The organism is Candidatus Sericytochromatia bacterium (assembly GCA_035285325.1).
Taxonomy (GTDB): Bacteria; Cyanobacteriota; Sericytochromatia; order S15B-MN24; family JAQBPE01; genus JAYKJB01.
Genome location: JAYKJB010000032.1, coordinates 1 through 57,671, shown reverse-complemented (window position 1 = coordinate 57,671; position 57,671 = coordinate 1). Strand labels below are relative to the sequence as shown.

At 65.9% G+C, this 57,671-nt stretch carries 48 protein-coding genes and 1 pseudogene (1 of these 49 running past the window's edge); 31 read left to right on the top strand and 18 right to left on the bottom strand.

Going from position 1 to position 57,671, the window contains the following annotated elements; all coding sequences use genetic code 11:
- On the bottom strand, window positions 1–52 hold the beginning of the coding sequence (locus tag VKP62_05215; GenBank protein ID MEB3196585.1) for a hypothetical protein. Its footprint begins 233 nt before the window's first position; 52 of the gene's 285 nt are visible here — the first part of the coding sequence; the start codon lies at window positions 50–52; the stop codon falls past the left edge of the window.
- Window positions 53–185: 133 nt separating this feature from the next.
- Here VKP62_05215 and VKP62_05210 point away from each other — a divergent pair, with 133 nt between their 5' ends.
- Window positions 186–1,016, top strand: a complete 831-nt coding sequence (locus tag VKP62_05210) for a hypothetical protein (protein ID MEB3196584.1) — start codon at window positions 186–188, stop codon at window positions 1,014–1,016.
- A gap of 12 nt (window positions 1,017–1,028) precedes the next feature.
- Window positions 1,029–4,094 carry a BTAD domain-containing putative transcriptional regulator gene (locus tag VKP62_05205; protein ID MEB3196583.1) on the top strand — a complete coding sequence of 1,022 codons (3,066 nt, stop codon included), beginning with the start codon at window positions 1,029–1,031 and terminating at the stop codon, window positions 4,092–4,094.
- Here the strand turns inward: VKP62_05205 and VKP62_05200 are convergent.
- Entirely contained in the window at window positions 4,084–6,009 is a 1,926-nt protein-coding gene (locus VKP62_05200; GenBank protein MEB3196582.1) for an HD domain-containing protein, read from the bottom strand. The genes VKP62_05205 and VKP62_05200 overlap by 11 nt on opposite strands.
- 233 nt (window positions 6,010–6,242) lie before the next feature.
- Between VKP62_05200 and VKP62_05195 the strand changes: the two are divergent.
- Window positions 6,243–6,485 (top strand): annotated as a pseudogene (locus VKP62_05195) (glutaredoxin).
- 61 nt (window positions 6,486–6,546) lie between these two features.
- Here VKP62_05195 and VKP62_05190 read toward each other — a convergent pair.
- The gene (locus VKP62_05190; protein ID MEB3196581.1) at window positions 6,547–7,080 is read right to left on the bottom strand and encodes a helix-turn-helix transcriptional regulator; all 534 of its coding nucleotides are present in this window, start codon (window positions 7,078–7,080) and stop codon (window positions 6,547–6,549) included.
- Window positions 7,081–7,225: 145 nt separating this feature from the next.
- Between VKP62_05190 and VKP62_05185 the strand changes: the two genes are divergently transcribed.
- The 9 genes from VKP62_05185 (at window position 7,226) to VKP62_05145 (ending at window position 15,797) form a co-directional block, all read left to right on the top strand.
- Window positions 7,226–7,843, top strand: a complete 618-nt coding sequence (locus tag VKP62_05185) for a lytic transglycosylase domain-containing protein (GenBank protein MEB3196580.1) — start codon at window positions 7,226–7,228, stop codon at window positions 7,841–7,843.
- Entirely contained in the window at window positions 7,843–8,439 is a 597-nt protein-coding gene (locus tag VKP62_05180) for a DUF721 domain-containing protein (GenBank protein MEB3196579.1), read from the top strand. The genes VKP62_05185 and VKP62_05180 overlap by 1 nt, the downstream gene beginning before the upstream one ends.
- Before the next feature lie 177 nt (window positions 8,440–8,616).
- The gene (locus VKP62_05175; protein MEB3196578.1) at window positions 8,617–9,579 is read left to right on the top strand and encodes a DUF4388 domain-containing protein; all 963 of its coding nucleotides are present in this window, start codon (window positions 8,617–8,619) and stop codon (window positions 9,577–9,579) included.
- A gap of 63 nt (window positions 9,580–9,642) precedes the next feature.
- Window positions 9,643–12,201 carry a DNA mismatch repair protein MutS gene (gene mutS, locus VKP62_05170; protein ID MEB3196577.1) on the top strand — a complete coding sequence of 853 codons (2,559 nt, stop codon included), beginning with the start codon at window positions 9,643–9,645 and terminating at the stop codon, window positions 12,199–12,201.
- Window positions 12,202–12,217: 16 nt separating this feature from the next.
- On the top strand, window positions 12,218–13,120 hold the full coding sequence (locus VKP62_05165) for a hypothetical protein (GenBank protein ID MEB3196576.1): 903 nt from the start codon (window positions 12,218–12,220) through the stop codon (window positions 13,118–13,120).
- Window positions 13,121–13,159: 39 nt separating this feature from the next.
- On the top strand, window positions 13,160–13,933 hold the full coding sequence (locus VKP62_05160; protein MEB3196575.1) for a glycosyltransferase family 2 protein: 774 nt from the start codon (window positions 13,160–13,162) through the stop codon (window positions 13,931–13,933).
- 17 nt (window positions 13,934–13,950) lie between these two features.
- Complete coding sequence (locus VKP62_05155) at window positions 13,951–14,508, top strand: hypothetical protein (protein MEB3196574.1); 558 nt, start codon at window positions 13,951–13,953, stop codon at window positions 14,506–14,508.
- Window positions 14,447–15,427 (top strand): helix-turn-helix transcriptional regulator, encoded by a 981-nt coding sequence (locus VKP62_05150; GenBank protein MEB3196573.1) that lies wholly within the window; start codon window positions 14,447–14,449, stop codon window positions 15,425–15,427. Before VKP62_05155 ends, VKP62_05150 begins: the two co-directional genes overlap by 62 nt.
- Before the next feature lie 22 nt (window positions 15,428–15,449).
- A complete protein-coding gene (locus VKP62_05145; GenBank protein MEB3196572.1) occupies window positions 15,450–15,797 on the top strand; it encodes a response regulator in 348 nt (115 codons plus the stop codon).
- A gap of 51 nt (window positions 15,798–15,848) precedes the next feature.
- Here the strand turns inward: VKP62_05145 and VKP62_05140 are convergent, their stop codons facing one another.
- Entirely contained in the window at window positions 15,849–20,612 is a 4,764-nt protein-coding gene (locus tag VKP62_05140) for an ATP-binding protein (protein MEB3196571.1), read from the bottom strand.
- 287 nt (window positions 20,613–20,899) lie between these two features.
- Between VKP62_05140 and VKP62_05135 the strand changes: the two genes are divergently transcribed.
- The 5 genes from VKP62_05135 to VKP62_05115 all read left to right on the top strand — a co-directional run bounded on the left by VKP62_05135 (window position 20,900) and on the right by VKP62_05115 (window position 28,590).
- Window positions 20,900–22,765 (top strand): N-acetylmuramoyl-L-alanine amidase, encoded by a 1,866-nt coding sequence (locus VKP62_05135; GenBank protein ID MEB3196570.1) that lies wholly within the window; start codon window positions 20,900–20,902, stop codon window positions 22,763–22,765.
- Window positions 22,766–22,904: 139 nt separating this feature from the next.
- A complete protein-coding gene (locus tag VKP62_05130; GenBank protein ID MEB3196569.1) occupies window positions 22,905–25,088 on the top strand; it encodes a polysaccharide biosynthesis tyrosine autokinase in 2,184 nt (727 codons plus the stop codon).
- The gene (locus tag VKP62_05125; GenBank protein ID MEB3196568.1) at window positions 25,081–25,911 is read left to right on the top strand and encodes a CpsB/CapC family capsule biosynthesis tyrosine phosphatase; all 831 of its coding nucleotides are present in this window, start codon (window positions 25,081–25,083) and stop codon (window positions 25,909–25,911) included. Before VKP62_05130 ends, VKP62_05125 begins: the two co-directional genes overlap by 8 nt.
- A 7-nt stretch (window positions 25,912–25,918) precedes the next feature.
- The gene (locus VKP62_05120; GenBank protein ID MEB3196567.1) at window positions 25,919–26,590 is read left to right on the top strand and encodes a polysaccharide biosynthesis/export family protein; all 672 of its coding nucleotides are present in this window, start codon (window positions 25,919–25,921) and stop codon (window positions 26,588–26,590) included.
- A 242-nt stretch (window positions 26,591–26,832) separates the two neighbouring features.
- Window positions 26,833–28,590 (top strand): PucR family transcriptional regulator ligand-binding domain-containing protein, encoded by a 1,758-nt coding sequence (locus VKP62_05115; GenBank protein MEB3196566.1) that lies wholly within the window; start codon window positions 26,833–26,835, stop codon window positions 28,588–28,590.
- On the opposite strand, the gene VKP62_05110 is transcribed toward VKP62_05115, so the two are convergent.
- Window positions 28,574–29,284, bottom strand: coding sequence for a type III pantothenate kinase (locus VKP62_05110; protein MEB3196565.1), 711 nt, complete (start codon window positions 29,282–29,284; stop codon window positions 28,574–28,576). The genes VKP62_05115 and VKP62_05110 overlap by 17 nt on opposite strands.
- A gap of 127 nt (window positions 29,285–29,411) precedes the next feature.
- Between VKP62_05110 and rpmB the strand changes: the two genes are divergently transcribed.
- Complete coding sequence (rpmB, locus tag VKP62_05105) at window positions 29,412–29,606, top strand: 50S ribosomal protein L28 (protein MEB3196564.1); 195 nt, start codon at window positions 29,412–29,414, stop codon at window positions 29,604–29,606.
- Between the two features lie 95 nt (window positions 29,607–29,701).
- Here rpmB and hslO read toward each other — a convergent pair whose 3' ends face one another.
- Together hslO and ribH are read right to left on the bottom strand one after the other, a co-directional pair.
- On the bottom strand, window positions 29,702–30,568 hold the full coding sequence (gene hslO / locus VKP62_05100) for an Hsp33 family molecular chaperone HslO (GenBank protein MEB3196563.1): 867 nt from the start codon (window positions 30,566–30,568) through the stop codon (window positions 29,702–29,704).
- A 79-nt stretch (window positions 30,569–30,647) separates the two neighbouring features.
- Window positions 30,648–31,148 (bottom strand): 6,7-dimethyl-8-ribityllumazine synthase, encoded by a 501-nt coding sequence (ribH, locus tag VKP62_05095; protein MEB3196562.1) that lies wholly within the window; start codon window positions 31,146–31,148, stop codon window positions 30,648–30,650.
- Between the two features lie 334 nt (window positions 31,149–31,482).
- Here ribH and lysA point away from each other — a divergent pair, with 334 nt between their 5' ends.
- The 6 genes from lysA to VKP62_05065 all read left to right on the top strand — a co-directional run bounded on the left by lysA (window position 31,483) and on the right by VKP62_05065 (window position 36,584).
- A complete protein-coding gene (gene lysA, locus VKP62_05090) occupies window positions 31,483–32,841 on the top strand; it encodes a diaminopimelate decarboxylase (protein MEB3196561.1) in 1,359 nt (452 codons plus the stop codon).
- Window positions 32,838–33,719 (top strand): diadenylate cyclase CdaA, encoded by an 882-nt coding sequence (gene cdaA, locus VKP62_05085; GenBank protein ID MEB3196560.1) that lies wholly within the window; start codon window positions 32,838–32,840, stop codon window positions 33,717–33,719. The genes lysA and cdaA overlap by 4 nt, the downstream gene beginning before the upstream one ends.
- Window positions 33,688–34,086: a hypothetical protein gene (locus VKP62_05080; GenBank protein MEB3196559.1), complete on the top strand. Its 399-nt coding sequence runs from the start codon at window positions 33,688–33,690 to the stop codon at window positions 34,084–34,086. The genes cdaA and VKP62_05080 overlap by 32 nt, the downstream gene beginning before the upstream one ends.
- Window positions 34,087–34,168: 82 nt before the next feature.
- Window positions 34,169–34,939: an isoprenyl transferase gene (locus tag VKP62_05075; GenBank protein ID MEB3196558.1), complete on the top strand. Its 771-nt coding sequence runs from the start codon at window positions 34,169–34,171 to the stop codon at window positions 34,937–34,939.
- An 8-nt stretch (window positions 34,940–34,947) separates the two neighbouring features.
- Window positions 34,948–35,955, top strand: coding sequence for a DNA polymerase III subunit delta (gene holA / locus VKP62_05070; GenBank protein ID MEB3196557.1), 1,008 nt, complete (start codon window positions 34,948–34,950; stop codon window positions 35,953–35,955).
- A gap of 41 nt (window positions 35,956–35,996) precedes the next feature.
- Entirely contained in the window at window positions 35,997–36,584 is a 588-nt protein-coding gene (locus VKP62_05065; protein MEB3196556.1) for a GGDEF domain-containing protein, read from the top strand.
- 13 nt (window positions 36,585–36,597) lie between these two features.
- Here VKP62_05065 and VKP62_05060 read toward each other — a convergent pair whose 3' ends face one another.
- Window positions 36,598–38,256, bottom strand: a complete 1,659-nt coding sequence (locus VKP62_05060) for a discoidin domain-containing protein (GenBank protein ID MEB3196555.1) — start codon at window positions 38,254–38,256, stop codon at window positions 36,598–36,600.
- A gap of 101 nt (window positions 38,257–38,357) precedes the next feature.
- On the bottom strand, window positions 38,358–39,551 hold the full coding sequence (locus tag VKP62_05055) for a hypothetical protein (GenBank protein ID MEB3196554.1): 1,194 nt from the start codon (window positions 39,549–39,551) through the stop codon (window positions 38,358–38,360).
- A gap of 246 nt (window positions 39,552–39,797) precedes the next feature.
- On the opposite strand from VKP62_05055, the gene VKP62_05050 reads away from it, so the two are divergent.
- On the top strand, window positions 39,798–40,892 hold the full coding sequence (locus VKP62_05050) for an Mrp/NBP35 family ATP-binding protein (protein ID MEB3196553.1): 1,095 nt from the start codon (window positions 39,798–39,800) through the stop codon (window positions 40,890–40,892).
- Between the two features lie 19 nt (window positions 40,893–40,911).
- Here VKP62_05050 and VKP62_05045 read toward each other — a convergent pair whose 3' ends face one another.
- A complete protein-coding gene (locus VKP62_05045; GenBank protein ID MEB3196552.1) occupies window positions 40,912–42,189 on the bottom strand; it encodes a hypothetical protein in 1,278 nt (425 codons plus the stop codon).
- Window positions 42,190–42,537: 348 nt separating this feature from the next.
- Between VKP62_05045 and VKP62_05040 the strand changes: the two genes are divergently transcribed.
- The 4 genes from VKP62_05040 to VKP62_05025 all read left to right on the top strand — a co-directional run bounded on the left by VKP62_05040 (window position 42,538) and on the right by VKP62_05025 (window position 47,970).
- Window positions 42,538–43,596 (top strand): S8 family serine peptidase, encoded by a 1,059-nt coding sequence (locus VKP62_05040; GenBank protein MEB3196551.1) that lies wholly within the window; start codon window positions 42,538–42,540, stop codon window positions 43,594–43,596.
- Window positions 43,590–44,981, top strand: a complete 1,392-nt coding sequence (locus VKP62_05035; GenBank protein ID MEB3196550.1) for a S8 family serine peptidase — start codon at window positions 43,590–43,592, stop codon at window positions 44,979–44,981. The genes VKP62_05040 and VKP62_05035 overlap by 7 nt, the downstream gene beginning before the upstream one ends.
- A gap of 265 nt (window positions 44,982–45,246) precedes the next feature.
- Window positions 45,247–46,782, top strand: a complete 1,536-nt coding sequence (locus VKP62_05030) for a phosphodiester glycosidase family protein (GenBank protein MEB3196549.1) — start codon at window positions 45,247–45,249, stop codon at window positions 46,780–46,782.
- 219 nt (window positions 46,783–47,001) lie between these two features.
- A complete protein-coding gene (locus VKP62_05025; protein MEB3196548.1) occupies window positions 47,002–47,970 on the top strand; it encodes a hypothetical protein in 969 nt (322 codons plus the stop codon).
- A gap of 25 nt (window positions 47,971–47,995) precedes the next feature.
- Here the strand turns inward: VKP62_05025 and VKP62_05020 are convergent, their stop codons facing one another.
- The 3 genes from VKP62_05020 to VKP62_05010 all read right to left on the bottom strand — a co-directional run bounded on the left by VKP62_05020 (window position 47,996) and on the right by VKP62_05010 (window position 50,567).
- Entirely contained in the window at window positions 47,996–48,256 is a 261-nt protein-coding gene (locus tag VKP62_05020) for a glutaredoxin family protein (protein MEB3196547.1), read from the bottom strand.
- 45 nt (window positions 48,257–48,301) lie between these two features.
- The gene (locus tag VKP62_05015; GenBank protein ID MEB3196546.1) at window positions 48,302–48,727 is read right to left on the bottom strand and encodes a hypothetical protein; all 426 of its coding nucleotides are present in this window, start codon (window positions 48,725–48,727) and stop codon (window positions 48,302–48,304) included.
- Between the two features lie 415 nt (window positions 48,728–49,142).
- The gene (locus tag VKP62_05010; GenBank protein MEB3196545.1) at window positions 49,143–50,567 is read right to left on the bottom strand and encodes a hypothetical protein; all 1,425 of its coding nucleotides are present in this window, start codon (window positions 50,565–50,567) and stop codon (window positions 49,143–49,145) included.
- 193 nt (window positions 50,568–50,760) lie between these two features.
- On the opposite strand from VKP62_05010, the gene VKP62_05005 reads away from it, so the two are divergent.
- Together VKP62_05005 and VKP62_05000 are read left to right on the top strand one after the other, a co-directional pair.
- Complete coding sequence (locus VKP62_05005; GenBank protein ID MEB3196544.1) at window positions 50,761–51,294, top strand: NfeD family protein; 534 nt, start codon at window positions 50,761–50,763, stop codon at window positions 51,292–51,294.
- A 40-nt stretch (window positions 51,295–51,334) separates the two neighbouring features.
- Entirely contained in the window at window positions 51,335–52,342 is a 1,008-nt protein-coding gene (locus VKP62_05000) for an SPFH domain-containing protein (protein ID MEB3196543.1), read from the top strand.
- A gap of 230 nt (window positions 52,343–52,572) precedes the next feature.
- Here VKP62_05000 and VKP62_04995 read toward each other — a convergent pair whose 3' ends face one another.
- From VKP62_04995 to tpx, 5 genes are all read right to left on the bottom strand, one after another.
- Entirely contained in the window at window positions 52,573–53,169 is a 597-nt protein-coding gene (locus VKP62_04995; protein ID MEB3196542.1) for a hypothetical protein, read from the bottom strand.
- 87 nt (window positions 53,170–53,256) lie between these two features.
- Window positions 53,257–53,535, bottom strand: coding sequence for a hypothetical protein (locus VKP62_04990; GenBank protein ID MEB3196541.1), 279 nt, complete (start codon window positions 53,533–53,535; stop codon window positions 53,257–53,259).
- A 62-nt stretch (window positions 53,536–53,597) separates the two neighbouring features.
- A complete protein-coding gene (locus VKP62_04985; GenBank protein MEB3196540.1) occupies window positions 53,598–54,878 on the bottom strand; it encodes a hypothetical protein in 1,281 nt (426 codons plus the stop codon).
- 139 nt (window positions 54,879–55,017) lie between these two features.
- Window positions 55,018–56,364 (bottom strand): type I glutamate--ammonia ligase, encoded by a 1,347-nt coding sequence (gene glnA / locus VKP62_04980; protein MEB3196539.1) that lies wholly within the window; start codon window positions 56,362–56,364, stop codon window positions 55,018–55,020.
- A 378-nt stretch (window positions 56,365–56,742) separates the two neighbouring features.
- Entirely contained in the window at window positions 56,743–57,240 is a 498-nt protein-coding gene (tpx, locus tag VKP62_04975; GenBank protein ID MEB3196538.1) for a thiol peroxidase, read from the bottom strand.
- Between the last annotated feature and the right edge of the window lie 431 nt (window positions 57,241–57,671).

The window sequence follows — 57,671 nt, the reverse complement described above, 5'->3', positions numbered from 1 at the left end:
GGGCGGCAATCCCCCGGAGGGGCGCTTGGCCTGACGCTAGCAGCAGCAACATTTACCGGGCTTTAACCCGGAAAATGATGGGCGGCATGGAATGGTAAGAATGGAACAGTTTCGCTGCTCAGCAGCAAGCCTACACGCTCGTCGGGTATGAAGCCAAGGGGCGGGACGCCCGGAGGATAGCTCAGATGTCGCGCGATCGAAATTCCCTGCAAGGCCGCCTCTGCCTGATGGCCCTGCTGTGTCTGGGGGGACCCCTCTTCGCCTGCGTCCAACCGGCCAGCCTCTCCGAGCAAGGGGTGGGACGCGTCGGTTCGCTCTCGGGCCCCCCTCGACGCGGCGTCGAAGCCTCGCTGATCAACGAGGGGGGACCGGTCTTCGCCGAGGTGCCGGTCCCGGCCCCAACCGGCGCGGTCGCGCCGCTGATCAACGAAGGCGGTCCAGTCTTCGCCGTTCCTGGCCGGGTGGTCTTGCCGGCTTATTTCCGGGGACGCCCGGCAGACCTCAACGTGAGTGCCGAGCAGCTCGGAGGCGCCAAGATTGCCTCCGTCCGTCCTGCCAGTGTGCAATCCGACGGGCGCTTCGAGTTGCTGGTGCCACGCGGAGAAGGGGCGTTCATGGCGACCACCGTGTTCGCCCAGGACGAATACCTGATCCGCATGCGGAGCCTCGTCAAGCCGGAGGAAGGCCAGCGGATCACGATTGACTCGACCAGCACCCTGGTGACGGCCAAGCTCGGTCAAGCGTATCAACGCGGACTGTCCCTGAACCTGGACACGCTCAACGACAGCACGCAGGCGCTGATCTCGAACCTGCGCGCCGGCATTCCTGCTGCGGAATGGCAGCGCGTGCAGCTGGATGGCGACAACCTTCACCTGGGCCGCGCCCTGAACGCGGTCACCAGCCTGCGCCCCGAACTACAAACCCAGGTGGAGGCGTGGGAAGACGTCCTCAACAGCCAACCGATGCGCCCGAAGGCCGTCTCCGCACCGGAGCCCGGTGGTCCACAACCGAAATAGTTCCGGCCTCTGATGCGCGCCTCCGCTGCCCAGTCCAGCCCCCCATGGCTGCCCTTCACCTTCCTGGCGCCACGTGCGCCGGCAGACCAGGTATCACGCCCCCATTTGCTGCAGCGGCTGGCCGAGGGCTTGCGTCCCGATAAGCGTCTGACGGTCCTGTGGGGCCCGGCGGGTCTGGGCAAATCGAGCCTGGCCGCAGACTGGCTGCGCGGCAGCGGCCGACCCGGGCTCTGGTACAACATGACACCCTTCAGCCTGGACCCCGCCCTGTTTCTGTCCAACCTGCTGGTTGGCCTCCGTCAGGTGTTCCCCACGTTTGACCCGAGCTGGGCCCCCCTGCTGGAAAGCGCCGGCTACAAGGCGGCCTCGTCTGCCGTCACCGGTAACCTGCACGAAGCCCTGGCGGAACTGGCCCCACAAGGCTTCGTGCTGGTCCTGGACTGGTGGGATGCGGCCCCGACTCCCGCCTTGCGGGTCGTGATCGAACTGGCGCTGGATCTGCTGCCGGACCACGCCCAGCTGGTGCTGGTCAGCGATCGCCCGGACACGTTGAATCACCTCCCAGCCCTGTCGCGAGAATGCGTGCTGCTGGGTCCCGACGAGCTGGCGCTCACGCCGGAGGAGCGCAGACGGCTCGGTTGGGGTGAGCCCTCGGACGGTCCGTCCGATTGGCTCGACTGGCGCTGGCGACTCTGGTGTCAGTCGCAGGGGGTCGCGCCCGGCGCGTCCCTGCCCCCGCCCTGGGACAGGGTGCTGGCCGCGGCGGCCCACCTGCCCTGGGTCGAGCCCGCCATCTGGCACAGCGTGGCCGACCCGATCTCCCCCTGGCCGGCCGCCGTGACCTGGCCCCCCATCCTGATGCCGCTCGAATCGCCGCACCCCCTCTGGCTGGTGCACCCGGCCGCGCGAGATCGGTTCGGGCAGACCCTGTCGGAGACGGATGCACGAGAAATCGCCCGTCGCCTGGGCGTTTACATGACCACCATCAGTCCGCTGCACGCGGTGAGGGCGTTCATCTCGGCAGGTGATATGCACCAGGCGGAGGCGCTGGCGGCCCCGGCCGGCGAACACCTGCTCGGGGCCTACCACCATCAGGCCCTGGCCGAGTTGCTGTCGCTGTTCCCCGACGCCCACCGCGCAGGTTCCCCCCGACTCTCCTGCCTGCAAGGCGACCTCAAGCGCGTCACTGGCGCGCTGGATGACGCGATGACGCACTATCAGACCGCCGAGTCGCAGGCGCGCCATCGCCACGATGCCAGCTGGCAGGGCCGGGCCCTGGCCGGGCAGGCCGCGCTTTATGGGATCCGGGGCGATGAACGCTTCTACAAGCTCGCCACCGATGCCAAGGAGGTCCTGCCCGCCGAGGACCTGGCCGGGCGAGCGAATGCCTACAATTTGCTCGGCATCTATCACATGCAGAACAATGAGCTCCCCCTGGCCATGACGTACTTGGAGGAATCGCTGCGATTGTTCGGCTTGGCCACCGACCGCATGGGCCAGGGCAAGGTGTTGATCAATCTGGGGCTGTGTCACTCCAAGGTCGGGAAATTCGCCAAAGCGCGCGAGACCTACCTGGGCGCGATCCGCTGTGCCGAGGACTCCCTCAAACTGCCGATCCCGATGGTCTACAACAACCTGGCGCGCATCCTGCTGCTGGAGGGCAACCTCCGCGGCGCCTGGGAGGCGGCCGAGCAGGCCGGCCACCTGGCCAACCAACTCGGCAGCGGCCGCGACCTGGCCCATGTCGAGTGGACGCTGGGAGAAATCAACGCCCAGCGGGGCGATTGGCCCAAAGCGACCCTCTACTTCGAATCATCGCGCCATACCGCCAGTGAACACGGGGACACGCTGGCCCAGGCCAATGCCCTGGCCAGCCAGGCCGAAGTGGCGATGCATCAAGGCGCCTGGACGCGGGCCGCCGACCTGCTCGCGCAGGCCCGAGAGCTGCGCGGCTTGCCGCTGAGTGACCCGGCCAGCTTCAACCTGGCCGAGGTGACCGCCCGCCTGCACCTGGAACTGGGCGAGGTTCAGCTGGCGGAAGACCTGCTGAACCCGATTCATCGCTACACGGAGCGCCACGGCTTTCACTATTTTCAGACCATGGTCGAGTTCGCCCTGGCCCGCATCCAACAGGCTCGCGGCGACACCCAGGCCGCCAACACGCTCTTTCATCAGGCCTGCAAACGCGCCGAGGAATATGATTTCGCGCACCTCAAGCAGCTGGAGAGCCGCAGCTTTCACGAACGCGTGCGGATCGTCCCGCAAGCGGATCAAGCCCTGCACTCGGTGCTGACCGTGCGCGCCTTCGGGCAGGTCGAGGTGCGGGATGAGCACGGCAAGCCCATTGAAGCCTTGATGACCTCCAAGAAGACCCAGCAGTTGCTGCTCCACCTGATGCTGCATCGCCGCGGCCTGACCCGCGAAGAACTCTCCGCCATCTTTGGCCATCAAGGCGATTCACGTTCGTCGGCGTCTTTGATGCTCGTCTCGCGCCTGCGGCAGGCCCTGCAGCCTGACCTCGACAAGCATCAGACCTCCCGCTTCATTCTGCTGCGGGACGGCCGCTACACGTTCAATTTCAGTCTGCATTACAGTTTCGACGCGGAAGAATTCCTGTACCTGTCGCGCCACGCCTTGGAGCCTCAGCTGAAGCCTGAGGAGCGCCAGGCATCGCTGAGTCGGGCGCTCGAGCTCTATCGCGGTCCCTTTCTGTCGTCCTGTGACGACGACTGGTGCGTGATCGAGCGGGAACGCTTTCGCCAGATGGCCCAGCACGGCTACGAGACGCTGTTCGAAACCTTCCTGGCCCGTCAGGACGCCAAGGAACTCCTGCGGGTGGCCGAACAGGCGCTGAAACACGATGTGCTGCACGAGAACGCGCACCGGGCCAAACTGATCGCCCTGGCCCGCCTGGGCAAGCGCGAGGAGGCCCTGCGCCATTTCAAGCGCACCGAGACGCATCTGGCCAAGAAATTCGGGCTGGAACCCGGTGAGGCCTTGAAAACCACGTTTCAGCGCCTCATGCGCGGCCAGCGTTTCGAGGGCGAGCGCCTGACGAGCGAAGAGTTCAGCGCGTGACCGCGATCGGCATCTGCCGGCGCAACTCGCGACGTCTCACCGAACTGCCGGGCTCTTCGTCACCCAGCAACTGGAAGTACGCCTGATAAGCCTCGATACTCGATCCGAAGACCCCGTCCATGGCCACGGCCAGGCGCTCGGCCAGCTCCACCCCTTCTAACGGTTCGAGCAGCTGACTGGCCAGGCGCCGGCCCCAACCGGTGGCGCCATACTTGTGACGTTCCACGAACACGTTGCGGACGCGCTCCAGTCGCGTGGTCGCGTAGAGCAGGCCCGATTGCCGCAGGTATTGCAGGTCGTTGCGCAGCGCCCCGGAATGTTCATCCGAACCGTAGCTGGCGGGTATCCGCTCGGCCCAGATGGCCCGCACGGCCGGGTGGCCCAGCAGGGTCCAGACGGCCTCCCGTCCATCGAGGTACAGACGCGCCTCATCCAGCGCCGCTTCCAGACGATTGAGCGCCGCGTAGAGCGTCAGAAACAGGATGTCCAGCCGCGCCGGGTCTTGGGGAAGACGATCCAGCAACTGGTCCATCACCTGACTTTCCAGCGCCAGCAGCAGGCCGAATCGGGAGCGCTCCCCGCGCCAGAATTCCTGCACCACGTGTTCCGCCTTCTGAGGCGTCATGGAGGGATCGATGCGACGATAGCGCGTCACCCAGTCCGAAAAATCGTCCTCGGACATCCGGAACGGTTCGTCCGGCGGCGTGTAGACCTGGATCGCGGTGGCCTCCAGCGAGGCCGTGATGATGCCACTCACCATCGGCAGATCGGTCAGGCGGCCGTGCCAGGGCACGTGGCCGACCCGCTGGGTGCGCAGCGGCGACACCGGGGGGCTGACCCGCGCGATGTCGATCAGCAACGGGCGTTCGAGGGCCCCTTGCAAGCGCTCTTGGAGCGGCCGCGAGACGCTACCCTGGCGTTGATGCAACGATTGCAGCGCGTAGCGGGCAGCCGGAGACAGCAGCGGGAAGTCGAAGGCCTCCACCAACTCGAACGGGGGCCGCCCGGCCACGAGATCCGCCAGCGCGCCCCAGGCCCGGGGCGCCCGTTCCCGCAGAAAATGCTCCATGTCGACGTCCTGGCCCTCGTTGGCGACCTGACGAAAGCGCGCCTGAACGAGCTCATCCGCGTTCACCAACGCCTCCCGGATGGCCTCGGCCAGCAACAGGTCACCGAGGCGCGACAACGGGTTGTTCTGGACGTTGGAGATCAGCTGGTAACGCGCGGCCAGCAACTGGGCGGCAATGTAGGTGTGCGTCGCGCTCAGCACCAGGCCGTGCTGGGCATCCAACGCCCACAGGTTGCGCAGGGACTGGAGATCGATGCCATGCGCGAATCCGCAGTAATAGTTATCGCGAATCACGTAATCGATGCGGTCGGCATCGATCTCGCCGTGCGTCAGCAAATTGAGGTCCCGACGCGGGTGTTCGCCCGTGGCCAGGGCGGCGAGTTCGGCCCGGTCGATGTGTCGGTAATCGGGATGCCGGCTGAGAACCTCACCAATCTCAGGGTCGTGTAGCAGCAGGTCGCGCGTGTAGTCCTCGTGGTCGAGGTAGTCGTCCAGAAAATGAAGACCGGGCTTGCCGGCGTAGCGCCGGGCCGCGTCTTCCAGAGAATGGGAATAGGGACGATGGCCGAGGTCGTGGCAGAGGGCCGCCAAGCGCAGCAGGCGCTTTTCCTGGTGGGCGAAGATGGGCAGGTCACCCGCAATCAGCCAGGCCGTGTGCATGGCCCCGATCATGTGCTCGAAGCGCGTGTGATGCGCCCCGGGGTAGATGACATAGGCCATCCCCATCTGGCGAACCCCCCGCATGCGGGCCAAGGGGCGGGTCCGCAGGAGGTCCCGCTCGCACGCGGTCAGGGGAATCAAACCGTGAATGGGGTCGCGGATGGAACTGGTGAAATGCAAACTCACGGGCAGGCTCCGGGCAGGGCGCCAGCCGATGGACAGCGACGCCCGCCGTAAGGCTACCACGCGCGCCTGCCGGCCGCTGTGACGGGCCGGACCGGCAGCGGGGAACCGCTCGAAAGAGGCCCGAGCAGACGGCCACCGCAGGCGCTGCCGCCCGGTCGGGCCCCATGCTAAAATGACCCTACGGGGCGCACGTTTCCCGCCCCCGACACCCGAGGAGATACGCCGTGAGTGAACTGAAAATCGTGGCCTACATGAAGCCCGTCTGCGGTTGGAGCAACGGAGTCCGGGCCGTGTTCAGCAAGTATGGTCTGGCCTACGAGGACAAAGACATCATCAACAACCCGGCCAACTACCAGGAAATGGTGATGAAGAGTGGCCAACCGCTTCAACCCTGCGTGGAAGTGAACGGCACGATGCTGGCTGATGTCAGCGGGGAAGAAGTGGAAGCCTACCTGCTCCAGCAGGGGCTGGTGCAAGCCGCTGGGGCCCACGCCTGAGGGCGATTCAAGCTTCGGAACAGGACGGCGCCGTGGGTCCTCACTCGGACTGGCGGCGCCGTTTCAGTTCTTCCAGCCGGGCCTGCAAGGCGGATCCCCTGCGCAAGGTGGCCGCCCCACCGGCAGACGTCTCTGGCACAGGCTCCGCCACGGGCTGCGCCACCGGTTCGACCGGCGCCCGCTCCCGCCGCGGCAGCACCAGCTTCGCCACCGCGGCGGGAGGGGGCATCTCGGCCATCAAGGGCACCAGCACGTCCTGCACGAAGTCCGATTCCGGTTCCGCTTCCGGATGCCGCTTGGGCGCGGGGGCTTTGGGCCGCGGCGCGGCCGGCGCCACTTTCTTCCCGCCGCCGGCAGATTTCCGACCGCGCGTGGCGGGCCGGTACTCGAGCAGATCGCCGATGCCGCAACCCAGTTCCCGGCAGAGGGACTCGAGCAGGGACAAGCTGAGGCGGTCCGGCACCTCGTGACGAACCCGAGAGAGATAATTCTCCCCGATGTTCATCCGTCGAGCCAGGTCACGCCCCTTGACGTTGTGAGCCTGCATCCAGGCATCCAGCTTCCACTCGATCACGGTCCCCACCTTCGACTCGACCGGTGCGACTCTTCACGGCGCGTGCATATTTCCACGCGCGGCACATTATGACAAGCATTCGAGCGACTGGCAACCCTGGGGCCGCTGGCCCCGGACAGGCGCCGTTTGATACGATAGCGGAGTCATGCCCGCATCCGGCCGCCCCTCCCTCTCAGGCCCCCCCCTGCCTGCCGCCCCCCTCTGGCTGAGGGTCTTGCAGGTGCTGGGCGTGGGACTGTCGATCGCCAGCCTGATGGTCATCTACCTCCCGGACCTGCCGCTGGTGGGACGCGTGTTTTACCCGTTCCATTACCGGACCGAGGTCGAAAAGCAAGCGCGGGCCTTTGGCATCGACCCCCTGTTCGTGGCCGCCGTGATCCGTCAGGAAAGCGGTTTCCGGGCCGATGCGCGCTCCCGGGTCGGCGCCGTCGGCCTCATGCAGCTCATGCCACAGACCGCCCGCTGGGCTGCCGGCCAGATGGGCATCAAGGGCTACCGAGACGACCAGTTGGAGCGACCGGCCACCAACATCCGCATCGGCTGCTGGTACCTCAACTACCTGTTCCAACGCTTTCAGGATCCGGCCAAGGTGCTGGCCGCCTACAACGGCGGCGAAGGCAACGTGACCTTCTGGGGCAGCTTGAAGGGTGAACCGCTGGCGTGGGCCTACCCGGAGACCCAGACCTACGTGACCCAGTGCCTGCGCGCCTACCGACGTTACCACGACCTGTACGGGTCCGCCCCCGGGCGGTCTCAGCCCTGATGGCCCGTCCCGAAAAGCTAGCGGACGCGCTGGGAAAAGCGCTGCCAGGAATGGATCTGGCCCAACGCCAGCGGGAGAGCGTGGCCATGGCGCTTTGGCCGGAAGTGGTGGGCCCCACGACGGCCGCCAAGACCCGCCCGCTTCACGTGAATCGGGGGGTGATGAGCGTCAAGGTCATCTCCGCCCCCTGGGCCCATCAGCTCAATCTCATGAAGCCGCAGTTGTTGAAAAGTCTCGCCGCTCGCGTGGGTCGGGGCGTGATCGAGGACCTGCGCTGGCGCGTGGGCGCTTTGACCACGGGCGCGGACGAGCCTTCCCAGGAGCCGCACTCGCCGCACACGCGGCGCCTGCGCCAGGCCCTTGCGAGCCTGGCCTCGCTCCCACCGGCCACGATCCGGGCGGTCGAGGTCCAGGTCGCCCCGATTTCCGACCCGCAAGTGGCCCGCCGCGTGCGGGACGTGCTGCTGCGCCAGCGCCAGCACCAGCAGGCCCTACTGCAAGCCGGCTGGAAACCCTGTCAGCGCTGCGGTGCCCTGCACGCGGGCGATGATGCGCGCACTCCTGCGCACTGCCCTCCCTGCGCGTTGCTGCACTGAACGTGCGACACGTTACAGCGTGGCCACCCTCGGGCCTGCTAGGCTGCGGTGCGACACCGTTGCGGCGTTTGCCCAGGAATCCTGGCCTGTCACACTTGGGTGCCCGCGGGGTATAGTTGGGTTGAAGACACGGTCCTCAGTTGTCACGGCCGCGCTGAGACGTGTCGGGAGCTCTTGATGTCGAAGATCATCCTCTCAGGAGACCTGGGTAGATTCAGACCTGAAATGCTGGTTCGGATCCTCGAATCGATCCGAGCAGATGTGATCGTGACCCTCGAGAGCGCTTCCACCGGCCAGATCACGGTGCTCCAAGGCAAGGTCGTGGGAGCCGCCCAACCGCCCAACAAGGGCATGGAGGCGCTCAAGGAGATGGTGGGCTGGAACACCGGCACCTTCACGGTGCGTGACATTTCGGGCACCCAGACCAGCTCGATGGTGCGCAGCCCAGACATCATGAACTTTCCTGACAACGCCAGCATCTTCCGCGCCATGATGTCGTTGCGGGGGGGAGGGGGAAGGCCGCCGGGCGCTCCGCCCCAAGCGCCCAGTGCGCCACCGCGTCCCATGCCCCAAGCGGGCCCAGGCCCGGGTGGCCCGCCACAAGGCGCCCCGGCCCCGCGCCCGATGGCAGCGCCCGCCCCATCCACCCGTACCACCATCGCGGGGCCCAAGATCGGTCCGCTGGCCAAGATTCCCCACCTCACGGACAAGGGGCGCACCACCGTCAAGAGTTTACAGGCCAACTTCGCCCGCGGCGTCAACGTGGAAGGCGACAAGTGGCGCGTGTTGATGAAGTGCAACGGCGAAAGCAACCTCTACCAGATTGGTGAGGAAGTGAGCATCCTCGGCGATCGCCTGATGAAGGCCACCAAGGAACTTCAGACCGAGGCGCTGATCAGCTTCGACAGCATCGACGACCAGTCCGCCCAGCGCCTGACGGGGAACTTCAAGTTCGGCGAGTACATGATCGCCAAGGGGCACATCACCCAGGTGCAACTCGAGGCAGCCCTCCAGCGTCAGCAAGAACTGGCGCGCAAGGGGCGGTACATGTGGCTGGGCGAGATCCTGGTGGAAATGAACTACGTGCGCCCGAGCCAGGTCCAGGAAGCGCTGGCCTACCAGAAGCGGGTCAAGAAGTAGCGTCCCGGAGGCCGGGACAAAGGCGCTATAATCGAGGGTTCACTCCCGACACTGGTGGCGGTGATGGCGAAACCCTCCGGTACCTACACCCCCATGATGGCGCAGTTTTTGGCGCTGAAACAGCAGCAGCCCGACGTGCTGCTGCTCTACCGCATGGGCGATTTTTACGAGACCTTCTTCGACGATGCCCGCATCGCCGCGACGGAACTGGAACTGACGCTCACGAGTCGCGACGGCGGGCCGGACGGGCAGCGCATTCCCATGGCCGGCGTGCCGCATCACGCCCTCGACAACTACCTGCCGCGCCTGATCGCCAAGGGCTACCGGGTCGCCATCTGTGAACAGATGGAGGATCCGGCCAAGGCCAAGGGCCTCGTGCGCAGGGAGATCGTGCGGGTGGTCACGCCAGGCACCCTGCTCGAAGCCGGGCTGCTGCGAGACAAGCAAAACAATTTTCTGGCCGCGGTGGTGGCCGGGCCACGGGGCTACGGACTGGCCTGGTGCGATGCCTCGACCGGGGAGTTCGCCACCAGTGAATGGCCCGATGCCCAGCAGGTGCGACACGCCCTGGAACGCCTGGCGGCGGTCGAGTGCCTGGTCCCGGTGGAGGTGGCCAAAATTGGCTGGGTCGCCGCCCCGGAACGTCGACTGAGCGTCAGTCAGCTCGGCTTCGAGTGGGCAGCCGCGCTGCCGCCCGAACTGGCGCTGACGCCGCGCCCCCCTGCCGACTTCTCCCCGGAGGCCTCTCGGCGGGCCCTGATGACCCAGTTCGGCACCGTGAGCCTGGAAGGCTTCGGCTGTGCTCAGATGCCCCTGGCGATCGCCGCAGCCGGTGCGATCGTGACCTACATGCAAGACACGCAACGGGCCCAGCTGCCCCTCTTCTCGCGCCTGCGGACGGTGCAGGAAGAGCGCGCCCTGGTGCTCGACAGCCAGACCCGGCGTCACCTCGAACTGACCACCACCGCCCGCGACCAGAGCAGCCGCGGCTCGTTGCTGCACCTGCTGGACCGCACCCGCACGTCGATGGGCGGACGGCGTCTGCGCGCCTGGTTGCTGGCGCCGCTGACGGAGTTAGAGGCGATCGCCGAACGACACGAGGCCGTGGCCGAACTGGTTCAGCAACCGGGTCTCCAGCGGGCGCTGAGTGACCAGCTGGCACGGGTGCGGGACCTCGAACGCCTGGCCGCCCGGGTGGCCGCGGGCTCGGTCAATGCCCGCGAGCTGCGGGCGCTGGGGGAATCGCTGGCGGCCTTGCCCGCCCTGGCCGACCTGACGGTGGGTTGCCAGGCCTCGCTGCTGTCGACGTTGGCCAGTCAACCCCCAGAGCTGGCTCCGCTGGCTGATCGGATTCAGGCCACCCTGGTCGACGCCCCGCCCATTTCCATCACCGAAGGCGGGCTGATCCGGCCCGGCGTCAACGCGGCGATCGACGAGGGGCGGAGCGTGCTGGAGGGCGACCAGGCCTGGCTGACCGCCTTCGAAGCCGAGGAACGTTCACGCACCGGCATCAAGAGCTTGAAGGTGGCCTACACCAAGGCCTTTGGCTACTACATCGAGGTGACGCACGCCAATCGGCAGCTGGTCCCGGAGGACTACCAGCGCAAGCAAACGCTGGTCAACTGTGAACGTTTCGTGACCCCAGCCCTGAAAACGCGCGAAGCCGCCATTCTATCCGGGGAAGAAAGTCTCTGGCACCTCGAATACGAGTATTTCGTGGCCCTGCGGGAGGCCACGAACGCCTTGGTGCCGGCAATTCAGTCCGTCGCGAGCAGCGTCGCAACGGTCGATGTGCTGCTGGCCTTTGCTGAGCTGGCCAGCGAACGACACTACGTTCGACCGACGATGAGCGCCGGGACGGCCGTCACGATCGTGGGGGGGCGTCATCCGGTTGTCGAGGCCGCCTTGCCGACGGGCACCTTCGTGCCCAACGACCTGGCCCTCGATGCCGCCGAAGCCCCCCTGATGATCCTCACGGGCCCCAACATGGCCGGCAAGAGCACCTTCATGCGGCAGCTGGCCCTGATCGTGATCATGGCCCAGATGGGGGCCTTCGTGCCGGCTGAGGCCGCGCAGATTGGCGTGGTGGACCGCATCTTCACCCGGATCGGAGCCGTCGACGACCTGTCCACCGGACAGTCCACCTTCATGGTCGAGATGAATGAAACCGCCAACATCCTACACCACGCCACGCCCCGCTCGTTGATCCTGCTGGATGAGATCGGACGCGGAACCAGCACGCTCGATGGCCTGTCGATCGCCTGGTCCGTGTCGGAACACCTGGCCAACCAGGTGCGTGCCCGCACCATCTTCGCGACCCACTACCACGAACTCACCAGCCTCGCGCTCAGCGAAACCGGCGTGCGCTCGTACCGGGTGCTGGTCGAGGAAAGTGAGGACGAGGTGATCTTCCTGCGAAGGGTCGTTCCTGGAGGAGCGGATCGCTCCTATGGCATCGAGGTGGCCCGACTGGCCGGACTGCCCCCTGAGGTGGTGGGACGGGCGCGTCAGGTGCTCCAGGCCCTCGAGAAGAACAACAAACTGGCCGAAAGCCTGCGTCGGACGCTGACCTCCGAGGCCCTGCAGGTGCACCAATTGCCGCTCTTCTCATCGCGTTCCTGAACGGGAGACTCTCCACATGCTGCTCGCCTCGATCCCGGTTGTCCTCGCGTCGGTGATGCTGCTGGCGACGCTGGTGCTGCTGCTGGACCAGACCCTGGCCATCCTGGCCGGGACGGCCCGCGCCGGCCACCTGTTCTGGGTGTTTGCCCTGTCAGCCTTGATATTGAGTGGAATGGGACTCTCCAGCAGCTTGCGCGCCCGCGGCATGCACGAGGTGGCGGAACCTCTGGCGGCCCTCAAGGTCGTCTCGGTCGAGGCCCTGCGCGCCAACCCGGCCGACTGGAAAGACACCCCGATCGTGCTGCAGGGCCGCGGGGTTTGCCTGGATCCCCCCCCGAGCACCCAGATGGAGCTCGCCAAGCGCCTGATTCAGCAACAAGGCACCCCGATACCACCCGCCCTGCAATCCCCACCGCGCGCCCTGGCGTCGCGCGTGAAGGTCCAGGGAGAGGAGGAGGTCGAGGGGGAGGAAAGCGACTATGTGCGTGATGTCGATTTCGGTGTGGAACAGGACGCCAATCGCTTCAAACTGGGCGATGCCGCCAGTAACGTCCAGGTCGAACCGGATGGCTACCAGGTGGTGCCGGCTGGCGCACCCGACGTTCAACAACTCGACTCGGGGGAATACAGCCCCGTCGTCTCACGCAACCTGCTCGACCGGGAGACGCGCTGGGTGATTCCCTGCGACAGCCAGGTGTCCCTGACCGGCATCGTGCGGGAGGCACCACCGTTTCTGACGCTCGAACCGCTCCCCCCGGCCCTGTGTATCCTGACGGATCGCCCCTGGGACTCGGTCCTGAAAGCGATGCGCGAACAGGCCGACCGTCAGACCGTGGTCGCCTGGGCCTGGCTGGCCTTTGCCCTCCTGTGCTCGGGGCTGACGCTCTGGTTCGGCCGCGCCAGCGCACGGCAAACCTGAGCCCCGTCGCCCGCCCCCCTGATCTGATAAAATAGGACCATGTCTTCCGAATCGCTCGACCCTGCCGGTCTGCCCCTTTCCCCTGCGGGGCCCGCCCTGGCCGCCGACAAGCCCTCCATGCGCCTGTCGAGCATTTCCTGCGTGATGCCGGCCTACAACGAGGAAGACATCATCGGCAAGGTGGCCCTGGATGCGGCGGCTTACCTGGCCAGCGTGTCGGATGATTACGAGGTGCTGGTCGTCAACGACGGCTCCAAAGATCGGACGGGTGAGATTCTCGATGCCCTGCACGCGGAAAATGCTCGCATCGTGCCGATTCACCAAGCCAACAAGGGCTATGGGGGAGCCTTGCAGGCCGGCTTCGCCCGCGCTCGGAAGGACTACGTGTTCTTCATGGACTCGGACAACCAGTTCGACATCCGAGAACTCGACAAGCTGATCCCGCGCCTGAGAGAGGTGGATGTGGTGCTCGGCTACCGCGAAAACCGTCAGGATCACCTCGGACGGAAATTCAACGCTTTCGGCTGGCGCTGTCTGGTCGATCTGTTGTTCGGCCTTGGCGTGCGAGACATCGACTGCGCCTTCAAGATCTTCAAGCGGGACAAGCTGCAAATGGCGATGCCCGAGAGTCAGGGGGCCATGATCAACACCGAAATGCTGGTCAAGCTCAAGCGGCGTCGCACGCCCTGGGTCGAAGTGCCCGTGTCGCATTACGCCCGGGTGGGCGGCAAGGCGACCGGAGCCAATTTGAAGGTCATCCTGCGGGCCTTCGGCGAGCTCTTCAAGCTCCACGGCAAGCTCAAGAACTTCTGAGCGACGGAGAGAACCCGATGTTCCCGCTCGATACGGCCGTGCCCGCTTACGCGCTGGCCCACGTGGGTTTACTGGCCGGCATCGCCTTGATCGTCCTGCGTCCATTTTCGCCCGGTGTCCTGGTGTCGGCCGGAAGCGCGCTGGCTTACGTGGCCTACGCCGTCTCCATGAGCCCGGTCAGTCGACTGAACCTGGCCTGGCCGGCGGGCGTGGTGCTGGCCCTGGCCGCACTCTCCTGGCTGGCGCCGCGCTGGTCGGCACGCCTCGGCGTGCTGTACGGCTTGCCCAACCCCCGCGTGGTGATGGGGTCCTTTTTCGGCATGGTGCTGTTTGCGCTGTTGTTTCGCGGCGGTCTCTTCGTGCAGGTGGCCGGCTTGCTGGTGGGCTCCCTGGTGGCCGCCTGGGGACAACCCCGGGCCACCTTCCGCACGGCCTGGCAGGCGGGTCCCGTGGCGTTTTACACCATGCTCGGGCCCCGTGGTTTCCAGTTGCTGCTGGCCCTGCTGCTGGCAGATGTGGCCATCCAGTACCTTCTGCATCGCGTGGGCCTGGCCAGCCTCTCGCTCCACCTCTGACCCCATGGGGCGAAAGGGCCGGATTTCAGCCGATGCGAGCCCCTCGGTCCTGCTGGTGCGGCACGCCCTGCAAGCCAGAGGCCTCAGCCAGACCGAACTGGCCAGCGCCGCAGGGCTGACCCGGGACCACCTGTCACGGGTGCTGCTCGGGAAGGTCTCGTTTCCTCGCTCCCGCGACACGTTGCATGCCCTGGCCGCCGCACTGGGACTCGATCCGCTCGACTTTCCCGAGTATCGCCATCAGCTCGATGTCCTGCCCGCCTCGACCCGCCGTCTGATCGCCCACCTGAAGGCGAAACAGATCACGCAGGCCGAATGGATTCGCCGCATCGTGCCGCATTACAGCGAGGGGCATCTGCAGCTGGTGTTGCGCGGTGGCACGCCCTTCCCGAGAGACCCGGAGGCGATCGCGCGCTTCGCCGCTGCGGCCGAAGCGGACCCGCTGATGTTCGCCGAGTATCTTCCGCTCGACCACTGGCGCGATCGCCTCGAAGCCGCGGCCCGGCGGGTGCTCCCGGAAACGGACGCCGCCACCTTCTGCGCGTTGCTGAGCCGGCTGGCCGGTGGCCTGGCAGCCGCCGAGGAAGCGGCAGACCCGTTTGCCGAACGCTTGCTGCAACACTTCCTGCAGCGAACCTTCAACCCCGCGCCGGCGTCCGATCCGGAGCTCGATGACGCGCTGACCTATCTGCCTCCCTTCGCCCAGTATCAGCCCGAGATGCAGGCCGTGCTGCGCGCGATACACGCGCAACGCCTCGACGTCGCGAGGCTGAGCGCCCTGACGCACATCGAGGCAGACACGCTGTTCGCCCTGCTGAACGGTCAGGTGAAATTGAAGCCCGGCCCGATCCGCACCGCCCTGTATTCCGCCTTGGCGCTGCCGACCGACGCAGCGGGGCCGACCCCGGAGCCCACGTGACAGCCGCAACCCAGGAGGCCGCATGGCACGCATCTTGATGGCCGATGACGACCGCCCCTTCGCCCGCATGGTGGCGCGCTTGCTTGAGACGGCTGGCCACCGGGTGCAGCTGGCCCACGATGGGGAAAGTGCGCTGGCGGCCATCCGCACGTTTGAACCCGACATGCTGCTGCTCGATGTGGCGCTGCCCCTGCTGCGTGGGGACGCGATCGCCCAGCGCACCCAGCTGCCGATCCTGTTCGTGAGCGGGCGCGATCTGGACCGGGTGGCCGCCATTGAGCGCGCCAACGTGCGCCGTCTGACCAAACCGGTCGACCTGGATGACATCCTGAGAGAGGTCAATGACCTGCTGGCCTGGCGCGACGGCTAGGGCGCGTCCACCGCGCTCCGAGAGGGCGGCGCGGGCAGCAAGGCCCACTTTCTACACGGAGGAGACATACTCGCCCGTGGCGGCCGGGGCCCCGGGCAACCAGACCCTGGCCTCCGTGCCTCCCTCAGGGCACGACAGCAACTCGATGCGACCCGAATGTTCCGCGACCAGGGCGGCGGTGCGCCAGAGGCCCAGGCCACTGCCATGTTGATGGGCATCCCGGGGCCCATATTTCTCGAATGGCGCGCTGCGTCGCTCTGCCGGTAAGCCAGGCCCGGTGTCGCGGATACACACACGCAAGCCTTCACGCTCCGTGTAGATATCGACCTTCACCTCACCCTCCAGGGTGTATTTCAATGCGTTGTCGAGCAGATTTTGAAACACCTGGTTCAAACGCCGCGCATCCCCCCAGGCGGGCGGCAAGGTCTGCCAGGACGCCACCTCGGCGTGCAGCCCAAGCCCCTTGGCTTCCGCCAGCGGTGCCATGGCCCTGAGCAACCCTTGAAGCAAGCCGGCCAGCGGGACCGGCTCGCAACGCAGCGACAACTTGCCCGCTTCGAGAGAGGCCGCATCGAGGATGCCGTCGATCCGCGTCATCAAAGTGCGCGTGCTTTGCAAGACCCCCTCGAGCGCCTCCTGCTGCGCGTCATTGAGCGGACCGACCAGGCCACGCAACAGGCCCTGAACGCCAGCCAGGACCGACCCCAACGGGGCACGCAGGTCGTGGCTCTCAGCCTCGAAGGCGGCCTGACGAGCCCGGTCATAGGCCTGCAAGGCGCTCAGGGCCGTGTCCTTCTCAGCCAGCAAGCGCAGGTGGGCCGTCTGCTGATCCATCTGGCGACGCAGGGCGGCCAGCAAGCGAGCCGTATCGAGCGCGACGGCGGCCTGTCCGGCGATCGCCTCGAGCATCCGAACATCCTCGCCATCGAAGTCGCTCAGCCCCGCCCGGCTGTCGACGTAAATCACGCCGTGCAGCGTCGTTCCCACCACGATGGGAACGCACATCACCGATCGCAGGGCCAGCGCCTCGACACTGGCACCGGGCTGCCAGACGCCAACCTGCCCGGTATCGACCAGACATTCCGACACGCGCGACGCCAGCACCCGGGACACGATCGAATGGCTGTAGGGGAGGTCGGCCGCCCCCCGCCATACGCGCCAATCCGCTGTCCCGGCATCCAGCAGCAGGAGCAAACAGCGCTCGGCCCGGGTCAATTCCAGGCTGTATCGCTGCACGCGCTCCAGCACCCCATCCGGGTCGCGGGCCGTTCCCAGGGCCGTGGCAAGCTCCAACAGAATTTCCAGGTGGCGCGCGCGCCAGGACGGCGTGGCGCTGGCCTGGTCCCGCGCCAACGCCGCGCGCAGGGGGTGGGCCAGGAAGCGCTGACGGCCCGTCGGGGTGAGGTCGACCAGCACCCCCTGCAGGCGCTGCCAAGCGCCTTCCCGCTCCGCGAGAGAAGCCCCCCAAACCCGAGCAGCCAGGGCCTGCCAGATCGGGCCGGCCTGCTCGTCCGGCACGACGCGCAAGCCCCCTCGGGGCTCTCCCGCCCCTGCATCGAGCGTCACCGCCAGTTCCAGTTGCAGGCGCAGCAGGCCCGCCTCGTCCGCCCCCGCGAGCGCTTCGTGCCAGCAGGCCTCAGCCCGGGAACGGTCACCCTCCGCCAGGGCCAACCAGCCGGACAAACGCTGAAACTGAACCCTTTCGAGGCTGTTCAGGGGATCTCCGAGGTCGGCCTGAAGCTCTGACAGGCCAGCCCGTGCCCGCGCGAGGTCACCGGCATGCAGGGTCGCCTCGATCCAGACCACCCGAGCCTCACGCTGCCATTCCCGTCCCCCCGCCGTCTCGATCTGGGCCAGGGCCAGACCAGCGGCACGTCGGGCCGCCTCGAAGTCGCCCAGCCAGAGATGGCGCTCTGCCTCCATGACCAGGCCAAACTGACGCACGTAGGGGCTGTTCAAGCTGGTTTCCAGCTCGTGCGCGCGGGCGAGGCAGCGGTCCATGCGCCCCCAGTCGCCCACCTGGGCCGCCAGCAAGCTCGCCGCCCGACTGACAAAGGCCGCCAGGAAATCATAATGGTCGTCACGGGCGATTTTCCCAGCCCGTTCCAGGGCGCCGTCAGCCGTCTGAAGACGCCCCTGTGCCAGATCGCACAGCGCCAGATTGAGCCAGGCCAGGCCTTCCTCCGACCGGTAGCCCACCTCGGAGGCGACCAGGCGATTCCGTTCGAAATGGTCGCGGGCCTCGTTGAAACGCCCCAGGCCCAGGCAGGCGTTGCCGAGCAAGTTCAGAGAATCGACCCGGGCGAACGGGTCATCGCCGCGCTCCCGGATCACCAGGGCGGCCTGCAAATCGCGAAAACCGCCGGAGACGGTGGCCGGCTCTTCCACCGCGAGAGAGCCGAGGAAGGACAGGGCTTCAGCCTCGAAGGACGGCTGGCCCAGGTGCTGGGCCTGGCGCAACAGGTCGCGGTAAAGGCCTTCGCTGATGCGCCGCTGCCCCGCCATAAAACGCGTCCTGGCCAGTGCCGACAGGGCGCGTAGATATTCTTCCGGCGCCGTCGTCTCTCCCAGGATCGCGATCGCCGCCTGGTAATGCTCGGCGGCTTGCCCTAATTCCTGTCGTAACTGACGACTCTTGCCCAGCGAGGTCAGCACCCGCCCCCGCGTCAGCGCGTCGAGTGGATGACGCAGGGCGGCCTCATAGGAGGCGATCGCGCGCGGACAATCCCCCTGAACCCGCCGCGCATCCCCCAGCCGGATCCGCAATGACTGGGCCAGATCGGACCCTGCGACCTCGCTGGCCAGTCCTGCGAGTGCCGACAAGCCTCGCTCCGCGTGCAGAATGACCGCGTCGTAAGCCCAGACCCGCGCTGCGGCCTCGGCGGCCCGGGCAGACCAGGTCAACGTCGCCTGAGGGTCGTCCGCCCGCGCGAGCAAGGAAGCCAGACGATGTACGAACGCCAGCGACGCACGCCGCTCGCCGTCGGCGGCAGCCAACAGGACCTTGGCCAGCTCGCCTGAGCGACGGGCGTACTCGGCCTCCCCGAGCCAGTGCTCGATCCAGTCGCGCCACCAGCCGACCACGAAGCCTACCTCGCTGCCGCGGTCCTCCAGCAACCGGCGGGCCCACAGCCGCTGCCAGTCGAGCGGCCAGGCGGCCGGGAGCAAACGCGTGCCCGCCAACCATTCCTCGTGCGGGCAACGACCGCCGTGCACGGCCAGCAGCACCATCAGTTCCTGCTGCGCCTGACTCAGCTCGCGCCAGGCGTCTCGGAACAAGCCGTCGACGCTCGCGGGTAACCTGGGCGCCACGCCCGCCTGAGGGCGCAGCATCTGCCACACGGCCTGGCGAAGCCAGGCCGGCCGCCCACCCGTGAGATCGCGCAGGGCATCGGCCCATTCGGGGGGCTCGTTCGTCCCCAGCATGGAGCCCAACCACGCGCGGGCCTGGCGCTCGTCGAAGGCTGTGAGGGCCAGGTTTTCCGCCTCCGGTAGGGGATGCGACGCGGCGACAATCCATTGCATCCGCCCCAGAGAGCTGGTCCAGGCCCCCGCGATCACCTCCCGGCTGCGCGCGTCGACCAGCTCCCAATCATCCACCAGCAAGGTCAGCAGGCGCTGTTCCGCCACCGCCGACAGCATTCGCCCGAGCAACTCGGGCAATGCCCGGGCCAGCCGGACGGGATCCTCCAAGGGCACCATTTCAGGAAAAGCCCAGGGCCACAGCGAGGCCACCAGACGGGCCAGGGGGGTGGGAAAGGACTCGGGCAGGTGAGGCACGTGGGCAACTGACCAGCGCCAGAGGGTTTCCAGCAGGGAATAGGGAGATTGGTGAGCCGCCCCCCGCAGCAGTAGCGCGGGCAGGCCCTCGCGACGGAGGCTGACGTGGCATTCCCGCAAACAACGGGATCGTCCGGAACCCCGCTCACCCGACCAGCAGACCACCCCTCGCCGCTGGCGCCTCGCCCACCAGCGGCGCCAATCCGGCGACGCGACGAACAGGCCGTCCGACAGCACGCACGGTGGCTCAGGGCAGAGGGGCAGCAGGCGTTCACGAAGCTCCCGCAGCCCTTCGAGGCGCTGGCCCGGCTCGTGGGACAGCCACCGACGAATCAGCGCGGCCAGCGCTTCGGGAAGCTCAGCCAGCTGGCGGGCCACCTGCGCCGATGACAGAGCGGCCTGAGCCCGCAGCAATTCGTCCGGCGTCTGCGCGGCGAACAGATCGGCGCCGACGGCCAGGCGGTACAGCAAACAGCCCAGGGCCCAGAAGTCAGCCGCTGGCCCGCTTGGCTCGCCTCGCAGGGTTTCCGGCGCGGCATAGCGCGGCGTGCCGGCGGCCGCCTCGGGCGGAACGGGCCAGCGAGCCGCCAGGCCCAGATCCATCAAGCGCGCCGCGCCCGTGGCATCCCGCAGCACATTGTCCGGGCTGACATCCCGATGGAGCCAGCCTCGCGCGTGCATCGCGGTCAGGGCGGCGCTCAGCTCCCAGGCGAGGCGGGCCAGCTGCGCTGGCGGCAGCACGCCCCACTCGGCAGCGGTGACAGCACCTTCATAGGCCGCATAGAGCACGAAAGGCTGGCCCCCCAGCAAACGTCCGTGGTCCAGCACCTCGACCAGATGCGGATGGGGGATGTCGGCCCCGACATTGAACTCCTGTTGCGCCTGCGCGGCACGAAGAGGGTCTGCGCCATCGAAACGCTTCAGTGCGTAGAGGCCGTCCAGCCCCGGCGCTCGCACCAGCCAGACCGTGCCCTGTCGCCCCCGACCGAGTTCACGCACCGCAGCAAAGGGCGCCAGCGAGGAATGTCCTTCCACCTCACAGCCTCCGCGTCATCACTGTTCGCTCCCTGATGACGGCGCTTGCATCAGTTCGGACCGCATCGCTGGTCCGGAGCACCGCTTGCTGTCATGACAACGATGGCCGTATACCCCAGCCAGCCAGCCCCACACCACGCGCACGCGCCCTGGCCGGAAGCGCGACGCGCCCGCCACGGGGTGTCGGCATCACATCGAAGCGCGCGCGCGACGGGCTAACCTGGATTATCCGGATCATGTCAGGTCGGAAATGATGTCCGGATCGTCACGCCGTCGTTGGTTTCCCCATGCCCCTTCACTCTCTGGCCGTTCCCCGCGTCGCGCGGGAGGCCGTCGTCCCTCATCCCCCCCGTGCCTGGCTCGGCGGGATGCTGGCTGCGTGTCTCGGGCTTACCCTCTGCCTGCCCCTGCCCGCCCCCGCCGCCGCCGTCGAAAAGACACGCGAGCACGCCATCAAGCAAAAGGCCGGGTCGACTCGACGTCCCCCCGCCCGACGCCCGGCCCCTGAGACCGATGCGCTGGCCTTGCTGGCCGACCCTCCCCCAACGCGCCAGCACCCTGGCCCCGCCCCCAGGAAAACCGGGCGGCCGAAGCCTTCAAAGGCTTCTGCAGCAGGGCAGGTGCGCCCAACCCAGGGGTTGCCGGACCGCCACCCGGCGCCGCGCCGACCAGCGGTTCAGGCAGCAGCAGCGCACAAGGACCGTCCTTCCTCGCTGAAGGCGCCGGCACGGCGGGTGGTGAGCCCGGCACTGACGTCCAACCGCCCCCCAGTCCAGCATCCCGCTCCCGTGAAGCGGGCGCCGATTCGCAGCCTGGCCCCTCGTCCGCGCGCGGTGGACCCCGTGGTGATCGAGGAACTGGCCTGGCAGAGTTTCGGTCTGGTGCTGCAGACCTCAGGTCCCTTCGAGCCAGCCATCTCGGTGCTGAGCCACCCTCATCGGTTCGTGATCGACCTGCCAGCGGCCGACTTTGGGGACACCAACCTGAAACGCACCCTGACCGTTCAGCGAGGGGGCGTGAAACAGGTGCGCATGTCCAAACAGGGCGAAGGCGTGCGGGTGGTGCTCGACTGTGAGAGCGCCCCGAACTTTCAGGTCATGCAGGTCCGGGAACGTGCGGTCCTGATCGTGGCCCAGGCGGGTCAAGAGGATCCGGCCCTGGCCCAGACGCTGGCCCGCTTCGCCCAGGCGAGCGGCGGGAACGAGGGCGAGGAAGGCCAGGAGCTTCAAGGCATCTGGAGCCGCGAGAGCGACACCCAGTTGACCCTCCACGTCGGCCTGCGCAACGGCGAAAAGCTTCGCTACCAGGTCTCGCAACCCGCTCCCGACCGCCTGCGCTTGCGCGTCCCCGGGGGGGCGTTCGAGGACAAGCTGCCCCCGCCAGGTCGCCTGCTCAAACAAATTGAAGCCAGTCGGCAGGGAGGCGTCTGGACGCTGGATGTCAGTCTGGCGGAGGGGCACTATGAACTCGCGGAACGCCGCGATGAGCAGGGCGGCATCACCTTGGTCTGGGAACGCTTGAATCCCCGCAGCCGACCGGATATGCCGCTGGTCGTGATCGACCCGGGACACGGGGGCGCCGACCCAGGCGCGATCGGACCGACGGGGCTGGCTGAGAAGACCGTCTGCCTTGAGATGGGCAAAGCCCTGGGAGAGGCGCTGAAACGCCGCGGTTACAACGTCATCCTGACCCGCAGCACCGATGCGGACGTGTTGCTGGCACCGCGCTTACAAGCGATCGACCGCCATCAGGCTGACCTTTTCATCAGCCTGCACACCAATTCCCACGTGAGCCGTGAGGCCAACGGCCTGGAGACCTACTGGCGGGAGAGTGGCTCCCGCGGCTTTGCCGAGACGGTTCACCGCACCGTGGCGACGCTGTTGCGGCGACCCGACCGCGGCACCAAACAGGATGGCCTGTTCGTGTTACGGCATGCCGTGGTGCCCTCCCTGTTGCTCGAGGCCGGTTTCATCTCGAACCCGGCCGAAGAGCGCCTGCTCCACGATGGTGGATTCCAGGCCCAGGCCGCCTTCGCGATCGCGGTGGGCATCGAAAACTTCCGGGTGGCGCCTCTGACGTGGCTGGGGCCTGCCTTTCGGATTCCGGTCTGCCCCACCGTCGCGAGTCTCGCCTGCGGGAGCGAAAAACGGTGAATTGGCGACTTTCCGGCTTTACCCCCATCCCGAAGCGCGCGCTGGCGCGGTATCATAACGTGGTCTGTCGACTCGAACGCCGCGCGGGCGCACGGCCTGTCGCGAAGTCGGCGATCGCCCTGTCGAGGCACACCCCCCCATGGAACTGAAGCAAACCTGGCAAATTTTGTGGAAGCGTCGCTGGTGGGTCGCCCTGGCCTTTCTGGCGATCGTCGTGACCACCGGTGCCATCACCTTCACGACCCCGCCGGCTTACCAGGCCGGCACCAAGTTGTTGATCGAGTCGCGCGACCGCACGCTCTCCGCCCTCGGCCCGGAGATGGCCAACCTGACGGAACTGTCCAGCCTGTCGCGCACCGGCAGCCCCCTCGACACCCAGGCCGAGTTGCTGCGGAGCGTGCCGGTGATCGCGCGGGTCATCAAACGGGTGAACCTGACCAACCCGAACACGGGCGACCTGATCAGCACGGAGGACTTTCTGGCCGCGGCCAAGGTCACGCAAATCAAGGGCACCGACATTCTGCAGATCTCCTACATCCACACCGACCCGATCGTGGCGACCCAGGTCAGCGACGTGTGGGCCCAGGTCTTCCTGGAGCAAAACCGTCAGTCCAACCGGACAGAGGCCTCCAGTGCCGCGCGTTTCATCCAGGTGCAACTGGAAAAAACCAAGCGGGACCTGGCCCAGGCGGAGCAAGCCCTGCGCGACTACAAAACCACGCACGGCGCGGTGGACCTGACCGAGGAAGCCCGCACCTCGGTCCAGACGATGGCCAACATGGAGGCTGAGCTGCGCCAGGCCGCAGCGGCCGCCAGCGAATCGAAGAGCCGGGTCAGGGCGCTCAGACAGCAGCTGGGCATGTCGGCCCAGCAGGCCATGACCTCGACCGCCATCAGCCAGGACCAGACCATCCAGAAGCTGCGTCAGCAATTGCTGGAGCTGGAAACCAGTCCGGTGCTGTCCAATGCCTCGCTCACGCCCAACCACCCTGAGGTGAAGGCTATCCAGGCGCAGATCAGCGTGATCCGGCGAGCCCTCGCGCAGGAAGCCGCCGATGTCGTTGGCAAACGTTACGGCGGCGACGGTGTTCGCTCCAACCTGGACCCGATCCGCCAGAACCTCACCAAGGAGCTGGTGGCGGCTGAAATTGACGCCCTGGGTTTTCAGACCCGGGTCGATTCGCTGTCGCGCGTGGTGGGAGGCTTCAATGGACGCCTGGCCAACCTGCCCAACAAGGAGTTGAACCTCACGCGCTTGATGCGCAATGCGTCCGTCACGGCCGAGCTCTACAAGATGCTGTTGCAACGCCACGAAGAAGCCCGCATCCAGGAAGCCATGAACGTGGGCAATGTGCGCATTGTTGAAGAGGCGGTCCTGCCGGAACGCCCGATCCGCCCCAAGAAAGCTCAAAACATGCTGCTCGCGCTGGTGGTGGGGGCGCTGACGGGCATGGGGTTGGCGCTTTTCCTGGAGTATCTGGACGATTCGATTCAGACGACCGAGGACGCCGAAGAAGCGGTCCAGCTCACGACGCTCGGCATCATTCCGTGGCTGGCCGACGCCGAGACCGCGCAGCTCGTCTCCTTGCGGGAACCGCGCTCGCCGGCGGCAGAGTCCTACCGAACGCTGCGCACCAACATCAAATTTCTCTCGACCGACAACCCGATCCGAACCCTGACGGTCACCTCGGCAGGCCCGGAAGAGGGCAAATCGACCACGCTGGCCAACATGGGGGTCTGCTTCGCCCAGGCCGGCAAGCGCGTGCTGATTGTCGATACCGACATGCGCAAGCCGACCATGCATCACCTGTTCAGCCTGCCCAATCAGGACGGCATCTCGACCGTGATCGCCGGAGATTGCCTGCTTGACGACTGCATCCGCCAGACCGCGCAACCGGGCCTGTCGGTGCTCACCTGCGGCCCGACCCCGCCCAACCCTTCGGAACTGCTCGAGTCCCAACGGATGAGCCAGCTGATCGAAGAGCTCAAGCAACGCTATGATCTGCTCCTGTTCGACGCGCCCCCGATCATCGCGGTGACGGATGCCAGCGTGCTGGGCGCCAAGCTTGACGGCATGCTGCTCCTGATGGGCATCAACAAGGTCAGTCGCAAGGCAGCCCGGCACTCGCTGCAGCTGCTCGCGCGCGCCAAGGTCAAGGTCTGGGGCATGGTGGTGCGCGGCGTGCGCCCGGACAACGATGGCTACTATTACAGCTACTACCACAAGTATTACGGGTCGCTGGAGAACCAGCACGACAAGACCCTGCCCACACCGGCCAGTGTGGCCCACCTCCGTCTGAGCCGCGACCGCAGCGATGGATGACGTGACTGCCGGGGACATTCTCCCGCTGCTCGCTCTCGACTTGCACTGTCACCTGCTGCCCGCTCTCGACGACGGCGTCAAGGAGCGTCAGGAGTGCCTGGACCTGGCACGCGCCCTGGCCGCCTATGGCCTGACGCAGGTCTGCGTGACGCCCCATATCCACGCGGACCTGTATCCCAACCGCCGGGAGACGATCGTGCAAGCCTGCGCGGAGACCCAGGCCTGGCTCGCCGAACAGGGGATTTCACTGAGGCTGATTCCTGGCGCCGAGGTAAGGCTCGACCCCGACAGCTGTCGCCCGGAGACCTGGCTGACCCTGGCCGACGCAGGACGTCACATGCTGGTGGAATTGCCGCCTGGCCTGCCCCTGGTCGCCCAGCTCGAACAACAACTCGACCAGCTGCAAGCAGCCGGCATCACGCCGATCATCGCCCATCCGGAACGCCAGGGCTTGTTTCAGCGTCACCCGGAGCTGCTGGAGCGCTGGGTGCTGGAACGCGGCATCCTGACCCAGGGCACGCTGTGTACGCTGGCTGGGGCTGCTGCGGACCGCACCGTCGGCTTTCTGGAAGGCTTGCTGCAGCGCGGGTTGGTGCATTTTCTCGGCACCGACGCGCACCATCTCGATCGTCGCATCCAGGGGCTGGAGCACGGCATCACCCGCCTTCACGCCCTGGTGGGAGACGACAATGCCATGACGATTCGCTTTCATAACCCCGACGCGCTGCTGCGTGGACATCCCATCCAGCGTCCGCGACCCGTCGAGCCGGATAAACCACCCTCGCTGCTGGCACGCCTGATCGGCCCCCTGAGACGGAGTTGAAATCCCCATGTTCCGTGCTTTCCCCCATCTGTGGAGTTTGCTGCTGGCGGTTTGTCTGCTCGTGAGCGGCACGCCGGTCCACGCGGAAGGCAATGGTCCCGCGGAGCCGCAATATGTGTTGCGTTACGGCGACTCGGTCAACCTCAAGGTGGTAGAGAACGAGAAGCTCACCCTGCAGGACCAGCCGATCCGGCCCGATGGCCGCGTCAGCTTTCCGTTGATCGGCGAGGTCCAGGCGGGCGGGCTGACCCTGCCTCAGCTCACCGACCGGGTGACCAAAGCCTACGGACGCTTCTTCGTCGACCCTCACGTGGTCATCAACGTGGAACAATTCCGCCCCTTGCACTTCAGTGTCGTCGGCCTGGTGAAGCAACCGGGCACCTATGCCATCAAGGAACCCGTTCGCTTGCTGCAGGCACTCGCCCTGGGTGGCGGCTATGATCCCCAGCGGGCGAACCTGAAAGACGTCCTGATCGTCCGCCCGAATGGGGCCTTGCGCCAGGTGGACCTGACCCAAGTGCTCGCCGGGCGGCTGGAGGAGAACGTCTGGATCGGGGATGGTGATACGATTCGCGTCAACGAAGTCGAGACGCCGGACCTGTATCGCCTGTTGCCGCCCCTGGCAGCGGCGTTGAGCATTACAAGCACCCTGATCATCCTGCTCGTTCGGCGCGATTGAGGCCCCCTCGCGCCGCCGAGTACTGGCCCCGGGTTGGCCCGGCAGGTGCGAGCGCGCCGCCCACCTGATAACCCGTAAAACGGACACAGCAAAAGGCTTTTAGCCCTCTTTACGACAAAGGCTTGCCTTGTTTGTAAAGTTATATTAAGCTAGCCCCAGTTGCCACCCCCAATTCGCTCAGATCAAGCGGAGAAGCGCATTTTTGCGCTTCCCTTTCCGTTTGTCCAAGGAGGGCACGCCCCATGAACCACAGTCTCTTGCCTGCTGAGGCTCCTTGCGTCCAACCGGCCGACGCGGCCTTGGCCCAGCCTCCCGAAGCGTCCATCTCGCTGGCCATTGGCGCCGTCACGAGTCTGGCTGGACTGCGTCAACGACCGCCGCTTCAGGCGGCTTCCCTGCTCGCGGGAGAAAATGGTCTCGGGCGCGCGGTGCAGGGCATCGTCAGCTTGGAGGCCAGCGAGGTGAGCCCCTGGCTCCGAGGCGGCGAACTGGTCCTCAGCACCGGCGCCAACTGGAGCGATTCGCCGGGGCACTGGCTCGACTTCATCCGAGGACTGGCGCAGGCGGGGGCGGCCGGCCTGGTGCTGCTCGCCGGCGCGAGCATCAAGCTGGTGCCTCAGGAAGCGCTGACGCTGGCGGAATCGCTGGAATTTCCCCTGCTGGTGCTGTCCAATCCCGGGGCCTTGCTCGAGGTGATGCTCGCCCTGCAAACGGCGCTGGATGGTCCGGCGGCGCCCTCACGTCAGAACGGGCTTCAGCGCCGTCTGCTGGAACAGGTGCTCGATGGGTCCGGCTGTGATGCCCTGGCGCGAACCCTGGCCAGGCAAGTCAACCGCAGCGTGGTGGTGGAGGACAAGCAGTTCAACCTGCTGGCGGTGGCTCAGGCAGGGACAGGCCACGAGCCGACCATTGACGAACTGGTCGCCAACAAGGGCACCCCGGTCCAGGTCATTCAAGCCTGGGAGGCCGACGGAACCCTGCAGGCCCTGCGCAAGCAGCGGCAGGTGGTGACCACCACGGGGCGCGCGGCGGGCGAGGCAAGCCGCGTGATTCACCCCTTGCTGATTCACGGCGAGGTCTGCGGCTATCTGTCGGTCCTGGATGGCCACAGCCTCGATGCCAGCAGCCTCGCCCAGGTGGCCGAAGGGGCCCTCGCGGTGGCGCTTGAGCTGCTCAAGCAGAGGGGGGCCAGCGAATCCGAGCAGAAGCTGAAGCGCGACTTTTTTCGCGACCTGCTCCTCGCCAACAGCCCAGCCACCATGGAGACGCTGAGGCGACGCGCCACCTACCTGGGCTATCCGCTGAACGCCGCCTACTGGGTGGTCAGCCTCGAATTCGACGGCCAGCCCTTGCAGGAGGTGCAAGCCGAGGAGGTCCAGCGCCTGATCGCGATGCTTCACGCCCTGCTGAGTTTTCGCCAGGCGGTGGTCGTCAATCAACCGCAAGGCGCCACCATCCTGTATCCCCTGAAAGATGGTCAGCCCAGCGCGGAGAAACTTCAGCAACTGACCGATGCGATCCACAAGAAGATTGCCGGCTCGGGCAACGGCTGGAGCGTGTCGATCGGCGTGGGGCGGCAGAACGAGAGCCTGCTGGACATCCCCCAGAGCTTCAAGGAGGCGCAGCACGCCCTCAAAATCGGCCGGCATACCCACGGCCCTGGACAGGTCACGTTCTTCTCGGAGCTCGGCATTTACCGGATGCTGTTACAGTTCGCCCAGAGTCAGAACCCCCACGATTTCTTCTGCGAGCCGCTACAACGCCTGATCGATTACAACCAGCAAACTGACAAGGAACTGGTCAAGACCATCGCCGCCTTTCTGGAATGCAATGGCAACCTGACCGAAACGTCCACCAAGCTGTTCATCCATCGCAACACCCTGAAATACAGGCTTGAACGCATTCGAGACATCACCGAGATCGACCTCGACGACGCCGAAAATCGGCTCATGCTGCATCTGGGCTTGAAGATGAATCAGGTGATCAACTACCTGCGTTGAGCAGGGCCAGACGGGCCCCCTCCAGGGTCCAGTCCGGTTCCCAGCGCGCTTCCGGCATCAGAGGCGCCAGCAGGGCGGCCCCCCCACCCGTCAGCACCAGCGCACGGGCGGAGGGGGCCTCTGCTTGCATGCCCCTCACCAGATGACGCAGGGCCCCGACGTGGCCCGCCACGATCCCCGCCTGAATGGCAGCCTCCGTACTGGCGCCAATCAGACGAACCGGGGCAGCCAGCTCCACCCTCGGCAATTGAGCGGTTCGGCTGGCCAGGGCGTCCCGAGCGGTTTGTAGCCCCGGCAGGATGGCCCCTCCGAGCAACCCGCCTGCGGCGTCGACCACGGTCAAGGTGGCGGCCGTACCGGCATCGATCACGATGCCGGCGCCGAAGTGATGCCGCAGCGCCACGGCATTGGCCAGTCGGTCGGCGCCCAGCGATTGCGGAGGGTCATAGGCAATCGTCAGGCCGAGCGACAGGCCCCCGTGCAAGACGAACAGGTCTCTTCCCTGCGCCTCCCATGCAGCCACCCAAGTTGCCGCCAGTTGCGGAACCACCGAGACGAGGGCGATTCGGCCCGGGGGCAAGCTCGGGCACCCGGCCAGCGCTTCGGCCTGGGTCAGACGTCCGGACTGAAGGGGGCGATCGCCCGCGTAGCAGATCCAGCGAACGTGGGTGTTGCCAATGTTCACCGCGATCACGGGCGTGTCCTCGGCGAGGCCATCAGCCCCCAATTGGTTGCCAGAAGCCCGCCTGCGTGGTATATTCGAAGTTCGTGCCATTGCGCGCCAACCCGTCTGTCTATGAATTCTCCGGAGGTCCATCCCCATGTCCCAGCGCTGTGATGTCTGCGCAAAGGGTCCTACGACCGGCCACAACGTGAGTCACTCCATGGTGCATACCAAGCGTCGCTTTATGCCCAACCTGCAGACCGTGCGGGCTCAAATCAAGCCCGGTCTCGTTCGGCGCGTCAAGGTGTGCACGTCCTGCCTGAAGGCCGGCAAGATCACCCGCGCCGTCTGAACTCAGACCCTTGCATCCAGAACGCCCGAGTGCTTCACTCGGGCGTTTTCCTTTGGGAGCGCGCGGGTGGCTCCCCCTTCGCGGATGAGCTCCGCTCACGAGACAAGACGTTCGAGGTCTTCCCGGCTCAGCTGATATTTGCTGCCGCAAAAATGGCAGCGAACCTCCGCTTTCCCATCCACGTCGATCATGTCGCGGATTTCAGCCTCTCCCAGCAGTCGGATGGCCGTCAGCACACGTTCCAAGTCACACGGGCAGGCAAAGCGGACCAGATGGTCCTCCTGCAGAATATCGACCTTGAAGCCGTCCAGGGCAGTCTCCAGCACCTGGACCAGCGACATGTGCTCCTTGTCCATCGCGGAATAGGGGGGCAAGGCTCGGATGGCGGCCTCCAGGCGTTCAGCAATTTCATCGCCCGCATCCGGCAGCAACTGAACCAGCAATCCCCCCGCACTGACCACCCGCCCGCGCTCCACGAAGATGCCCAAGGAGACGGCTGAGGGGATCTGCTCGGAGTGTGCCAGGTAGGCGGTGATGTCGTCGGCAATCTCGCCACTCACCAGGGCCACCGTCCCGGTGTAGGGGCGGCGACCGAGGTCGTAGGTCACGCTGAGATGGCCGTCGCGTCCGACCGCCCCCCCGACGTCAAGGTGACCGTCCGCCCGGGCAGGCAGGTCAACCCCGGCATTGCCGACGTAGCCACGTACCGTGCCGTCGGTGCCGGCATCGACGAAGATGCCGCCGATCGGACCGCCCCCCACCAACCGCACGTTCAGACGGCCCGATTTGCGCAGGGTGGAGGCCAGCAACAGCGCCCCGGTCATCACCTTGCCCATCGCCGCAGCGGCGGTCGGGGAGAGGTCATGCCGTTCCCGCGCCTCTTCGGCAAGGTCGGTGGTCCGGATCGCGACGGCGCGGATGCGTCCGCCGGCGGCGGTGGCTTTCACGAGATGGTCCCGGATCATGGCCCACATCTCCCCTGCTTGGGCAAACCGACGGACCGGCCTCCGACTGGCTCACCAGGTACATCTACCACAAGAATCAGGCGTTGCTGCGAACCGCCGAGGGGCTCGCGGCGCGCACGGCCCGCATCATGTTGGCCATTTCGATGGCGGTCATGCCGGCCTCCCAGCCCTTGTTGCCCCCCTTGGTCCCCGCCCGCTCGATCGCCTGTTCGATGGTGTCCGTGGTCAGGACCCCGAACACGACCGGCGTTCCGGTACTCAGGGCCGCCGCCTGGATGCCTTTCGCAGCCTCGCCAGCCACGTAATCGAAGTGCGGGGTGGCGCCCCGGATGACGGCACCCAGCGCGGCCACCGCCCCATAGCGACCGGACTCTGCCGCGGTCTGGGCCATCAAGGGGATCTCGAAGGCACCTGGCACCCAGTAAACGTCAATGCTGGCCGCCTCCCCGCCGTGGCGCACGATGGCGTCCTCAAAGCCCGACAACAAGCGATTGCCGATCAGTTCGTTGAATCTCGCCATCACGACCGCGAAGCGCGTGCCGGGCTCGACGACGAGATGTCCATGGATGTGATTCATCGGAACTCCTGGCGAATCTGGCCGTCTCCTGGGACGGCCGGCACGGGATCGGCGTCTTCCGTTTTAGCGGGGCAAGGCGGAAATGTCAAAAGCAACTCGCCCTGAGCAGCGCCGGGCGTGCATTCATTGCGCCCACATTGTGATATAATTCACGCGGGAAGCGTTTCTCTGCCGGGGTCGTGCAGGCCAATGGGGGCCGACGGCGACCGCGGAAAAACGTCGCTCAGCCTTGCCTTCCCTCGCTCACGATACGCGCGCGCGTGGCCACCGCCCCATGACGAACATCGCGACGCAGGCTCACCCTCGACGTAGCTGGTCCAGCCGGAATCGCGACATGATGGCCTCCCCGTGCACCGCCCCCAACACGCAACTTCGCCCGCTCTCCGCCCAGCGCTCCGCGGCCGGTGAGTTGCTGCTGGGCGGTTGCCGGGCGGAAGACCTGGCGGCCGCTCACGGCACGCCTCTGCTGGTCCTGGATGAGCAAACCCTGCGCGAGGCGTGCCGGGCCTACACGACGGCCCTGGCCGCCCATTACCCCCCGGGCGGACGCGTCCTTTATGCCAGCAAGGCCCTGGCCTTGCAAGCGATTCACGCCCTGGTCCACCAGGAGGGACTGGGCCTGGATGTGGTGTCGGCGGGCGAGCTCCATACCGCCCTGACGGCCGGGGTGCCGGCCGCCGCGTGCGTGCTGCAGGGCAACAACAAGACCCGCGAGGAGTTGCGGAGTGCGCTGCAGGGTCAGGTGGGACGCATCAATGTCGACAATCTGGACGAACTCCAGACGCTGATCGCGCTGGCCCACGAAACCGACTGCACCACCCGGGTGTTGCTGCGGGTGGCGCCAGGCATCGAGGCCCATACGCACGAATTCATCCGGACGGGCCAGGAGGATTCCAAATTCGGACTCGACCTCAAGAGCGGTCAGCTCGACACCGCCCTCGAATGGCTCAAGGGTCAAACGCACGTGGCGTGGCTTGGGCTGCAAGCCCACATCGGTTCCCAAATTTTTGATGCTCAGGCCTTCGACACCACCGCAGAGGTGATGGTCGGGTTGCTGGTGGAGATTCGTGAACGCCACGGGCTGACCGCCACCGAACTGGACCTGGGGGGCGGGCTCGGGATCGTCTACACCGACGCGGATGGCCCCCCCGCAATCGCGGCGGTGGTGGAGCGACTCTGTCGGGCGGTCCTGGACGCTTGTGCGCGGGCAGACTATCCCCCTCCCCGGCTGGTGCTGGAGCCCGGCCGGTCGATCGTAGGCAGCGCGGGCGTCACGCTCTATCGGGTGGGTGCGCGCAAGGAAGTGCCGGGGATCCGGACCTACGTGGCCGTCGACGGGGGCATGGGAGACAACCCTCGACCGATCACCTATGGCGCCCGCTATACAGCCGAGCCGGCCGGCACAGCTCGACCGGGAGGCGAGCGGGTGACGATTGCGGGACGCTATTGTGAAAGTGGCGACATCTTGCTGAGCGACGTGGACCTGCCGCCCCTGGTGGCAGGCGACCTGCTGGCCGTGTATGGGACCGGGGCATACACCTACGCCATGGCCAGCCAGTACAATCGGGTCGGGCGTCCCGCTGTGCTGCTCGTATCGGACGGCCGCGCGGACCTGATTGCCGCGCGGGAAAGCCTGGATGACCTGGTGCGCCTGGATCGGCTCCCGGCCCGCCTCAGGGGGACATCCGCGTGACGCCGGAGCTCACCCGATTTTTGACCGGCATCCGCTGGCAGGATTTGCTCGATATCCTGCTGGTCAGTTTCGTCCTGTACCGTTTCTTCCTGCTCATCAAAGGCACGCGCGCCGTCCAGTTGCTGAGAGGGATGCTGCTGCTGCTGCTGGCCTATCTGGTCAGCCACGCGCTGGAACTGAACACGATCACCTGGCTGGTGCAGAGCATGGCGACCATGATCATCGTCGCCATTCCCGTCGTGTTTCAACCCGAACTGCGGCGGGCGCTGGCCCACATCGGACAGGGTGAAATCTTCCGGGGAGGGGATCTGTTTCAGCGGCGCAGCGCCAGCGCCCCCAAGGTGCTCGACGAGATTCAGGGCGCGGTGCGGTATCTGTCCCGCCAGAAGATCGGGGCCCTGATCATCCTCGAACGGACGACGGGCCTGACCGAATTCATCGAGACGGGTACGCCGCTGGATGCGATGGTGACGACCGACCTGCTCAGCACGATTTTCGTTCCCAATACCCCCTTGCACGACGGCGCCGTGATCATCCAGGGCGATCGCATCGCGGCGGCCGGGGCCGTCCTGCCCCTGTCGGAGGGCCTGCGCCGTTCGGGCCCTGCCGGCAAACGCCAGGTAGGGACGCGCCACCGCGCGGCCATTGGTTTGACGGAGACTTCGGATGCGATCGCCATCGTGGTCTCGGAAGAAACCGGCACCGTCTCGGTGGCCACGGGAGGCCAGCTGAAGCGCCATCTGACGGAAGAGGCCCTGAAGGACCTGTTGACCTCCGCCTTTGCGCTGACCCGCCGTCCGAACCACACCCAACCGCTGACGACCCTGTTCTTCGCGCGCAAACCGCATGCCACAGACGAACTCTCCCCCACCAACTGACGGCACATCGCCGCAGAGCAACTGGCCTTTCCTGCTCATTGCCATCCTGATGGCCGTCGTGCTCTGGCTGTTCGTCCGGACCGGCAACCACGCCCTGGCGCAGCGCACCCTGTTTGCCCCGATTGAAATGGCCAATGCCGACCAGGGCCTCCATGTGTCGCCCTCGCGGGTGGAAGTTCGCCTCGAGGGGCCCGGCAATCTGGTCCATCAAATGGTCCCCAATGAACTGTCCGTCACGGCCGATTTGACTGGACATACAGAGGGTGACCTGATACCGTTATCTGTCGTTCCGCCGCAAGGTCTCAAGGTTCTGGGCACCAGCGTCAGCCAGGTCAGAGTCGTGCGACAGGCTTCAGGTCCCCCCTGAATCCGAGGCGAGTCCGCCTCGCTGGCCCCCTCGCGTGTCGGCCCGCCGCTTCGCCAGGCCGTTTAAAGGTCTCAGTCCCGCCATGTCCACACCCTCAACCAAGCATGCCTGGCCTGGCCTGGATCGCGACCGTCTCCCGCGACACGTCGCGGTGATCATGGACGGCAATCGCCGCTGGGCCAAGCGCAAACTCCTGGGTGGTTTCCAGGGACACCGCGCCGGGGTCGAGACGGTCCGTATCCTGGTACGCCTGTGTCGCGAACTGGGCATCCAGCATCTGACGCTGTACGCCTTCTCGACCGAGAACTGGCGCCGCTCCGATGAAGAGGTGACCTTTTTGATGTCACTGTTCGAAGAGGTGATTCAACGGGAACTGGCGGACCTGGACCGGAATGGCGTACGTCTGCGCTTCATCGGGGACGTCCCGGGCTTGCCCGCCTCGCTGCAATCGCTGATTCGCATGGCCGAAGCCAAGACGGCCGGCAACAGCCACGTCAACCTCAACATTGCGGCCAACTACGGCGGTCGCTGGGAGATCGTCGAGGCGGCGCGCCAGCTGGCGACCAGGGTGCAAGCCGGCACGCTGGCGCCGGAGGCAATTGATGAGTCCTTGCTGTCGGCTTGTCTGTGCACCGACGGACAGCCCGACCCGGACCTGCTGATTCGCACCAGCGGCGAAGCGCGCCTGAGCAATTTCCTGCTCTGGCAACTGGCCTACACGGAACTGTACCTGACGGACGTGTTGTGGCCTGAATTCCGGCAACCGCAGTTTTTGGACGCCCTGCTGAGTTTCCAGGCGCGCGAACGGCGCTTCGGGGGCACCCAAACGGCCCCAGTGGCCGCCGCGCACTGATCCGGCCGATGGCCGCTCCCACCGCGCAAGTTCACCTGTACCACGGGGCCGACGAATTCGCGCGCGTGACCGCCTGCAAACAACTGGAGCAGGCCGTGCTTTCCGCCGACTGGCGAACCTTCAACCTGACGCAACTCGGCCCTGACGCCTCGGCGGCGCAGGCCTTGTCGGCCCTGCAAACGCCGCCGTTCGGTTTGGGCGGTCGCGTGGTCCTGGTGCAGGATGCCGAGTACCTGGTCGGCAAGGTCGAAGACCCTGGCGTTGAAGCCCTCGAAGCCCTGCTGCTGACCCGACCGCTGGCGGTTCCTGCGGGCAATCACCTGGTCTTCAACAGCCTCCGGGTGGATGCGCGCCTGAAACTCGTGAAGGGCCTCCTGGCGGCTGGCGACGTTCGGGAATTTGCTGAGATCAAACCCTGGCAGGTGGCGGAGCGCTTGGGACCTTGGGTTCAGGAACAGCTGCGCGCCCAGCGCCGAAAGATGACGCCGGATGCCCAGGCAGCCCTGCTGGAGGCCACGGGCGGCGACCGCCGTCGCCTGGGTCACGAACTGGACAAGCTGGTGGTCGCCGTCGACGAGGGTGCCACGATCACCCTCGACACCGTACGACGACTGGTTCCCCACGGCGATCTACAGGTGTTTGCCCTGACGGATGCGCTGGCGCGGCGCGATCTGCCCGGCACCCTGCTCGCCCTGCAGAGGCTTCTGGAGAGCGACCACCCCTTGAAGGTACTGGCCGCCGTCACCACCATCGTGCGCGGTTGGGTGCGCCCGAAAGCGCTCCAGGAGCAGGGCCAGGCCCTGGCGGCGATCGCCCGTGCGACCGGTGCCCGTTCGGAATTCAAATTGCGCAAGGACCTCGAGGCCCTGCGTGGCTGGCGCAGCCACCAGTTGCGAGAGGCGCTGGAACGCCTGCACCAGGTGGACCTCGAGATCAAGCGCGGGGCCTGGCCAACCGATGCTCACGGCCTCCGCCTTGAACTGCTCTTCGTTCAGATGCTGCGTTCCGAGGGGTAAAATGGGGACGTCCCCTCCCCCCTTGAAGGCCTTCGTCCCCGATGAACGAACCCGTCTCCGCCGCCGAACTGAATGCCCCCGCCTCGCTGCCTGAACTGCTCGAGACGGTGCAGCGACTCACCCGCCAGCTCGAAACAGCCGAGACACGCCTTCGCGAGGTTGGGATGCGCGACCCTGATAGCGATCTGTTCAGCTATCGCTACTTTCTCGGGCGCCTGTCCGAGGAGGTGGCGCGTGCGGATCGCTTCGGCACCGAGTTGAGTTGCCTGATGATCGCGCTGGACCAACCCGAGCCGAGCGGCCTCGCGGAGGTCGCCCAGCAACTCAAGGACGCTTGTCGTCAGTACGATGTCCCCGCCCGTTGGGGTCGCCACGAACTGGTCATGCTGTTGCCCGAGACGGACCTGGACGGGGCCCAGACCTTCGCCGAACGCTTTCGTCTGCGGGTCGCGTCCCACTTCGAGGGGCCCTCAACCCTCTCCGGACTGACCATCTCGGTCGGCCTGACAACCTACCCGGGCCCCGGGGTGGAAGACGCTGAACAGTTGCTCGCGTGTGCCGATGCAGCGGCCTTCCACGCCCGCAGCGAGGGGGGCAACCGAACCTTCATCCGGCAGGCCAACGCCTGATCACGGAGGCCTCTCAGCGCGGCTGGATCAGGATGTTGTCATGAACCACCTGGTTGCCCGCCCCACGCAGCGCAAAATAATGAGGCTGCGTGCTGATCAGGGGGTGGCTGACGGTGGCCAGCGGATTCCCGTCGACGAACACCTGCAGGCGACCGGCCGTCGCATCCACCAGGGCGCCCAACTTGCGGCGTTGCCCGGCGGCGGTGACCAAGGGTGCATAGAAGAGACGAGACCAGCCGCGCGATTGAAACGGGGCGGCTCCATCCGCAATCCAGACCTCGAACAGGGAAGGTTTGATCAGCACCTCGGCGTAGCGAAGGGGGTCGAGATAATAGACCTGGGTGCCCTGGTCCCCCGTCGGACTGTAGGTGTAACTGCGCAGGGGCGTGACATCCAGCTCGGTGAAGTAGCGGTCGGGCAGCCGACCGTCCGCCTGCCCCAGGGCATTCCCGCGCCAGCGACGGAAGCTCAGAAAGGCCTTGTTGGCTAGGCCATCGTGCAGGTACTGCTTGCTGTTTCCGACGGCGGTCACGCGCCAGGGCACCTCGGGCATCCAGTCGTAGCGATAACCCTCCTGCCGAGGATCGATGAAGTCGACCGGGTCACTCCCGAGCGGGTCCGTTTCGAAATCCCGGCGCCACGTCCCTGCCAAGGTCGGCGTGGGCGATGGCTGGACCGAGGCGGTCGGGCTCGGGCTTGCTACCGGTGTGACGCTGGGGGCTGGTGAGGGAAGGGGCGTCGCCGTCGGAGAAGCCGTGGGGCCAGCCACGGGGGCCGACAACAGGCCCACCTCGAAGACGCTGAAGCGGTTTTCAGGGGCCGCGACATCGTTGGTGAAGACCAACCGCACGTGGCGTGCCCACGTCCCGGACGGAAATGCCCGGCTTTCCGATTGCCAAGTCAGGTTGCGCAAGCCGGAAACGACCGTTTGCCAGCTCTGGGCATCATCGGACGTCTCGATGCGATACGTTGCAGCCCCCGTGAAGGGAGGTATCTTGAGCCGCAGGCCAGGCAATGCGATGCGCTGGCCGAGGTCGATCGCCAGCCAGGCTGAGGGGGCCCGGTAGCCATCGTGCGCCCACTGCGTGGCCGCATCCCCATCGATGCTTCGAGCGGGCACCAGGGCGCCATAGCTTCCGCTGGCGCTGGCCCGCCAGGCGGAGGTCTGGCGCACCGCATACCGCGCTTGGGGCGCTGTAGCGGGCCAGCCGACCGTGAGCTTCATGCGAACCTGAAAGCCACCCGCGCCGGGGTTCTCGAACTCCCCGACGAGCTCGCGCGATTCACCAGGTAGCAGCCGCCAGGCCACCTGCCCGCCCCCAGGCAGTCCCTCGGCGCTCAGCGAGACTTGCAAGTGGCCCGGCCTGCTGGCCGCATGGGTCAGTTGCCAGGTGACCCTGGTTTTCCCCGATGGGAGATCGTGGCTGACGTCGAGCGGCGCGATCAGGGGCGGGGCGCCAGGAGGCGCGCCCACCAGGGGCTGGCCCTGCTCGAACGCCGCCCCGTGCAGCGGGTCCACCTCGAAGCGAGTTTCCCAGCGCGTTTCCGAAGCGCTGGCCTCCGGGGCGATCGCCAGACGGGCCGCGGGCGGCGTGGGCAGCACCGCGGCGCTCCGACAGCCGGCCACCAAGACCAGCACACCCGTCAGACATCCTGCAAAGAATCGATGCATAGGCTCCTCATTTCAGCTCGCGCAGCAAACCGTGAAACGTTGCTCAGGGGCTCGCGCAAGGCGAGGCGCTTCCCTGGGCCGGCCCGGTCGGGATGCCGCCATCAGGGGCGACCCAGGTAAATGGCCTGGAACAGGTTGCCACCCTCACCGGCAGCCCCAGCGTCCCAGACGTGTCCCCAGAAATAGCGCTGACCGGGCTGCAGTGACTCCAGCGCTCCCGCGCCGTCCCAGGTGTAGCCCGTGGTTCCAGCAGGCAACTCTGCGCTCTGGAAGATCAGGCGAAAGCTGCGTCCCCCGTTGGAATGGACGCGGAAGCGCAGGCTTTCGACGGGCTGCGTGGGCAGTTGCCAGCTGAAGTTCACCGGCAGGGTCATCCGAGCGTCCATGGCGGGGGTGTTCTGCAGGCCAACCTGGGCCAGATCGATGGTCGGGAACACCGCACCGCGGGACGCATCAACGGGCAAGGCGCGACTGCGCCAGTACCCGATCCGATCCCGTTGCGAATCGTTGTAGTAGTAAGCCGCGTAGCTGCCTGGTTCCAGATTGTCGACCCCGAAGTAACCCTGTGCATCGGTTTGGATGCGGCGCTCGAGCCATTCCGGAGTGCGAATCAAGGTCAGCAAGACCGGGTTCCCAGGTGCGCGCCCACCGAGCAGAATCCGTCCCCGTACGGCCAGCGGCGAGACGGTCACGGCCGGCGTGGGCGTTGCGGTGGCACTGGCCGTTGGGGTGGGTGAAGGGGAGGGGGTGGGCGAAGGACTGGGCGTGATGGTTGCGGAGGCGCTGGGACGCGGGGTGGGAGAGGGGCTGGCAGACGGCGTGGGTGTGGGACTGGAAGGAGACGGAGAGGGAGAACTGGCGCCTGGCGTGGAGGTGGCGCTGGACGAGGGCGTGCCGGTAACACTCGGGCGAGGCGTGGGAGTGGCCAGGCTCCCGGCCCCAGCTGACGCTTCCTGGGAGGCGCCCACAACTCCGCCGCCAGAGGAACTCCCTCCCCCCGCGCTGGCCGCCTCATCCGACGGCAGAGCAGCCGGCAGAGGGTCGGCAGAGCCCCCTGCTGAGCTCCCGTTTTCCAGCGTGGACGAGGCACTGTTCGCATCGACCGAAAGGTCCCCCCCGCTCTCCGAGAAGGCGCCCCGCAAAGGCCAGTCCGCCTCGGCCGCTGCCCCCGCGTTGCGCGGTGGCGGCGGCAGGGCCGTGCCCCCTTGTCCCGGAGCAGGGGGTTCCTGGAATGCGGTTCCACAGGCGAGCAGCCCCCCTAACATCACGCCCGCTGACCAGCGCAGGTATCTCACGACGCCTCCTTCCATCGCGCCTTGTCAGGAGAAACGATCTGGCGCGTTCGAGGGGCGATCGAACCACGCCAAGGGGGCCTCCCCCCACACCAAGGCCACCAAGGTTCATTGGTCGCCGTGTCCGATCGCCCTGCGCCAGGGGCAGGCCATCCGAGCGCAGCCAGAACCTATTGAGAGCGGCCGATGGACAGCTCCCGACGACAAAGGGGATAATCGGCGATTCCCCCCACCTTTCGAGACGTTGTGATGCCGACCGTTGAAGACATTCTGGCCCTTTTGCGAGACATCGAAGTGCCCGACCTTGGACACGACTTGGTGTCCCTCGGCATGGTGCAAGACCTGAAAATCATGCACGGAATCGTGACCTTCACGGTGACGATCAAGCCCGGCGCCACGGCCCTCCAAGGTCGCCTCGACGCGCCCCTGAAACAGGCGGTTCGCGCCATTGAGGGGGTCAACGACGTGGCGATCCACTGGCTCGTCACCCCGGAAAAGCCGGCAACCAGCGCGCGCCCTGCCGGCAAGGGCGCGCCTCCGGGCGGGCCGGCCGCTCTGCCACCCGGCGTCAAGACCGTGATTGCGGTGGGCTCCGGCAAAGGGGGCGTCGGAAAATCCACGGTGACGGTCAACCTGGCGTTGGCCCTGGCGGCCACCGGTGCCCGGGTCGGAGTGCTCGACGCAGACATCTACGGACCGAGCGTGCCCTACCTGCTGGGGGTCCCGGAACAGAAACCAACGGTGCGCAACGACAAGCTCGTGCCGATCGAAGCGTTTGGCCTCAAGGTCATGTCGATGGGCTTCCTGCTGCCGGACCCGGACGAGCCGGTGGTCTGGCGCGGACCGATGCTGGCGGGCGCCATGCGGCAATTTTTCCAGGACGTGGACTGGGGCGAACTGGACCACCTGGTGGTGGATCTTCCCCCCGGCACGGGGGATGTGCCGCTCTCGCTGGTCCAGTTGGTGCCGGTCAATGGTGCCGTGATTGTGCTGACGCCGCAACCGATCGCGGCCGCGATCGGAACGAAAACGCTGCGAATGCTCGAAGCCGCGCACACCCCGATTCTGGGCGTGGTGGAGAACATGAGTCACTTCGTCTGCGAGCACTGTGGCTCAGAGACCGACATCTTCACCCGTGGGGGCGGGCGGACGGTGGCAGAACACGCCGGCGTCGCCCTGCTGGGCGAGATCCCGCTCGACCCCGTGATCCGGGCAAGTGGCGACGCAGGCTGCCCGGTGGTGGTGGCCGCTCCCACCAGTCCTCAAGCAGTCGCATTTCACCAGCTGGCACGCGCCGTGCAGGAACGCTTGCTGGCCACGGCCGCCTCTGCCACCCGTCCCTAAGATCCCAGGTGCAGCTTACTCACTGGCTGGTCTTGAACTGTTCGATTTGCCGCAACGCTTCATCGTAGGTCAGGTCCGAGCCGGAAGGCTGCACCAGCCCCGCGTTGCCGCGAGGGGTCGCCGGAGTCTGAGGGCCGCGGTTCGGCTCGCTGGCCGATCGAGCCGTATCGGAGGAACGGCTGGGGTCGTAAGCTGGCTGAGGGTTTCCCCCTCCCAACAGGCCCTTGACCGGGTCCCGGAGCACTTTTTCGTATAGCGCGCCCCCCACGAAGCCGATGCCCAAGCCGATCACAAAGCCAGCCAGCGACCCGACGCCGGGGAACAGCGCCGTGCCAATCGCCGCGCCGGCCGCCGCCGAGCCCCAACCGATCGCCCCGTAGGCTGCCGTGTCCAGCGCCGTCAGGCCGATGAACTGAGGCACTGACATCTTGCCCTGCGCCAGTTGAATGGCATTGCTGGCCAGCGAAAAGGCACCAGCCACGACAAAGTTCCCCTTGGCGCCGCTGAGCAGCTTGCCGAAGAAGCCCTTGATTCCACCCTCAGCAGCCTCAGAGGCGGCCGTTTGGCCTGCCACACGCGCCGCCTCACCGGTCGCCGCGCGGGTGGCCACCTCCGCCGAGCGACCTGCCGCCTTGGTCACCAGCACCTTGGCATCCTTGGCATAGAATCCCAGTGCTTTCAGGGCCTCGTAGGCGTCAGGACTCGCCAGGGCCTTCTTGACCGCCTCCTGAGAGGCCCCCTGAAACCCCTTCTTCATGGTCATGCCGACCGCTTCCTTGGCGATCTCATCGAGCTGGTTGACCATCTGGCGCCCGACGGCGCCAGCGGCTTGCCCACCCAGCGCGGACAGGCGCTCCGCACTCTTCTTGCCGATCTCCTCGGCCACCTCGCGGGAGAGGCCCGCCTTGGCCAGCTTGCCGGCCACATCGCCACCTTCCAGGGCGATCTGGGTCACCTGAGGCTTGCTCAGGCCGCCCAGCGCATCCTTGCCAAGCCGGCCGATCGCCTCATTGAGGATGAAGTCGGGGCCCAAAAAGCGACGAACGAAGGGAATCTTGGCCGCAAACCGGGTCACCACGCTCTGCTGGGCGAGCGCCTCGGACAGGGGCAAATTTTTCACGCTCCCGTCGAGCAGCCCCCCCGGATTGCCCAGGGTGCGCTTGAAAGCATCCATCGAGAATTTGGCTGCGTTGGGATCGGCGGGCGTCAGTGACGCGATTTGCCGGGCTGTCAGGCCCGCGTTGATCGCGACCGGCATCGTGTTCTGGGAATCGCCTCCCATTTGCGACATCGTCATAGCCTGATTGCCCTCCCCCACGCGTCCCCAGACGCGACAAGCCTACAACCATGTTATAGCCGTTTCAGGCTGGTTTATGCGCAATGAAACGAGAATTTAAAGTTACGCCCGCCCTGATCGCTGAAAACGCCGTCATCTGCAGGAGTCTGACCGACAAGGCGGCCGATCGCGTACAGGCTGCGACTTAATCTTTGAGCAGCGCCGGGCGCTCCCTTCCGCCCCACGATGGCTGCTCGCCTTCCGCCATCGCCTTTGCGTCGAAAGCCAACAAGCAGGGTACACGGATCACAAGACTCGCTCCACCACGCAGCGGTTACCCGGAACCCTGCCCTGCGGAGGAAGCTGCCCTTGCTTCGTAAGGCCTTGCTCGCCGCCGCGATTGCGTTGACCGGATGCGCGGTGCTCCCCGTGCCTATCCTGGCGCCTGGTTTTTTTCTGGAGCCTGAAGCCACAGGGCTGCAGGCCCCGGGGGCCGATGAGCCGGCGAGTCGCGTCCGGGGCTATGGCCTGGCCACCCTGGGAGCGCGTGAACTGATTGTCCGCTTCGTGGCCGGAGCCGTCCACAAGAAGCCCTCACGGGGGACCTTCAAGAAGCGGCTCCGCAGTGGCGCCCAGGTCTACCAGTTGGATTCGGAGGCAGACCTGCGCGCGGTGCTGGAGGAACTCTGGGTGGACCCGGACGTCGAACAGGCCGAGCCCAATGTGGCCTGCAAGCCGACCGTGAACCCGAGCGACCCGCGGTTGTCGGAGCAGTGGGGCGTCGCCAAGGTGGGCCTGCCGGCTGCCTGGGACTTGCCGCAGCGCTTTGGGGCGGCCAGTGTGGTGATTGCCATCGTCGATTCCGGCGTCGACACCACGCACCCGGACCTGGCCGCCAACATCCGCGCAGGGGGCATCGACATCGTGGACGGGGACAACGACCCTCGTGATGCGGTGGGGCACGGCACGCACGTGGCGGGCATCGCTGCCGCCGTGGCCAACAACGCCATCGGCATCAGTGGGGCGGCACCTGGCTGCAAGGTCCTGCCCGTGCGGGTGGGCGACCATTCCATGTTCAACGCCGACGTGGCGGATGGCATCCGCTATGCCGCCGATGCGGGGGCCAAGGTGATCAACCTGAGCCTCGGCAGCCCCTTCCCCTCCTACGAGATCGAACAGGCTTGCGACTATGCCCACCTCAAGGGGGCTTTGGTCGTGGCCGCAGCGGGTAATCTCGGAAGCACGTCCCCTTTCTATCCTGCCTCGTTCGGCAACTGCCTTTCCGTCGGTGCCACCGCGAGTGACGATGCCAGGGCCACCTTCTCGAACTACGGCCGCACCGTCGAGCCGCCCCGGGCCTTGGCATCCTCAGCACCTTCCCGAGTTTACCGGCGCCGGGCGGGGGGCCCTCGGATGGTTATGTGCTGAATTCGGGGACCAGCATGGCAGCCCCCCTGGTGGCGGGCGCGGCGGCTCTGTTGTTTTCGGCCCAGCCCCAGTGGAGCGCAGAGCAAGTGGAAAAGGCACTGAAGACCACCGGCGCGGCGGTCAAGAACTTCACGGGAAACACCGCTATCAAGCGCCTGGATGTCCTGAAGGCCTTGAAGGCGACCCCGGTGGACGCGCCGCCTGCGCTCTCGCGCATCAAGGCCTCACCCAGCAGCAGGTTTGTCGAGGTGGTGGCAGAAAGCAACGAGCCGGTGGCGGCTTCTTGCACCATCAGCCTCAAGCCCGACTTGAGCGCCCCGCTCACGGTGGGGGCCCTGGGTAGCAAACTGCTGTTTTACGCAAACAACCTGACCCCCAACACGCGCTACCATTACCGCATCACAGCCCGCGACGCAGGTGGCAAGGTCACCAACAGTCCGGTCGCGTCCTTCACCACCAGCGGACCGGTGTTTGGGACTTTTGTCGCGGAACCAGGCACCTATTCCGTCAAGCTGAGCTGGACCACCACGCCCGCGACCCAGGGCGTGATCAAGATTGGACGCAGTGCCACGGCACTGAGCGACCTCCCGGCCTCGCGCACGGAGCTGTTGCAAAGCCACCTGCACTACCTGACGGACCTGCAACCTGATTCGACTTATTTTTATGAGATCGGGGGCACCGCCGAGGACGGGGGGACCCTGCCGAAGCGGACGGGGACCTTCCGCACCAAGCGCTTCGCCTTCTTGAAGACGGGCGTGTTCTCCTCCGTGACGGACGCCAACGTCTTCTGCACCACGACCTTCCCGTCCCAGGTCCAGGTTCGCTACGGAACGGACAAGGCCAACCTGACTCAGATCACGCCGCGCACCGACCGCTGGGCCACCGGCCATCAGATCCGGGTTCCGGACCTGGTGCCCGGAACCACTTACCACTACGTGATCGAAGCGTTCGATATGCAAGAACAGAAATATCCGACCGGCATTATCTCTGACATGACCCCGGCCCTGAGAGTCCTTGAGACCACGATCTCCAACCTGACCTCGAGTTCCGCGCGCATGACGTTTCAGGCCAACCATGCCGTCAGCGCCCGAATTTACACCAAGGTCACGGACGATCCCAACGAAATCCCGGTGGCGGAGGAACTCTGGACCTCGAACCATCGCCACGTCCACGATTACACGTGGTTGCCACCCGCCACCAAAATCTCCGCGTACATCGCAATCTACCTGTACGAGGGAGACAAGTTCGTGAGCAAGGTATTGAGTCCGGCCTTCGTCTTCGAAACGAAGCCTCGCGGTCCCATGGACCCACCACCCGACGAACCGCCACAGTGGGCGCCTCCGCTCGCCTTCGAGATCAACCCCACGAAGCCCCCGAAGCGATAGGTCGAAGCCTGGCTCTACCTATCGCCTCTGCGCCGCCTCATTCCGGGGCGGCGCTAGGGTATTTGGCCCGGACATCCTCGTCCACGCGGCGCGTGGCCCCGTCGCGCGCGCGTGGCATAGTGGCCCGACCACGGTCACCGCCTCTGCTCCGCTGGAAGTCGTCTCTCTAAATGGCGCAAATGTGCGCCATATCACGTTTAGGGGCTTCTCCAGCGGGTATGAATGAAGTAGACCGGATCTGCACTTCCCGCCCGGAGGATCTTCCATGGCTACGATGTGCCTCACCGGACTTCGCGCCGAAAGCCAGGCCCCTTGCCTCCCGTCGATGGACCGACGCGTGCGAGCGCTGAGCCGGATCACGCTGGGCCTGTTGCTGGCCGGTATGTGCTTGCTGGCTGCCGCCCCCGCACAAGCCGCTGCCAAACCGGGGCCGGCCGTCACCGTCGACGGCCACAAGACCCGCCTGTTCCTCCCCATGCGTCACCCGAAAGTCACCAAACGCGTCAGTCGGGTGTCGAACTGGAGCATGGAAGCCCAAGGCGACATCAGCACGGCCTTTGCCCTGGACCGCGACATGCACCGCGGCGCCCTGCACCACTTGCGCGTGCATACCTTTGAAAACCGAACCTTCGTGCAGGCCGAGTGGCGCTTCGCAGCCCCCGTGGAAGTGGAAACGCTGCCCAACGGGATCGCCGTGACCTTCTACCATCAGAAAGCCACGCCCGTGTTCCGAACCGTGACGCGCGGGGTGCAGGTGTGGGAAGGGCAGCGCTGGACCAGTCAAGGTCCCATGCGCATCCGCGCCTTGGCCCTGGATCCGCGCGAAGTCCGTCTGGAACCCGCGATCGCCTCGGCCGGCTCCAAGCGCATGGGGCTCTCGCGGGTCAGCCAGTTTGGGCGCTGGCACGGGGCGATCGCCGCCGTGAACGGTAGCTTTTTCTCGCCCGCCAACGGGCAGCCCCAGGGCACGGTGGTGCTGGATCGGCAGCTGGTCAGCCGCACGATGATGAACCGCCCAGCCGTCTGGTTCAACAAGGACGGCGGCATCGACATCCGCACCGCCAAACCGCATTCGCAGGTCGTGCTTGAGGATGGCTCCCTGATCCGCTGTCAGGGCGTCAATGAAACGGCCCGGCGAAACCGCGTCACCCTCTTCACCAGCCATTTCGGCCTGCGCTCCCGCACGGTTCCCGATGGCAGTCGCCACGAACTGGCGATCAACGCAGGCGGACGGGTGGTGGCGATTGGCAACGGCAACATGGAAATTCCCTCTGGTGGCTTCGTGCTCAGCGGTCAGGGCAGCGCCGCCCATCTGCTCAAGCGCCAGATCGGCGAAGGACAGAACCTGCGACTCGACCACAATCTCCCCCCTGAGACGCAACACGCCCTCGGCGGCGGCCCGACCCTGCTGCAGGACGGCAAGGTGAGGGTGCTGGCCAAGCAGCAGCACTTCCGCGCGGATGTGGCGCGCGGACGGGCGCCTCGTACGGCGATCGGTGTGACAGCCGACCGGCAGATCTTGCTGGTGACCATCGATGGCCGCTTGCCCGGCTATAGCGTCGGGGCGACCCTGCATGAGCTGGCCAGCACCTTGAAGGAACTGGGCAGCGTGGAGGCCTTGAACCTGGATGGCGGAGGCTCCACGACCATGTGGCTGCGCGGACGCACCATGGGCCATCCCTCCGATGGAGGCGAGCGCCCCGTCAGCACGGCCCTGCTCGTACTTCCCCGCCGCGACCCCGCCCCGACGGCCAGCCGAGCGGATGTGCAAACGCTCTGGGCGAACCTGACCACGCGCTGACGACCCCGCGCTCAACCCTCGCTCGCTCCGGGGCCCCTCCCCAGGCGGACCAACGGGTTCAACGGCTGTGAAGCTGGCCCCCGGGGCGCTCAGGCAGTGCGATAGCGAGAGGATTGCTGAAGTTTCAACGAGGCTTAATGCGGCCATAAGAACGTGAGCCCACCTCTCGGACGATAGAGACCCCATCCCCCGAATGGAACTGGCAGGATGGAGTCGCACATGGCGCACGCAACGCAAAAGAACACCCTCGTGGCGATGCTGCTGCTCGCGGCGATCAGCCTGTCGGCTTGCGGCACCAGCCCCAACAGCCCCATGCCGACCCGGACGGTCCGCCGCAGCGCCCCGGTGGCTGCCGCGCCGCAGACCGTGGTGGCTCAGGGCGTGCCCGCTCCCTTGCCCGCGACGGGCAAGGTGTCGCTCCAGTTGAATGCGGTGGATGCGCCTGGCGTGGCAGGCTTGCTGGTCGAATTGAATGGACCGGGCCTGGCTGCGCCTCTCGGTCGAAAGCTGTCCCCAGGCGAACTGAAAACCTCCAACACGCTGGTCTTCGACCAGATGCCCGTGGGGCAGTTCCAGGCGCGCGTGGTGGCCGTCGATGCCCAGGACAAGGTTGTCAATGAAGCCAGTGGAGCAGTCGCGGTGCTGGCCAATCAAGAAGCGAAAGTGGCGCTCCAGTTGAGTGCGGCCCTGCCCGGAAGCGCTCAGAAAGCCCTGGAATTCAAATTTGTCTCGCCGGAGGCCCTGGAGCGTCAGGGGGCGCCCAGCAAGGCTGCGGGCGCGACGCCGAACGGCAGTGGCCCGGCGACCACGGCGCCGGCGGGCCAGGCGCCGGGCTCGAGTGTCCGCTCGGCCGCTCCCCTGAGCAAGGCCTTGAGCCTGGAAATCACCGACAAGCAGGTGATCCGGAAGATGCTGCTGCTCAAGCGCCTCCAGGTGACGGTGCGAGTGAAGAACGAAAACCCGACCGAAACGTTGCGGGGTGAGGTGAAAATCGAATTTCGCAAACTCAAGGGCTTGCTGAACAAGACCAACACCGTGGTGGAAACCCAAACGGCCCCCGTGGAAGGCTTGGCCCCAGGCAAGACCTTGGAACTCAGCGTGATGTCGACGGTCTCCGCCGAGGACGCCGAGGCCACCGTGCATACTGTCCTGGCCTCCAGTTCAGCCAAGACCCGTTCGACGCCCTGAGAGACCTCACCGGTCCCCCGGCCGGTCAGACCAGCCGGGGATTGCGTTCCCCCTCCAGCACGCGCCGGAGCCAGAACTCGCTGACCTTGCCCGCCAGCACTACCTCACCATCCAGGGTGACCACTGGAATGCGCTGCGCATAGGCCGCATAAGCCTCCGGATGCTCCAGGATGTTCACGGCCTCGAAAGCGAAGTTCAGGTCGCAGCGAACCTTTTGAATCAGGGCCTCCGCCTTGTCACAAAGGCAGCATTCGGGCTTGGTGTACAGCACCAGCTGAGGGATCATTCTTCGCTTCTCCTTTCATGCCACCCCGGGTTTGGCGGCCTTCTTTCAGAGGACTTCCTCGATCACCGGCTGTTCGGCCGGCGTGGGTTCCTGGGGCTCCTGGGGTGGCTCTGGCTCCCGCAGGAAAGGGCCGGGAAAATCGAGGGAGGGCTGATCACGGCTGGGTGTGAGAGGCTTCGGGGCGGGCGAGGCCGGTCGGGCCTCGGCGCCGTGCAGCCTGAGGTGAAGCTGTTGGGCTGCCGGCTCCAGGGACGCCTCGAGTTGCACCCGGCGAGCCAGCCGCGCATAAAGGCGCACGCGCTCAGGCGGACGCGGCACCAGCATCCAGGCCAGCAAGCGCGGGCTGGCGGTGCCGCCCCGACGTGGCTGGCCGTCCGCCAGCCGGCTCGCCTGCATGTCCACGCACAACCAGCGTGGTGACTCCGGCGCGAGATGAATCACATAACGCGGAGCCGGCCCCGAAAAGGGCACCAGCAAACCATCTGCAACGACTCGGGGCACTCCGATGGTGGTGAATGCGCCTCGCCATTTTCCCGAGATTCGCTCGGAGACGGGCAAAACCGGCCTTCCCTGCGCCCTGAGCATCGGAAAGGAGCCCACCTGGGGCCGATCTGCCGTAACCCCCTCGCTCCTCAGGACACGAACGGGATTGCCAGGACCCAGATGGGTCAGCAGGCCTGTCGCCGGGGCAGCCAGTGCTCCCGGCGAAGGCAGCAGGAGGAAACTGCTCAACATCGCGCCCCGCATCCAAGGCAAGGGTTTGGCTGATCGCGCCACGAATCCTCCAGATATCCCCCCGAGCGTAGCATAACACGCCGTCCCGGCCGCCCGGGCTGAAGGTTCTCGTGAGGGCCACCCCGTTCCCGTCGGCGCAGAGCGCAAGCGGCTACTGGGCAGGAATCGAACTGAGCGGATCAGCGGCCAGCGGCAGGCTCGGAACCACCGGCGCCGCCGGCGTGCCAGCCACCACGACCGGCGTCGGTGCGGGAGACGGAGGCGTGGGGGTGATGATGGGCGGCGCCAGCGACGGCGCGGGAGGCGGACCCACGGGGCTGGTGACGGGCGGCGCCAACGTCGGCGCGGGAGGCGGAGGCACGGGGGTGGTGACGGGCGGCGCCAGCGTCGGCGCGGGAAGCGATGGCACCGGCGCTGAGGCAGGGTGAGCCAGCGTGGGTGCAGGGACCGTCGGGGCGGCGAGGCCGCCTGGCGAAAGCGCCTCCGGCGCAGCCGCAGCCGGCCCCGAAGGCGCGAGGAAGACCGGAACGTGGCGGAACGGAATCGCGGCCGCCGCCTTGCCCTGCAGCAAACGCAACCAGGCCGACACTTCGTTATGAACAGCCGACCAGGCATAGCCTGGATGGGTCAGTACGAACCAGCTGCCCTGCGCCACGCTGACCAGGGCCTGCCCCGTCACGCGCAGCCCGTTCCCCAGGGAGGTACGAGCGGCCCCGAGGGCCTCTCCAGGGTGCTGCAAGGCCCAGAGCGTGGTCTGGCTTGCTCGGGTGAGGGCTGGACGGACGAGCGGCCAGAAGTCCCTCAGGGTCAGCCCGAGCTGGGCAAAGCTGGCTGCAGCATACGCCGCCTTCAGGGGGCGCGCGGCCGGCAACAGCCAGAAAGCCGCCTTCAGGCAGGACAGGCTGAGATCCAGCACCTTTCTGGCCCTCTGCCCGCTGGTGGTCTGCGGGTCGAGAAAGGTGCGGCGCGTGGCAATGCTCTCACCGACCAGCACCGCCACGTCTGCGACGGGCAACAGCACCTGCAAGAACTTGCCCAGCGGGGTCCCCAGGAAGCGGAACAGCGGGCTTTCCCCGACCCGAGCGGTGACCCGCGCGATGCCTTCACTGCGGGTCAGAATACCCATCGTGCCCCTGGCCCCGACCACCACGCCCTGGGCACTGAAAATGGAGCCGGCTCCGGCTCTCACCATCTCCTCGAGTTTATTCAATCGCACCTCGGCCGTGGCGCTCGGATCGCGCACCAGAGCCGTCAATTCCTGAAAACTGGTGGCAGCCTTGCGCGACATCGTCGGCAGGGCGATCGCGGCCAAAATTCCCCCGGAAACGGTCGCCACATCACCCGCCAGACCGAACAATCGCTCTTCCAGGCTGCTATGCGCCAGCCCGACTTCCGACTTGAGGGCCTTGTACTTCAAAGCCACCTGGGCACTGCCCTGCAGGGCGCCAACGCCCCCCCGTTGATGCGCGGAACCAGCGGTGACGGCGAGCTCGGCGGCGGCTCGACTCACGCGGTAGGTACGCTCAGCGGACGTCCTCAGACGACTCATCGCGATGGTGTGGTCCTGGGAAGACACACGAAACACTCCATCTCAGGGGCCGAGACATCTATCGCTCGCAAACCGGCTGACTTTCCCAAGCTCGGTTTAAGCTTCAGCCAAGGTTTCTTCCAGTCAGACGCCCCAGGCAAACAGGGTATGTAGGGCCCGGGACCAGGTCCGTTGCAGTTCGGGCACCGGTTGCCGTTGCGGAATACTGTGGGAGTCGAATGTGCTGAACCCTGCCATCGCTTGGGCGCTGATCGGGACCCTTCTGGTTCTGCTGGAACTGACAACCGGCGAGTTCACCTTGCTCACGATGGGCCTTGCCTGCTGGGCGGCCGCCGCCGTGGCCCTGGCTGGCTTCAGTTTGACCGCACAGGTGGCCGCCGCGGTGGCGCTGGCAGGTGGCGTGACCGCACTGATTTTGCCGTGGGTCAGGCGCCGCCTGGCGCCTCCAGCCACCCCCACCCCGGTCCAATCGATGATTGGTCAACCCGCTGAGGTCATCAGCCCCATCGCCGATGGTCGCGCCGGCAAGGTCAAGCTGGACGGGGTGGTCTGGCGCGCTGAATCCGACCTACCGCTTGAAACTGGCCGTCGGGTGCTGGTCATGGAGGTCAGCGGGACCACCCTGCGCGTGCTCCCTGAGGAGCCTGTCTCGGCGCCCCCATCGTGGTTGTCAGGGGGCACGACGCACGCGTCGCCGCCCGTAGCGCCCCCGGAAGGTTCCCCATCCATGCAAGAGCCGACCCAACCCACCTGAGTCTCGTCCCCATCTGCTCCCAACCTAAAAGGATGAATTGATGCTTGTCTTATTGAGTCTCATCGCCACCGTCGTTTTTGCCTATCTGATTCTGGGTTTCGTTCCCGTGAGCCAGAATCAGGCCATCATCATCGAACGCCAAGGAGGCTATCTGAAAACCCTCGGAGCCGGCTGGCACTGGATCACGCCCGTGCTCGAAAAAGTAGCTTACAAGTTCGATAACCGGGAAACCCTGCATGACTTCGAACCCACGGCGGTGATCACGGCAGACAATGCCACCGTTCGCATCAACGCCGTGACCTACTTCAAGATCACCAACTTCAAGGATGCGGCCTACAAGGTGCAGAATTTCGAGCGCGCCATGGAACAGCTGATCATCACCAGCTTGCGCAATCTGATCGGCGAGCTGGAACTGGACGAATGTCTGAACGGCCGAAACACCATCAACACGAAACTCCAGGAAATTCTGGATGAAGCCACGGCAGCGTGGGGGCTCAAGGTGTCCCGGGTGGAATTGAAGGAGATCAAACCGCTGGGCGACATCGCCGATGCCATGGACAAGCAGATGGTGGCCGAACGCACACGCCGGGCCCAGATCCTGGAGGCGGAGGGCTCCAAGCGCGCCGCCATCCTGCAGGCCGAAGGGGCCAAGGAAAGTGCCGTGCTCAGGGCCGAGGGCGAACGGGAGGTGTTACGCATCAAAGCCCAAGCGGAGGCCGAGGCAGCCGTGATCAGAGCCAAGGCCCAGGCCGACGCCACCCTGATCGCGGCCAAGGCCCAGCAGGAATCCATCAAGGAAGTGGTGGCCGCCTTCGGAAACGGCGGAGACGAAAAATTCCTGCAACTGCGCTATCTGGAATCGCTCCCCGAAATGGCCAAAGGCCCTTCGTCCACGATCTTCATGCCGAACGGGATGAATGGCCTCGCCGGAGTGGCGGCCCTGGCAGGCGAAGCCTTCCGTGCCGGCCAACCGCGCCCGAGCGTGGCCACCCCGACCGGCAGGGTGGTCGGCCAGGCTTCGTCGTCCGCCCCGCAGGCCAACGCCTGAGGCAAGGGCGCCCAGAAGGCGCTGTGCCCCCACCAGGCTGCGAGTGAAGGCCGGGCGAACCAGCCAGTTCGGCACCTGGCCCAGTTTTATCGTCAGAGCGCGCGCCTGGTTGCCCAGACGCGCGCTCCACCTTTTGAGCCAGAGAGAACGACCCGCGAACGCCCCTGGCGGCTAAAAGCCTATTTGCCCAGTGTCTACACTTTTCGGACTAATCCAGCGCCAGTCCGAAGTCACCAGAATCGCCACCACGGCTTTTCCGGCTCCGGCGCCGCCAGCATTTTCAATTCCCCATTGAGGCGTTGCACTTCCACCTGCAGCGCTAAGGTGCGCTCCTGATGCGCGGCAGACGTGGCGGACAATTTGGTGATCTCGTCGTAGGCCACCATTAACTTGGCCTGCAGCACTTGGTTGTGCCGCTCTTTCTCATCCAGCATCTTCAAAAGGCCGTCGAGACGGGACAGCAGATCGGGCAGTGGGGTTTCGCTCGTCAGCGGCTGCACCTTGCGCCGGCGCAGCTGGATGAACACAGGCGTAGGAAGCCGGCGAGGACGCTCCGTGTCGTCGTCGCCCTCATCCTCGGCATCAAGGTCCTCCACCTCGACATCGATCGCAGCCGGCTGCTGGAGACCGAGCCGTTTTCGGCATTCATCGAACCCATGCCCGGCCTTGAGCAGGCCATCCGCCTCTGCCAGCAGAGAGAACGCACGTGGGTCGAAGATCAACTTCCCGCGAGCCCCCCGCATCACGGGAATATTGAGGTGGGCGATGCGTTTCTTGACGGCCGACGGGCTGACACCCAGCTTGACACTGACCTCTTCGAGGCTCAAACTCGCGGTTTCAGACACTTTTGCCTCCAGCCGGTATCAGGTCGCGAGAACCCGACACCAAGCATACCACAAGCGGTGACCGGCGCGTCAGGAGGCGTCTGACCGGGCAGACAGCACCTTCAAGCGCAGTCGGCCTTTTTTGGACAGCTGCCAGACCCGATCAAGCTTCATCGCACTGACACACATCGTGCCGCAAGGGGCGCTGCAGCAACCATCCGCCAGCTGTCCCTGGATCAGCCCATCCAGCCACAAGTTGCGCGCAGCCGGGCGAAAGTCTGCCTCGACCAACCCGAGCGACTGGCGCAGTTCCTCCCCGCTGCAGGAGGCCTGCGCCAGTGCGTTCAAAAGTAAGGTCTCGTTACTCACCTTGTTCGCCGCCTCACCCGCGGCCTCGGGCTTCCTGGTGATGTCAGCGTGACGTTCCTGGTCTAGCGAGCCATCTGGAGCGTCACAGGCACCCCACTCTGGGCAAAGGCTGCCGCCAGCCCCGGGCGCAGCGACGGTTCGGTTTGAAGCGCCACCCGGCGGAACGCATCCCGCACGTCAGCCATCCGACCACCCGTTCCAGTCTTCACCAACGACCCCCAAATCTGCTTGAATTCGAGCGCCACCTGGTCCTGACCATCCGCATGCGTGTCATAAAGATCCCACAGAGCGGCACTGACACGCCACTCATTGGTGTGGCCCTGGCACACATCCTCAGGCACATTCTCCAGGCGAATCGGCTTGCGACGCGGCACCATGAATTCGAACTTGGCGTCTGGATCCTGGCGCGAAATGCTGATCACGCCGGAGAAGAAACTGGCAAAGCCTTCTGACCAGGCCAGATCAGCGCCATAGCACTCGTCAATCTTGTGCTGGCCGCCGCCGGAAGAAGAATTGAAACCTGCAAAGAAGATCGCGTGGCCAATTTCGTGACCATTCACGTCCCACCACTCTGCATCCGTCAGGTTGACGGTCCCCATGGAGTAGTAATTCGCATCCGCGGGCCAGCGGGTGCCAATGGGGCGTGTCCACCAGCCGTCCAACGAGATTGACTCCCGCTCGAAGGCGGCCAGGGCGCGATTCCAAACTTGGTGGATCAGCGCCGCCTTGCCATTCTGGCTGGACGCTTCCAGGGTGCGATCGCCCGTATCTTGGGATGCGGCCAAGGAAGCGACGCTCGGGCCTTCCCAGCGCATGCGCTCCAAGGTCCAGCGACGGTTGCCCAGCTCGTAAGAGGTGGTCACGGCCTTGCCCAACAACTCGGCGGGCAGCACCGCAGTCCAGCGCCCGTTCGCGTCGGTCAGAGCCGTCGCCACTTCACGCGGGGACGAGAGTCCACCACCCTTGGCCATGACGTGGACCGTCACATTGGCCGCGGGAATCAAGGCCCCCGTGAAGTCCGGATACCGCAAGCCACCGCTCAGGACAGGCCCTGCGGCCAGGCGCGGAGCCGGCGCAGCAGCACGACGCGGCAAGGGCCGGGTCGGGAACAGGAGGTTCCCGGCTCCATCGGCCTGCGCTTCGCGCCGCAAGACGTCAGGAGAGACCTGTTGGCGAATTGCGCCGGCGGACAGATCCGCATCATCCAAACGTGTCGATTGGCTCCGGCTCTCCACTCCTTGACGCAAATTGCCGGCACTGACCGTCGCGCCAGACTGGCCGCAACCCACCAGCAAGGTCGAAGCGGCCACGACCGCAGGGAGGACTCGAGCGCAACGGATCACAGGGGATCTCCTTCATCAAGGTGGACCCCAATAGTTTAATACCTTATTAAGGACATGTAAAGAAACGAGACATTCCCGACGTCCCCACGCAAAAGCGGGGGCCGTCAGGCCCCCGCTGTCACTCCCGGAATCGCTCGATTCAATACAGGGAGAGATACCGGTCAAGTTCCCACTGGCTGACGGACTTCCGGTAGTCGTCCCACTCCTGAGTCTTGGCCTCCAGGAAGCGTTCGAACACGTGGTCGCCCAAAGCCTCGCGGATCACGGCATCCTTCTTCAGTTCGGCCAGCGCCTCTCCCAGCGAGCCCGGCAGGTTTTCAATGTTGCGGTTGGAGCGCTCGTCCTGGCCCATGTGGTAGAGGTTTTCCTCAACGGGCTCCGGAGGCGTCAATTCACGCTTCACGCCGTCCAAGCCGCAAGCCAACATCACGGCAAACGCCAGGTAGGGATTGCAGGTCGGATCGGGACAGCGCAGTTCGACCCGCGTCGCCTTGATGGCCTTGGGATTGATGCGTGGCACGCGAATCAGCGCCGAGCGATTGTTCCGCGCCCAGGACACGTAAACGGGCGCCTCGTAACCCGGCACCAAGCGCTTGTAGGAGTTGACGGTCGGGCTCAGGATCGCGCTCATCGCCCGGGCGTGATGAAGAATGCCGGCGATGAAGTGCTTGGCCGTCTTGGACAGGCCATAGACATCCGTCGGATCATACATGGCCGTGTCGCCGTCCTTGAACAGGCTCATGTGGGTGTGCATGCCCGACCCGTTCACCCCGAAGATGGGCTTGGCCATGAAGGTGCAGTACAGGTCGTACTTCTGCGCGATGGCCTTGAGGGCATACTTGAAGGTGACGCAACTGTCAGCCGACGTCAGCGCGTTGGAGTACTTGAAGTCGATCTCGTGCTGTCCGACCGCGACTTCGTGGTGACTGGTTTCCACCTCGATGCCCAGGGCTTCCAGCGCGTTGACCATGTCCTGGCGCACGTGACTGGCCAGGTCGGTCGAGAGATCGAAATAGCCACCCCGGTCGTGCGGCAAGGGCGTCGGCGCCGTCGGGTCGTTGGAGCGGAACAGGAAAAACTCCAGTTCGGGACCGGTGTTGAAGTCGTATCCGAGCGCGCGCGCCGCTTCCAACTGGCGCTTGAGCAGTCCGCGGGGATCGCCGACGAAAGGCTCGCCGTCAGGGGTGTAGACCCAGCAAATGATGCGCGCAGTGGTGTTGTTGCCGCGCGTCCACGGGATCACCTGGAACGTGCTCAGGTCCGGCTTCAGAAACATGTCGGACTCCGCGATGCGGGCAAACCCCTCCACGGAGCTTCCATCAAACCACTTGCCGTTTTCCAGCGTGTCGGACAGCTGAGAGGTCGGAATCGTGACGCTCTTCACAATGCCGAGGATGTCAATGAATTGGAGGTCGATAAAACGAACATTCTCTTTCGCGATCACCTCACGAATCGAGGCTTCCAAACGTTCTGAAGTCGTGGTCACGAGCGGTTGCTCCTTTCTGAATCACGCTGTCGCCGCAAGGCCATTGGCTCCCCCTGCCGCTTCAACGCTCCGAATGATAGAGGGGAATGCCTGAAGATGGGCTGAAGACGGGCGAATGTTTTACTCAACAGCCGGCTTAAAAGTTTATCCCGATGATGTAGATTAGACCCGACACCGGTCGGTGTCAGGTCTGAAAACCCTTGAATCGAAGGGGTTTTTGGCCATCAGGACCAAGCGCCGTCGAGCCCCTTCAAGCGGCGCGTCCACCCCCAAAAAACAGGCGACAGAACGATGGCGCAGGCGGCCAGCGAAGAACGCTCCTCGTCATCCCGCGAGGGAAACGGCTTTCCGAGATGCATGGATGCCCCGCTGAACGCGTCAAAGGGCAGCCATGGCCGCTGCGTAATCCGGCTCTTCACTCACTTCTGGCACGAGTTCAGCGTGACGAACAATTCCGCTGGCATCCACCACCACCACTGCGCGCGCCAGCAGCCCTTTCAAGGGACCATCCAGCATCGTCACGCCATAGCGTTCACCAAATTCCGCATGGCGGAAGCTGGACATCGACGCCACCCGTTCGATCCCCTCTGCGCCACAAAAGCGTTTGTGAGCGAAGGGAAGGTCAGCGGAGACACAAACGACGGCCACGCCCAGGTAGCTGCCGGCCTCTTCGTTGAAGCGGCGCACAGAGGCGGCACAGGTCGGCGTGTCGATGCTGGGGAAAATGTTGAGCAGGACCCATTTGCCACGCAATTGGCTGAGGGGACCATCCGCCAGGTTCACGCCGGTCAGCACGGCATCTGGTGCTTCGGATCCCACCGCCGGCAATTCGCCACTGAGTTGAATCACGGTTCCCTTGAGCGTGACGGTCGCCATGTGAAACTCCCCATTCCGGTAGGATGGCCCAAGCTAGCTGCAGCATGCCCGAAACGGGCTTGTGGCTAACCATTTCATCCGACATCCCATGGGAAGTTTCCCCCGAAAAGACCAACCCCCCGCTCAACCCTTGCGGGGAACGGGGGGCCAGGTTCACACCTTGCGGTGGAATCTTAAAGGTCCTGGCGGCGGGCAACTCCCCCCCGGGTCTCCCCGGCAGTATTCTCGCTGCTGACGCGTTTCACGGTCGTGTTCGGGAAGCGCCTGCGGCCAAAAACCGGCCAGCGATGGACAGCGCAGCGCCCCCCCAAAAGACCAACCCCCCGCTCAACCCTTGCGGGGAACGGGGGGCCAGGTTCACACCTTGCGGTGGAATCTTAAAGGTCCTGGCGGCGGGCTACCTTCCCACCGGGTCTCCCCGGCAGTATTCT

What these genes read in the sequence shown, in the direction of transcription:
- VKP62_05135 (MEB3196570.1), top strand. Translation starts at nt 20,900, where the DNA reads ATGCCCCTTCACTCTCTGGCCGTTCCCCGCGTCGCGCGGGAGGCCGTC.
- VKP62_05155 (MEB3196574.1), top strand. Translation starts at nt 13,951, where the DNA reads ATGTTCCCGCTCGATACGGCCGTGCCCGCTTACGCGCTGGCCCACGTG.
- VKP62_05165 (MEB3196576.1), top strand. Translation starts at nt 12,218, where the DNA reads ATGCTGCTCGCCTCGATCCCGGTTGTCCTCGCGTCGGTGATGCTGCTG.
- VKP62_05020 (MEB3196547.1), bottom strand. Translation starts at nt 48,256, where the DNA reads ATGATCCCTCAGCTGGTGCTGTACACCAAGCCCGAATGCTGCCTTTGT.
- tpx (MEB3196538.1), bottom strand. Translation starts at nt 57,240, where the DNA reads ATGGCGACCGTCACGCTCAAGGGAACCGTGATTCAACTCAGTGGCGAA.
- ribH (MEB3196562.1), bottom strand. Translation starts at nt 31,148, where the DNA reads ATGAATCACATCCATGGACATCTCGTCGTCGAGCCCGGCACGCGCTTC.
- VKP62_05045 (MEB3196552.1), bottom strand. Translation starts at nt 42,189, where the DNA reads ATGACGATGTCGCAAATGGGAGGCGATTCCCAGAACACGATGCCGGTC.
- VKP62_05000 (MEB3196543.1), top strand. Translation starts at nt 51,335, where the DNA reads ATGCTTGTCTTATTGAGTCTCATCGCCACCGTCGTTTTTGCCTATCTG.
- VKP62_05025 (MEB3196548.1), top strand. Translation starts at nt 47,002, where the DNA reads ATGGCGCACGCAACGCAAAAGAACACCCTCGTGGCGATGCTGCTGCTC.
- VKP62_05120 (MEB3196567.1), top strand. Translation starts at nt 25,919, where the DNA reads ATGTTCCGTGCTTTCCCCCATCTGTGGAGTTTGCTGCTGGCGGTTTGT.
- VKP62_05060 (MEB3196555.1), bottom strand. Translation starts at nt 38,256, where the DNA reads ATGCATCGATTCTTTGCAGGATGTCTGACGGGTGTGCTGGTCTTGGTG.
- VKP62_05205 (MEB3196583.1), top strand. Translation starts at nt 1,029, where the DNA reads ATGCGCGCCTCCGCTGCCCAGTCCAGCCCCCCATGGCTGCCCTTCACC.
- VKP62_05115 (MEB3196566.1), top strand. Translation starts at nt 26,833, where the DNA reads ATGAACCACAGTCTCTTGCCTGCTGAGGCTCCTTGCGTCCAACCGGCC.
- VKP62_05160 (MEB3196575.1), top strand. Translation starts at nt 13,160, where the DNA reads ATGTCTTCCGAATCGCTCGACCCTGCCGGTCTGCCCCTTTCCCCTGCG.
- holA (MEB3196557.1), top strand. Translation starts at nt 34,948, where the DNA reads ATGGCCGCTCCCACCGCGCAAGTTCACCTGTACCACGGGGCCGACGAA.
- VKP62_05130 (MEB3196569.1), top strand. Translation starts at nt 22,905, where the DNA reads ATGGAACTGAAGCAAACCTGGCAAATTTTGTGGAAGCGTCGCTGGTGG.
- rpmB (MEB3196564.1), top strand. Translation starts at nt 29,412, where the DNA reads ATGTCCCAGCGCTGTGATGTCTGCGCAAAGGGTCCTACGACCGGCCAC.
- VKP62_05065 (MEB3196556.1), top strand. Translation starts at nt 35,997, where the DNA reads ATGAACGAACCCGTCTCCGCCGCCGAACTGAATGCCCCCGCCTCGCTG.
- VKP62_05075 (MEB3196558.1), top strand. Translation starts at nt 34,169, where the DNA reads ATGTCCACACCCTCAACCAAGCATGCCTGGCCTGGCCTGGATCGCGAC.
- lysA (MEB3196561.1), top strand. Translation starts at nt 31,483, where the DNA reads ATGATGGCCTCCCCGTGCACCGCCCCCAACACGCAACTTCGCCCGCTC.
- VKP62_05050 (MEB3196553.1), top strand. Translation starts at nt 39,798, where the DNA reads ATGCCGACCGTTGAAGACATTCTGGCCCTTTTGCGAGACATCGAAGTG.
- VKP62_05180 (MEB3196579.1), top strand. Translation starts at nt 7,843, where the DNA reads ATGGCCCGTCCCGAAAAGCTAGCGGACGCGCTGGGAAAAGCGCTGCCA.
- VKP62_05175 (MEB3196578.1), top strand. Translation starts at nt 8,617, where the DNA reads ATGTCGAAGATCATCCTCTCAGGAGACCTGGGTAGATTCAGACCTGAA.
- VKP62_05210 (MEB3196584.1), top strand. Translation starts at nt 186, where the DNA reads ATGTCGCGCGATCGAAATTCCCTGCAAGGCCGCCTCTGCCTGATGGCC.
- VKP62_05185 (MEB3196580.1), top strand. Translation starts at nt 7,226, where the DNA reads ATGCCCGCATCCGGCCGCCCCTCCCTCTCAGGCCCCCCCCTGCCTGCC.
- VKP62_05030 (MEB3196549.1), top strand. Translation starts at nt 45,247, where the DNA reads ATGGCTACGATGTGCCTCACCGGACTTCGCGCCGAAAGCCAGGCCCCT.
- VKP62_05125 (MEB3196568.1), top strand. Translation starts at nt 25,081, where the DNA reads ATGGATGACGTGACTGCCGGGGACATTCTCCCGCTGCTCGCTCTCGAC.
- VKP62_05080 (MEB3196559.1), top strand. Translation starts at nt 33,688, where the DNA reads ATGCCACAGACGAACTCTCCCCCACCAACTGACGGCACATCGCCGCAG.
- mutS (MEB3196577.1), top strand. Translation starts at nt 9,643, where the DNA reads ATGGCGAAACCCTCCGGTACCTACACCCCCATGATGGCGCAGTTTTTG.
- VKP62_05145 (MEB3196572.1), top strand. Translation starts at nt 15,450, where the DNA reads ATGGCACGCATCTTGATGGCCGATGACGACCGCCCCTTCGCCCGCATG.
- VKP62_05150 (MEB3196573.1), top strand. Translation starts at nt 14,447, where the DNA reads ATGTGGCCATCCAGTACCTTCTGCATCGCGTGGGCCTGGCCAGCCTCT.